Source organism: Aliirhizobium wenxiniae, assembly GCF_014201355.1.
Classification (GTDB): domain Bacteria; phylum Pseudomonadota; class Alphaproteobacteria; order Rhizobiales; family Rhizobiaceae; genus Neorhizobium; species Neorhizobium wenxiniae.
Genome location: NZ_JACHEG010000013.1, coordinates 1 through 57671, shown reverse-complemented (window position 1 = coordinate 57671; position 57671 = coordinate 1). Strand labels below are relative to the sequence as shown.

Here is a 57671-nt window from a genome sequence, read left to right as displayed (position 1 = left end):
GATGCTTCCATAGCTTTCGCCCAGACCGACCGTTCCGTCGTCGCAGATGACCTCGATCACCGTCCGCAAGGCGTAGGGCTGGTGCACGCCTTTGCAGTTGAGGAGCGGTTTGTCCGGGATTGCTACGGGCGTGAGATGGATTTCAGCGATACGCATCAAAAACTCCTTGTTGCCACCAGTTGCGCGCGGTCGTCAGCGCGTCTTCAAGAGATGGCAGTTCGGGATGCCAATGGCGCTCCCATTCGAGACTGAGGGGGATGTGTCGTTCATTTCGTTGAAGCAGCGAGATCAGATCGGCCATGGGAAAATCACCATGGCCGGGCAACACATAATGTCGGCGGCCATCACGATCGACCTTGCTGTCCTTGACGTGCAGATGCACTATGTTTTGTGCGATACCCTCCCAGACGGAATCAAGATCAGTTCCACGAGCCCATGTGTGATGGGTGTCCCACAATATCTTCGCAGTCGGCACAAGTTCGACGAAAGCGACAAGCTGCTCGACATGGGCCAGTGCATCGTGGGTCTCGATCATCAAGTCGACATTGAGCCCGGATGACCGTCGTCTGGCCTGCCAGTCGCCAAGAAGATCGGCGGCGCGCTTTATCTGATCGGCGCACAACTGCTTGCCGCCGTCGAAGATACGCAGATGAGCGACATCTGCCGCCTCTGCCCAGGGTATGAACTGCTCGATGGCTGAAAGGTCGGGGCTTTCGAACAGTTTGATAGATGTATTGAGGGCCACAATCTCGATATTGCGCCCGGCCAGAAAGGCTGCAAGCCCAGCCGGATCTTCGAATTGGGTGGTCAGCGCCGAAATCAGGTCGACAGTGCCGGATAGCGCCCGCAGTTCGACCGCCGTGATATCGTGTCGCTCCGCCAGATCGATGATGTCATGCAGGCTCATTTCCGAGCAGCCGAGTGTCGAGAAACAGTATTCGAATACGCTCATGCCACGCGCTCCAAGTCCTGTTTTATGACAGGGTGAAGCGGAGCAAGACCAGCGACAAACCGTTCAATTTCGGTAATGGCCAAATCGGAAAGCGCTCGCAGTTCGTTGCCCAGCGCACCAGCGATATGCGGCGTAAGCACAACGTTCGGTAGATCGTAGAACGGACTATCCGTCGGCAGGGGCTCCGGGTCCGGTGTATCGATGAGAATACGCAGCCGGCCGGATTGTGCTTCCGCCAGCAAGGCGTCGTGGTCGACAAGCCAACCGCGCGCCGTGTTGATGAGGATTGCCTGATCCGCCATCAGCGCCAGTTCGGCGGCGCCGATCATATGCTGGGTCTCTTGCAGGATAGGCGCGTGCAGCGAAACCACATCGGACCATGCAAGAAGTTCGTGCAGCTCCATTTTATTTGCGCCGAGGGCTGTCGCTTCGTCGGATGAAAGGAAGGGATCGTAAACGGCGATCTCGCATGTGCCGCGCGTGAGCATGCCGATAACCAGACGCCCGATGCGGGAGGCACCGACAATGCCGATCCGGCGGGCATGATTGCCAAGATGGGGCTGATTCATGCCGCGGCGGCTGCCAAAGCCGCCGGTGCCGCGCTCTACCCGATGCTCGTCGCGCAGCCGGAAGACATTCTTGCCGCACATGATGATTGCCGCATAGGTGAACTGGGCCACCGGTACCGCCATGGCAGATGCCGCCGTGGTGACGAGAATATCGGAAGCATCCCAGAATTCCGCGGGGGTAACGGTTCGAACCGAGGATGCCGCATAGGCGACCATCTTGAGTTTTTTCGCGCGTGCAAGGCGTTCCGTTGTCAGGGATGGGGTGCCCCAGGCCGCCAGCAGGATATCGGCCTCGGCCAGAGATTTTGCGCCCTCAACGGTATCGAAATCAGTGTAGGGGAAACCTGGGATGATATCTGTTGCCGCGTTTAATCGCGCCCATTCGCGCGGGCCGAAGAAACCTTGGGGCAGTTCGCTGCGCATCGCGATCAGCAATTTGAGCTTGCAGGTGTTCATGCGCGCACCGGATTTGAGACGGGGCGGATGTCGATGCGCGACACGTCTATCCCGAGCGGCTTCGAACCGGGCCGAAGAATGACGTCGAGATAAAGCTCAGGTTGCGTGCCACCGGGGCGGAGTTTTAGGGGAGGGGGTCGCAATGCACCCTTCCATTGAGTGTGAGGGAAGGCGAAAACGGCGCCATCTTCTGCGCGGAACGGCGCCAACGCGATTGCTTCCTGCCCCTCGGCGGCAACATCCTTCAATCGCAACGAAATGCCGAGAACGTCGTCATGTGCGGGGACGTCTATATCGCAGATCGCCTCCAGCCAGACGCCGGTGCCGGGATGAACAAGCTTACCGCCCAGACTGTGGCTTTGCTGTTCCTTTTCAGTCGTCGTTTCAGCGCCAAGATCCGATGCCAGATTGCCCAGCGGGTTGTTCACGGGGTCGAAGCGATCGTCTCTTGGTAATATGCGGGTGGGCACGCGGGGCACGATCGTTTCGAGATAGTCCGCAAGTGCCTTTCCGACAGCAAAGCCGCCCAGCACGGAAAAATGCGTTCCGTCGTTGGAGTAACCGGCATAGGGCTCGCCGAATTCGCTCTCCGGATCAACCCATGCGGAATTCCAGTCGAAGACATGGCAGTTGGCGTGGCTGGCGGCGAATTCGATGCTTTGACGGTTGATCCAATGCGCCTTTGCCCGCTCCGCGCCACCGGCGGGCCATTTTTCGATGCCGCGGGCAAGGATCGGCAGCAGGATGACTGTTTTGCCAGCGGCGAGCAAAGTCGAGGCGATCCGCGCTCGCGTGTTCGCAATCGTCTGGCGTGTCTCCACCATCATGTCGTTCGTGCCGGCATCAACGACGATCAGGTCGAAATCCGATTGCAACAATCGCGGCAGCCGCCTTTCTATCTCTATCGCCTTCTGACCGGACACTCCGAAATTGAGGCCTGAGAAAAAGCGGCTGACGCCCGGCCGGTTGCTGGGCTCCCAGCCAGGCGGGACGGATGGATCGTGATGCACAGGGCAGGAGAGCCTGCCATGTGACAGGACCTCGGCCCAGCTCATCCAGCCACGAGCCGAAGTCGCCAGCGAAGTTTCGTTGCCGAAATGGTTCTGCTGGACGAGCGAAGTGCCGAGAACGGCAATCCGGCTCGCCCTGGGGTGAGATACGGACATGAGCCTACCGGAATATCAGGAATACAGGACGCCGCCGTTGATGTCGTAGCAAGCTCCGGTGATGTAAGCGGCGTCGTCCGATGCGAGGAAAGCAACCAGGCTGGCAACATCCTCGCTCACGCCTTCGCGCTTCAGAGATGTGGCGCCGGCTACCCGCTCCCGCACTTCTGGTTTGGTGAAGGTGTCGTGAAAAGTTGTCGAGATCATGCCGGGGCAAACGGCGTTGACGCGAATGTCGGGGCCGACTTCCTTGGAAAGGCCGCGGGTGAAGGTCATCACTGCTCCCTTCGATGTCGCATAGGCGATGGCGCCCGGACCGCCGCCATCACGGCCTGCCTGTGATGAGAAGGTAACGATCGCCCCGCCTTTCGCCATTTTTGGCAGCGCAGCCTTGGTTGTCAGGAAAAGCGAGGTCAAGTTGACGTTAAGAACTTGATGCCAGAAGGCCTCATCCATCTCCGCGATCGTCTTGCGTGCAATCATGCCGCCAGCCACGTGGACGAGGCCATGGATAGCGCCGAACTTGTCGGTTGCCGCGGAAATCGCGGCTTCGACTTCGGCTTCATTTGTCAGGTCCGCCTTGATCGCAACAGCGGAGCGGCCGAGTTTTTCGATGTCCGCCACAGCTGCAGCAGCGCCTTCTGCCGCACCATTATAGGTGAGCACGACATTGGCGCCTTCCTGCGCAAAACGGACCGCGCATGCCCGGCCGATATCACGGCCTGCACCGGCGACGACAATGGTCTTGTTGGTAAAACGTTGCATTTGAAAACCTCGCATTGGTTAGAATTGTTTCGGAAGAGAAAGCTTGAAGCGCTCGTCGTCGACATCGCTGAAATAGATGTCCGTCGAAAAACCCTGGTCATCAATGAAGCTGAAGATTCGCTTCGGTTCTGTCAGGCTGTAGGGCACGAGAAGGGTGACGAGGCGATGCCTGGTGGCGGCAGGAACCGTGGCGCAGACGTGATGGTGGATTTCCAGACCCTCGTATTCTTTGGGCTCGATCTCCGGAAAGCCCTCCACGGCCGCGATCTGCGGATTGCCGGCAGAGGAAAAGACGAACTGGCCGTAGAAGCCTGCCTTTTTGCCGTTATAGCGAAAGCTTGAGCGGCCGGTCTGCGGTGCGCCTGTCATGTGGCAGAGCCATTGCAATTCCTGCGGCTCGGTGCATTCCACCTCATCGACAATGACGAAATAGCTGTCGTTGACGAAATGGATCTCGCGCTGCGCCTTGCGCACCAGTGGGTTTGCCATCTGATAGGCGGCTGTTGCATCGCCTAGCATGCGTATATGTCCGGGCTTTTCCTCGACGGAGACGATTCTGCCGGCGGCGCGTCGCGCCAGCGCCTTGTCCTTTTCGGCATACTGACCCTTGCCGCCGATCAAGACCGCATTTTTCGACCGGGTCTGCCGACGCCAGTTGATGTGCATCTGCGAATTGAAGGCGACGTAGTGACCGGACTGGATCGCCAGATCCTCGCCATGGGCATAAAGAACGAAAGCATTCTGATCGCCATGGCTGTGGCTGAGCGAGCCATATGGGCTCGATTTGAAGACGAACTGCAGATGCCGGTCCGGGGCCTCCATCTGTTTCTGGATCGTCACCCAGCCGATATCATCGAAGACGGCAAGCGAAGGCAGATCCGCGGGCGAGGCGGCCTCCACCTGCCGGTAATCGTGACGATAGACGAGATCGTCGAAATTCAGATCCCACCAGCCGTAATTGTAGAAGGCCATCTCGGTTCCGGCCGCATCCTGCCTGATGCGGTCAAAATACCATTGGTAATGTCCGTTGCCGGTGATGCCGGCGAACTGGCGGACATTGTAGCCCACCTTCAGTCCGGGCAGGTCACCCATGGTGGAATCGTCACCGAAATTGGCGCGGCGGGTGCCGGGCGCCTTGGTATAAAGCGGGAACCGCCCGGTGTTCTGGAAGAAAGGCCGCTGGTAGAGGTCATAGCCGATATAGGAACGGATCAGGTTGGCGGCCTCGATGAGATAGGCCATGCCGGTCATCCAGTAGTGCGGACCTTCCGCCCAGCCGCCATCCGTTCCCGCCCAAGGGGAATAGAGGGTGGCTAGAAATTCGACCGTGTAATCGAGCCATTCGCCGGCATCGTCGCTTTCGCCCAGAAGCGAAATGCAGGCCGGTGTCAGCACGGCCGACAGTGAGCGCACCGCGTGGCTGTCATAAGGAAACACATGGATGCGCGCATGGGCAATCACATGGTCTGCGACTTCACGGGTACGGCGCAGGAGAACTGTTCGAACGGTCTCCCGTTCTTCTTCGCTTAGGTGATCATAGAGCCAGTCGTATCCCCATGCCAGGGCGACAACGACGCGGAAACCGGCCTCATCATTATAGGCGCGCGAGGTTGCTCCATTCGGATCCCAAGCGGCAACGGAGAGCAGCCAGTCGCGCGAGGCATCGAGCAAATCCTCCCGCCCCAGAACGCGACCGGCAATTGCCAGATGGCGAATGGCATAGATGACCTCCTGGCAATCGATATACATCTGTCGCCAGAGCGTCGCGACGCGGACGTTATTAGGATAGAGTTGCGGTTCCGGCATGATCGGGCGGTCGAGCCAAGGCTTTACGGATTTCTCGAAGAATTCGGACCATCCGCAATGGTTCGGGTCCTCGGCCACGGCTTGCGAAAACGATTTCAGTTGCTCGGGATTGAGCCAGAGTCGCGGGTGGCTCGTATGGGCCGCGGCATGGCGGGCCGTTCTGCCGGGCACGGGTGTTTTAGGAAGCGCGGCGGTGATCTCGAAACTGCGTACCGCACTCCAGTTCGACAAAGGCTGCGCGGCGGCCTGATCCCAGAGCGCATAACACCAATGATAGTTGCCTTCCGGTAGAACTTCATCCGGGGTGAAGAAATTCCAGGCGAGGTCTTCGAACGTGCGCGTCTTGGGCGCAGCAAATTCGGGGTCTGCCGAGATGCGCAGCACATAGCGGGCACCGTCGTCGATATCGGGAAGCCAGGAAAAACGCGGCGGGTTTTCGGTGGGCGGGGTTTGCTCGCTCGGCACGTAGCCAATGGTCAATGAACCGGGGCGGGGTTCATCGAGATGAGCTTGTCTGGCGATGGCCGAGGCAGAGGGACGCATTGCGCTCTAACTCCTGTATGAAAATCAAAGGGAAAAGGATGGCGGCGACAGGGCCGCCATCGCGATCGAAAGCTTACTGGGCCGCCTTGTACTGGCGGTCATAGGCTGACTGCATGATCTTGATGACCTCGTCGTAACCGAGAGCCGTCAGCCGCTTCTTGTAGGCATCCCAGCCGGTATTGACGTCCTGGGCGCCAAGCACCCATGTCTGCTGCATCTCGGTCATGTAGGTGAGAAGGCTCGGCCAGTAGCGGTCGAAGGTCGCTTTCTCATCAGCGTTCAACGAGACACCCATGAACTCGTCCTTGAGGCAGTTGCACTTGTCGTAGAGGTCGATGCCTTCAAGCGCGATCTTGTTTGTCCACTGGCGCTCGTACTCGTAGTCCATCCAGTATCCGCGCGGGACCTGCGCGCCCACCGCCCAGAGCTGGGCGTTGACCGGATCCTTGTTGTCCAGCACTTCCTTTTTGAACTGCGGCTTGCCGTCGACCATTTCGTAGGTCTTTCCCTCGACACCGAAATTCGACAGCGTGCGCCCCTGCTGGGAGAACCAGAAATCGAAATACTTGATCGTCTCGACAGGATGTTCGTTGGTGGCCGAAATCGCCCATCCGACGGGCTGTACGCGCAGCCGGCGGGAATCCTCGAACCGTTGGCCGGAGGCCGTCTTCGGCGGCAGCATAGGCTTCAGCGCGAAACCTTCGATCTTGGGCGACAACGCGTCGTTATAGGTGGAGGTGCTGGCAAACCAGTCATGGGTCATGCCGCCGAGATCGTTGCCCAGAAGATATTCGCGCGAACGGGCGCCGCGGGTGAAAATCTCCTTGTCGATCAGCCCCTCCTTGTACCACTTGGCGACATTCGAAATGCCGATCTTGTAGTTCTCTTCCGCCCAGGGGTGACGGAGCTGGCCGTCATAGACGGCGAAATCGCCATATCGCTCGGACCCGGAAACGCGTGCGTCCCACAGATTGATGAGCCGGACGGCATCGATTTCCTCGCGCGCAAAATACGGGACCTCGTCCTTTTTGCCGTTTCCGTTCGGGTCCTTGTCGCGGAAGGCCTTGAGAACCTCATAGACCTCTTCCGGTGTTTCCGGTTGTTTCAGGCCAAGTTTGTCCAGCCAATCCTGGCGGATGAACCAGCCGCGAGAGTATTTTCCATCCGGCACATAGGGAATGAAGTAGAGCTTGCCGTCCGGTCCGGAAATCGCGTTGCGGATGTCCTTGTGGCTATCGAAGAACGCCTTGAGGTTCGGAGCGTTTTCCTCGATCAGGTCGTCGAGTGGAATGAACGCGCCTTCCAGCCCGTAGCGGATGAAGTCCTCCTTCAAGCCACCGTTCGCATCGCCGCCTACGATATCCGGGAGATCACCCGAGGCGATCAACAGGTTGAAGGCATCGCGGCTGCTCGTAGTCGCCAGCGACGCGACGTTACGGACGTGGATGTTGGTAATCTCTGCGGCCTTCTGCTCCACAGGCCACTTTTCCGAGTAGACGTATTTATCGCGGAAGTGGAAATGGATGGTCAGTTCCAGAGGGTCTTCGGATATCTTGCCGGCATCCTGTGCGGAGACGGGCAAGGCCATTGTCATGGCTGTCATCAACGCCAGAAGGGGCGCGCCTTTTCGCAGTGTTTTCACAGGTTCTCCTCCCTTGTGCAGCTACTCTTTGACCCCGCCCAGCAGAATTCCCTTGGTGAAATACTTCTGTGCGTAGGGGTAAATGATGAGGACGGGGATGATCGACGCGATCATGATCGCGGAGGTCACCGTCTCGAACGAATAGTGGGCCGTGAGCAGGCTCGATGCGAATTCGTCGTTCGAATTGAGATCGACGATAACGCGCTTGAGATAGACCTGCAGCGGGATTTTCTCTTCGCCACGCAGGAGCACCATGGCCCAGAAATAGCCGTTCCAGCGCGAGACGATGCAGAACAGCGCGACCGTGACGATGGCCGGTTTGGAAAGCGGAATGAATACCTTCCACAGCAGTTGCAATTCGCTTGCGCCGTCCATCTTGGCGGCTTCCTCGAAAGATTTAGGCACCGCCTCGAAGAAGTTGCGCAACAGGATGACATTGAAGGCGCTGGCCGCGAACCCGATGATGATACCGAAACGGCTGTCGAGCAGACCGAGATCCCGCATGTTCAGGAAGAACGGGATCATGCCGGCATGGAACCAGAGCGTGAAGGCGATCGCGATATTAAAGAAGGTGCGGCCGCGCAGGCGTTTGCGCGACAGCGCATAGGCACCGGGGATCATTATCAGCAGGCTCATGAACGTGCCGCCGAACGTGTAGATGAAGGTATTGCCGTAGGCGATCCAGAACATTCTGTCCGACAGAACGTGTTCATAGGCAGCCAGAGTGACATCAACCGGCCAGAGCGTTACGCGCCCGGCAGTCACAGCCGCGCCTGAAGAAATCGAGACGGCGGCGACGTAGATGAACGGATAAAGCGTCGACAGAACGAACAAGCCGAGAAGAATGGCATTGGCCCAGCCAAAGATCTTGTCGCCACGGGAATAGAGATTGAAACTTGCCATCTTCAGCTCCTCACCAAAGCGATGTCGACGAGACTTTTCGGCTGATACGGTTCGCCGAATAGACCAGGACGAAAGCGATCACCGCATTGAACAGGCCGGCAGCCGTTGCCAGGTCGTACTGGGTGCCCTGCAGGCCGGTGCGGTAGATGAATGTCGAGACGACGTCGGCCGACTCATAGGTGGATGGGCGATAGAGAAGGATGATGTATTCGAACCCGACCTCGACCAGATTGCCGATGCGGATGATCAGCATGATCACAATCGTCGGCAGGATGCAGGGAAGGGTAATGCGCCACATCATCTGCCAGCGCGAGGCACCGTCGACACGGGCGGATTCGTAAAGGGTTGGGCTCACACCGGCGATCGCAGCGAGATAGACGATCGATTCGAAACCCGATTCCTTCCAGACCGACGAGCCGATGAAGACGGGGCGGAACCATTCGGGCTGGGTCAAGAAGTAGATAGGCTCTAGACCTATTCCCTTCAGGATAAGGTTGACGATACCGATCGAGGGAGAAAGAAAGTTGATGACAATGCCGGCGACGATCACCACCGAAATGAAATGCGGCAGATAAACGATCGTCTGGGCCCAGCGCCGGCCAACTTCGTTCTGAACTTCGTTGAACATCAACGCCAGAATTATCGGTACGGGAAACGCAAAGATAAGGCCGAGGCCGCTGATGGTGATCGTGTTCCAGAAGGCACGGACGAACATGTCATTCTGGAAAAGCTCCACGAAGTTCGCGAAGCCGACCCATGGGCTTTTCTCGATGCCGCGGAAAATCGAAAAGTCCTGGAAAGCGATGACCAAGCCGTACATCGGCTTATAGAGAAAGAGCGCGAACCAGATGGCCATCGGTGCCAGCAGCAGATAGAGCTGCCAGTCGCGGCGCATATCTCCCCACAGATCCTGGAAGCGTTGCTGATAGGTCTGTTTCATGAGCGCGACCCGCCTGCGGCCTTGAGTGACCGACCGGTTGTCGCGTCGAAGATCTGAATGCGTGTCGTGTCGATGCCGAGTTGAGTGATGCCATTAAGGGCATGATCGGCATAGAGTGTTTCTGCCTTGGCAATGAAGGATTGGCCATCGGCCTTGCCATGAAGCAGAGCTTCTGCGCCGAGGGGCTCCACCAGATCAATACCGCAATTCAAGACCTCACGGCCATCGCCGGTTTTGACCGACATGATTTCGGGGCGCAGACCGAGCTTGATCGTCTGCCCTTCAGTTGCGCCCTTCGCAAAGGCGTCGGGAATGGTCAATCGCTGTCCGGCATTGCCTGGTAATACCGCGCTGACACGGCCATCCCGCTTTTCGACCACCGCGTCGAGAAGGTTCATCGGCGGTGAGCCTATGAAGCTGGCGACGAACGTGTTTGCCGGTTCGAGAAAGACTTCCATCGGCGAACCGACCTGCTCAATATTGCCCCCATTCATGATGACGATGCGGTCGGCAAGCGTCATTGCCTCGACCTGGTCGTGGGTGACGTAGACGCTGGTTGCCTGCATGCGCTTGTGAAGCAGCTTGATCTCGGCGCGCATATGGGTGCGCAGCTTGGCATCGAGGTTGGAGAGCGGCTCATCGAAGAGGAAAATCTTGGGGCGGCGAACGATGGCGCGTCCCATTGCGACGCGCTGGCGCTGGCCACCGGAAAGGTCTGCAGGTTTGCGCGCCAGATATTCCGTCAGGCTTAGAATCTGGGCGGCCTCCGCGACAGCCTTGTCGATCACGTCCCGTTTCTCGCCCCTGACCCGCAGGCCGAAGGCAATGTTTTCCGCCACGTTGAGGTGCGGGTAGAGGGCATAATTCTGGAAGACCATCGCAACGTCGCGGTCTTTCGGGGCGATCTTGTTGACCACCCGGCCATCGATGGAGACGGTGCCGTCGGAGATATCTTCCAGTCCGGCGAGCATGCGCAGCGTGGTGGATTTACCGCATCCCGATGGCCCGACGAGAACCACGAATTCCTGCGGCTGAATGGAAAGATTGATGCCATGGACAACTTCGAGAGCACCGTAGCGCTTGACGACGTCGTTGATTTGAACTGCAGACATGTAAGGCCCCTCCTCAAAAGCCTTGAATGTTCCGTCAGGCGGGGGCCTTGGCTCCTCGTGACACGCGCTTCCTCGTGACGCGCGTGTTGACCTGTTCGATGAAGGTCCAGATTTTCGGGTTCTTGGAGAGTTCTGCGATCTTGGATTCAAGCGAACCGAGATGGCTCTGAATGGCCTCGCGAGCCGCTTCCACGTTACCGGATTCAATCGCGTTGACGATCGCTTCGTGTTCCTCGATCACCTTTTCGGTACGGCGAACCGCAAAAACGCGCTTCAGGTGGCGCATCCGGTCCATTTCGCCTTTCGCCTGATTGACGACGCTCCATGCGCCAGGCAGGCGGGCCGCGGCAAAAATCGTGCGGTGAAACTCTTCGTCCAGCAGGAAGAAATCGGTGAATTCCTCATCCTGCGCAGCAGTGCGCTGCTGGGACAGGCAGGTTTTCAAACGGGCGATATCTTCCAGCGAATGTCGCTTGGTCGCCTCGATAACTGCGCCTTCTTCCAGCTTGAAGCGGATGAAGCAAGCTTCCATGTAGCGCTGCACGTCGATCGGCGAAATATAGGTACCACCTTGCGGGACGACTGTGACGAAACCTTCTTCGGCAAGGCGAATGATGGCCTCGCGCACGGGCGTCTTGCTGACATGCAGCAGCGCAGCGATTTCCTTTTCCGACAGCGCGCGCCCGGGAAGCAGCTTCACCTCGACAATCAGTTTGCGAAGGAGAGCATGGATTCGGTTCGCCATGTTCCCACCCACCGGCAAATCCTGCGGCATCACGAGATCAGACAAGGGCAGCGATGGAAATTCAAGAGCGTTAGACATATCAATTGCCAAACTGAGATATCAGATTTGAACTTGACATATCTGTAGTATTTTTGCGAGTCAAGCTTATGGGTACGGAATATGTGCGTTTGCTCCTGGAATTCACCGGAACCGCTCATCGCCAGAGCCCGCTTCGAGGAGAGACAATGAATCCCGTTACCCGCGAAAAACTGATGGGTGTATCCGTCGCGACGCTTTGCTCGGCGCTTTACAAGCGCGGTCTGAAAAAACAGACGATCCAGGATGTGCGACCAGTCCGCCCGAAAGGGCGCAACATGGTCGGCCCGGCATTCACGCTGCGCTACATGCCGGCGCGCGAGGACCGCAATCCGATGACGGTATTTCGTGATCCCTAACACCCGCAACGCCACGCAATCGAGACCTGCCCGGAAGGTTCGGTTCTGGTGATGGTCAGCCGCAAGGATAAGCGGGCGGCGTCTGCCGGCGATATACTGATCACCCGGCTGATGGTGCGCGGCGGGGCCGGAGTGGTACCGATGGCGGTTTTCGTGACGCGATGACCATCGGAGAGCTGATATTCCGGCCCATCACAACCGCCCCTCCAGCCCGACGAACCTGCCATTGCACGAAGCGATCGACATCAATGTGCCAATCGGCTGCGGCGATGTTGCGGTGTTTCCCGGGGACATCATGGTCGGTGACGACGACAGTGTCATCGTCATTCCGGCGGAAATCGCCGACGAGATCGCCGACGAGGCGGTCGAGATGACTGCATACGAGGATTTCGTCGTCGAGCGGGTGAAGGCCGGCCACACGATCAACGGGCTTTATCCGGCGACCGATGAGAACAATCTTTCTATGCTCGCTGAATGGCGAAAGCTTAAGGGAAGGTAAGGCGCGTCTACGCCCATTTTTATCGAGTTGAATCCATTCGGGTGGCCGTAGCTGCATATGCGATTTGTGACGTTATGCCTATAACACTAAAACCCGGTTCAATTCTCTACTGAATTGTCTGCACCTATCCTAGAAATCACATCATTCAAACGACAGGTCGAAGGTTCAGGTCGGTTCAAGGCTGTGGAACTCACCAGCGCAACGCCCGTGGCTGTTGTTTAGATCCTGCCTGTCATGCAGAGGCTCGGAGCATGAGTTCCGATTTTAGCAGGATCTGGTCTCGGCCGTTCTGAATCTCGCTGTCCTCGACCTTCTCGCCCAGCATCTTGAACAGCAGCCCGATGGCGAGCCTTCCGATGTCGTTGTAGTTCTGCTTCACGGTCGTTAGCGGAGGGCACGCATACTGGGACAGTGGATGGTCATCGTGGCCCGCAATTCTAATATCGCAGTCCGGGCCGTGGCCGACCTTTAAACCCTTTTGCCAAGCGGCCGCGATTACCCCGAAGGCGAGGCGATCGTTGGCACAGACGATCGTCTTGCTTGGGAGCCGCGAAACATTCTCGAAGAGCCGTGCGGCCTCCTCAAAGGCAAACCGTTCGAAGTCCCATGTTGCGGCATCAGAAAGGGTTAGGACCTCAGCAGTCAGGTTTCGAGCTGTCATAGCCTCGAGATAGGCATTGCGGCGCTCGATCGCATTCGTATTCACTTCAGGCATGCCGAAAAAACAGGGGGGCTCGCCGGAACGGCAGAGATAATCGACGATGAGGCCGAAGCTCTGGCGGTTGTCAGTTCCGACATATGCCGCTCCTGTATCCGGTGGCGTATCCACATAGACGATCGGGATGTTCTTCCCGAGCTGGTCCAGCGACGAACTGCCGCCGCTTCGACCGACTGGCGCAACGATCGCACCCGCGACGTTCATCGATCGAAACGTCTTCACCGCCTCATCTTCGACGTCGGCGCGCCCATCGGAGGACAATAGCAGCGCGAGGAAGCCGGCTTCGCTGGCAATGATTTCAATGCGTCGCGTGAGCGCCATGAAGAATGGGTCGAGCGTGCTCGGTACGACGATCCCGATGATGTTGCTCCGGCGGCGGTTTAGGTTGACCGCGAACATGTTCGGCTTGAAACCGGATTTTTTCAAAGCCTCCTCGATCGTGTCGCGTGTCTTTTTGCGGACCGACGATGGATCGTTGAAGTACTTCGAGACCGTGGGACGAGAGAGCCCCACGAACTCGGAAAAGTCTTCCATCGTCTTGATCGGTCTTGGCACTTCACGCTCCGTGTTAGCTACGCCGTTTCTTTTAACATCGGGCGGCCGCTATGGAAGCCCGATGTCTCTTCGCACGGTCAGCGGCAGGTAGGCTTCACACTGATACGAATTGCACCTTCATCGTCGCTGGGTCGGATGGCTTGGCCAGGAAGAACGGCAACATGTCCTCAAGGGGAAGCTTGTGGCTCACGAGCCGAGCGATGCTGCCATCATCGGCGCTGAGGATATCGAGCGCTTCGGGAATGTTTCGGTTCAGGGAATGCGAGCCGACGATCTTCAGTTGTCGCCGGAAGACTTCGAACGGGTGTATGGAAACTGTAGCCGAAGGTGGGCAGACACCGAACAGAAGCGCAGTGCCGCCATCGGCCACGAGATCTATCATGTTCTCCACCACGGCCGGAACACCAGTCGCGTCGGCGACGAAATCGAACACGTGCCTTTGCGATGACAATGCACCTGAACCGGAAACAGCGGTTTCCAGACCAAGTGAGGACGCGAACGCGAGCCTGCTCTCGTTGACATCGGCCATGGTGACGCTTCCTGCGCCGCGAGCCTTGAGCGACAGGCCGAGGAGAAGACCGATCGGCCCAGCGCCGAAGATCACGGCCCGCTCCGGCGGCCGTTCACCGGGTCCAATCCCGGCGGCGCCCAGACCGTTCAGGGCGCAGGCGAGGGGTTCCGCAAGGGCGGCGGCTTCAAATGGCATGTCGCCGATGTCGTGCAACTGATCGCAGCGGACGACACTGTATTCTCCGAAACCTCCGTCATGGGTCACGCCATAGGCCTTCAGGTCCGAGCAGAGATTGCTGAGACCTCTGCGGCAGGAGATGCAGACACCGCATGGAAGATTGGGATCGACCACCACGCGGTTGCCGACAGCGAACCCGGATGTTCCTGAACCCAATGCGACGATCTCACCAGCATACTCATGTCCGGGGATTACCGGGAAGCCGCCTGGGCCATACCGGGCATGGAGTACGTCGATATCCGTGTGGCACAGGCCGGAAGCCCGCACCCGGATCAGCGCATGTCCCTCGGGGACGGTTTCGCGGACAGGGAGCTCGGCCAGAACCGCCTCTCCCTTTCCGATGAATTGAATGGCCTTCATGGTTCTTAACTCCCGTGTCAGCTCATCCAGTTTCCGCCGTCGACATTGTAGGTCTGGGCGAGGATGTAGTCACTGTCGGAGGAGGCGAGAAAGAGAGCCAGCCCTTTGATGTCGTCTGGGGTCGCAAAGCGACCGATCGGCACGGATTTCGCGACCTGCGCCTTCTTCTCGCCCGGCTTCAGGCCTTCCCATTCCGCAAACTTGGCGTCGACCACATCCCAATGTTCGCCATCGACCACGCCCGGCGCGATCGCGTTGACGTTGATGCCGTGCTTGACGAGGGCGAGTGCCGCGGACTGGGTGGCAGAGATGATTGCGGCTTTCGAGGCGCAATAAAGGGTCACCAGGGCTTCGCCGCGGCGGCCAGCCTGGCTTGCCATGTTGATGATCTTGCCACCGCGCTTGCGGTCGATCATGACGTTGGAGACCGCGCGCATGACGAAGAGCGGCCCCTTGAGGTTCACGTCCATGACGCGCTGATAGCTGTCTTCGGTAATCCCGTTGATCGGCCCCATGTCGAAGATCGCGGCGTTGTTGACAAGGATGTCGATGCCGCCGAACTCTTCGTCGACAGCCTTCACCACGCGGTCTATGTCGGCGACATTGGTCACGTCGAGCTTGACCGCCTTGGCGGCAGAGCCGATTCCGGACGCGGCTTCGGTTGCTCTATCGATATTGATGTCCGCGATGACGACCTTTGCGCCTTCGGCCGCGAATGCTTCGGCGAAGCCAAGGCCGATGCCTCTCGCGCCACCGGTGATGAAGGCAACCTTGTCTTTCAGTCTCATAGTGATGTCTCCAGCGGCCACACTCCCATCGGGAGATGCCGTCCATGGTTCATGTTGCAAAAGGATGCCCCGATGCCCGACGGCCTGAGCCGCCGGACACCCTCGGGAGGGCCCGCCCCGAAAGGCAGGCCTTGAGTGCTACTTGATATAGCCGGCGCGCGTCATGTCGCGGGTCACCTGGGTCTGGGCCGCTTCCAGCGTGGCATCGACGGACTGTTGTCCGGCAAGCGCCGCGCTGATCTGCTGGCCGACGAACGTGCCGATTGCCTGGAATTCAGGAATGGCGACGAACTGGACGCCGGTATAGGGCACCGGATCCTTGGTCGGCTTCGACGGGTCAGCAGACATGATCGCCTCGAGAACCGTCGCCGCGAATGGTGCTGCCTTCTGGTATTCCGGCAGGGCATAGGTCGACTTGCGGGTGCCCGGAGGAACGGCAACCCATCCCTCGGATTCACCGACCAGCTTCACATAGTCCTTCGACGTTGCCCATTTCAGGAACGACCGCGCAGTCTCACCCTTCTTGGTCGTCGCCGGGATTGCAAGGTTCCACGACCACGACCAGCTCGAACCGGCGGGGGTGACAGCGACAGGAGAGCGGGTGAATGCCACCTTGTCCGCGACCTGGCTCTGCTTTGGATCATAGACGCGGCCTGCTGCCGATGTCGCATCGATCCACATCGCGCACTTGCCGGTGGCAAATAGCGTCTGGTTTTCGTTGAAGCCGTTGGCGGTTGCACCCTGCGGACCGTATTTGCCCAGCAGTTCCACGTAGTCGGTGGTCGCTTTCTTCCACGGCTCGGAATTGAGCTGTGGCTTCCAGTCCATGTCGAACCAGCGGCCGCCATAGGTGTTCACCATGGTGCCGAAGAAGGCCATGTTCTCGCCCCAACCCGGCTTGCCACGAAGGCAGATGCCATTCTGGCCCTTCGACTTGTCGGTGAGCTTGGCGGCGTATTCCTTGATCTGCTCGTATGTCGGTTGGTCGGGCATCTTGATGCCGGCAGCTTCGAACAGGTCCTTGCGGTAGAGAGTGAACGAGCTCTCCGTATAGAACGGGACCGCATAAAGCTTGCCGTCGACCGTCAGGCCCTTCTTGATGGGGTCGAGCAAGTCATTGTAGTCGTAATCGTCGCCGAGGTCGTCGACGGCTGAAAGCCATCCGGACTTGCCCCAGATCGGTGCCTCGTATCCGCCGATGGTCATGATGTCGAACTGGCCGCTACCCGTCGCAATGTCCGTCGTCACGCGTTCACGAAGGACGTTTTCTTCCAGGACGACCCAGTTGATCTTGTTTCCCGTTTCCTGCTCCCACTTGGTGGACAGCTTCTGCATGATGATCATGTCGCCGTTGTTGACGGTCGCAACCGTGATCTCTTCGGCATGAGCCATGCCGGCGATGAGACCGCAGCCGACGACAGACGACAAAAGAATGCTGGTCTTCACACTCATGACAATCTCCTCCATTGCGAGTGTTGGTGCGTAAAGCTTACGCATGTAAACTTTTATTGCCTCGCTGAGGCTTTCTGTCAAGCCGTAGACCGCCGAGAAATTGCCAATGGATAAAGCGGAGAATGCAGGAAAATGCCGAAATCGCTTACGCAGCAATCTCCAAGGCGCTGATTCCGTTTGCTGTTTTTCAATTTTCTATCCCAACTTCGCTGCATTGCAAAACTTTACGTGCGTTAAATTTAGTTGACTTGCGGTTTCCTCCCTTTTATTGCTGCGCGAAGTCTGAGGCTTGGTCCGCAGGCCGCGAGCATTTGGGAGGAACCATGAAAATCGCATCCCCTTTGGCCCCTGAAGCGCTTGGGCCGACGATCACGGCGGGCGAGATCCTGGTGGAGATCATGTCGACCTCCATCGGGGCCGGCTTCATGGAGCCGCAGTCGCTGATCGGACCGTTTCCAAGCGGCGCTCCCGCAATCTTCATCGATCAGGTTGCCAGACTTGGAAGCCCCGCCGGAATCATCTCAGCCGTTGGCGAGGATGACTTTGGCCGCCTGAACATCGAGCGGCTGAAGCGGGACGGCGCCGATGTCACTGCGATCGAGATCCTGCCCGACATGCCGACGGGAAGTGCATTTGTGCGATATCGCGAGGATGGTGCACGTGACTTCGTCTTCAATATCGCCAAGTCCGCGTCCGGCATGATCCGCATGACCGAAAATGCAAGGACGTTGATCGGGCGGGCAGGGCACGTGCATGTCATGGGATCGGCCTTCGCTATTCCGGGCATCGCCGAGATCCTGATGGAGGCGGTCGCCGTGGTGAAGTCGCGGGGCGGCTCGGTGTCCTTCGATCCGAATATTCGCAAGGAACTGCTCGCCGGGCAGGAGGACGCTCGCAGGCGGCTGGACCAGATCCTTGCAGTCACCGATCTGCTTCTGCCGTCGGGTGAGGAGCTCGCTATTGCCGCAGGTGTCGATGACGAGGCGGAGGCTGTCGGCAAACTTCTCTCATCCGGTGTCGCGGAGATCGTTCTCAAGCGCGGCGCGAAGGGTTCATCCTGTTTCGTCGCGGGGCAGCATTTGGATTGCCCGGCCTTCATTGTCGAAGAAGTCGATCCGACCGGGGCAGGCGACTGTTTCGGCGCGACCTACGTCACTTGCCGTCGGCAGGGGAAATCTCCCGAGGATGCACTTCGATACGCAAACGCTGCAGGAGCGAGAACGGTTACGCGCCGGGGCCCGATGGAGGGTGTCTCCAGCTTCGCGGAACTAGACGAATTCATCCACGCCAACCGATCGGACAACTGACATGAGCAAGTATCTCCTGGAACTGGCCGCAGCGCGCGTAAAAGGATCTCCCTTCGGAATCACATCCGTATGCTCGGCCCATCCGGTCGTTCTGCGAGCGGCAGTTCGCCGTGCCCGCGTCACCGAAAGTCATGTTCTGATCGAGGCCACCTGCAACCAGGTGAACCATCTGGGGGGCTACACCGGAATGACGCCCGCCGATTTTGTTGATCTCGTCGGGAAAATCGCGGACGAGGAAGGGCTGCGCCGCGATCTGGTGATCTTCGGCGGCGATCATCTTGGTCCGAACCCTTGGCGCAAGCAGCGCGCCGAGGAGGCTCTGTCCAAGGCGCGCGACATGGTTCGAGCCTATGTGGCAGCAGGGTTCAGCAAGATCCACATCGACACCTCGATGGGATGTGCCGGCGAGCCGATCGCGCTCGGTGACCGGACGATTGCCGGGCGTGCTGCCGATCTGTGCGCAATCGCTGAAGAGACCGCGAAGGCAGTGGGCCTGCCCATGCCGGTCTATATTCTGGGGACCGAAGTCCCGGTGCCGGGCGGCGCGGATCACGTACTCGACACCGTGGAGCCGACGTCGCCGGATGCTGCCCGTGCGACGATCGGGATCCACCGGGAGATATTCGAGGCTGCGGGGCTTGGCGATGCGTTCGAGCGGGTTCTGGCATTCGTCGTCCAGCCCGGCGTCGAATTCGGTAGCGAGAACGTCATCGTCTACGATCCGCCCAAGGCCGTGTCGCTGGCCGCGGTCCTTCAGGACGATGACCGGCTGGTCTTCGAGGCTCACTCCACGGATTATCAGCCAGAGGAAGCGCTCGCTTCGCTGGTGAAGGATGGATTTGCGATTCTGAAGGTCGGTCCCGGACTGACGTTTGCCTATCGCGAAGCGCTTTACGCTCTCGACATGATCGCATCGGAACTAGCGCCGTCCTACGGCGCGCGTCCGCTGGCCGCGACGATGGAAAAGCTCATGCTCGAACACCCGGATGACTGGCAGGGTCACTACCATGGCGACGAGGCCGCGCTCCGTCTCCAGCGACACTACAGCTACAGCGACCGGATCCGCTATTACTGGAACAGGCCGGAAGCCGCCGCGGCCGTCGATGCCTTGGCCAAGGCACTGGAGGGCAGGCGGATCCCAGAGCCCCTCCTGCGTCAGTATCTGCCGCAATATGCACTGACTGATGCGTCCGGAATGCAGGACATCCTCATCGCTGCCGTCGATGAAGTCCTGGGCGTTTATGACCGCGCGGCTCGCCCCGACGCCGTCTGAATCCTTTTGCAACCGTGAAAATGTTTCGATGTCTGCTCATTGGCAGACATCCCAGTCTTCTCCGGGGAGGTTTTTTAAGATGGCAACGCAGAACACCAGGACGTTGGCACGCCTTATGATGGCGCCCTCCGTCGTCGTTCTTCTGATCTGGATGGCCGTACCGCTCGCAATGACGCTGTACTACTCCTTCCAGAACTACAACCTGCTGACGCCGATGAATGTATCGTTCGCAGGCTTCTTCAATTACCAGTATTTCTACACCGATCCGGCCTTCTTCCAGTCGATCTGGAATACGTTGCTGCTGGTTCTCGGCGTGCTGGCCATCACCGTCATCGGTGGTACCGCGATCGCGCTCCTGATCGACCAGCCGATCTTCGGCCAGGGCATCGTCCGCATCCTGGTGATCTCGCCCTTCTTCGTCATGCCGCCGGTAGCTGCCTTGATCTGGAAAAACATGATCATGCATCCGGGTTATGGTGTGTTTGCCGATATCGCCAAATTCTTCGGGCTGCAGCCGATCGACTGGTTCGCCCAATATCCGCTCTTCTCGGTTATCATCATCGTCGCCTGGCAATGGCTGCCTTTTGCGACCCTGATCCTGCTCACCGCTCTGCAGTCCCTCGACAGCGAGCAGCGTGAGGCAGCAGAGATGGACGGCGCCAACTTCTTCAACCGCTTCATCTACCTGACGATCCCGCATCTTTCGCGTGCCGTCACGGTCGTCATCCTGATCCAGACGATCTTCCTGCTCGGCATCTATGCGGAAATCCTCGTCACCACCAATGGCGGACCGGGCTACGCATCGACCAACCTCACCTTCCTGATCTACCGCACCGCGCGTCTCGGTTACGACGTCGGCGGCGGTGCGGCAGGCGGTATCATCGCAGTCGTTCTCGCCAATATCGTCGCCATCTTCCTGATGCGCGCCGTCGGCAAGAACCTGGACAAGTAGGAGAGAAGATCATGGCTCGTTCAGTTTCCACCGGAGCTAAGATCGGCTGGAGCGTTGCCGCCTGGGTTGTGGCGCTCCTCATCTTCTTTCCGATCCTCTACGCGATCATCACCAGCCTGAAGACGGAGCAGGAAGCCATTGCCGGCTTCTCGCTCATCCCGTCCGGCACGTTCGAGAATTACGTCACCGTTCAGACGCAGCGCGATTACTTCAAGCCGTTCATGAACTCGGTGATCCTCTCGGTCGGTTCCACCATCCTGGCGCTGATCATCGCCATCCCGTCCGCCTGGGCCATGGCATTCGCCCCGACCAAGCGGACGAAGGACATCCTCATGTGGATGCTCTCGACCAAGATGATGCCCTCGGTTGCGGTTCTTCTGCCGATCTTCATCATCTTCCGCACCTTCGGCCTGCTCGACAGCCGCGTCGGCCTGACCATCATGCTGACGCTGATCAACCTGCCGATCGTCATCTGGATGCTCTACACCTATTTCCGCGAAATTCCTGGCGAGATCCTGGAAGCGGCCCGCATGGATGGTGCAAGCCTCTGGAAAGAGATCGTCTATGTGCTGACCCCTATGGCGGTTCCGGGCATTGCCTCGACCCTGCTTCTCAACATCATCCTTGCCTGGAACGAAGCGTTCTGGACCATTCAGCTGACGACCACCAATGCGGCGCCGCTGACGGCCTTCATCGCCTCCTTCTCGTCACCTCAGGGGTTGTTCTGGGCAAAGCTTTCGGCAGCTTCGACCATGGCGATTGCGCCGATCCTCATCCTCGGCTGGTTCAGCCAGAAGCAACTCGTTCGCGGCCTCACGTTTGGCGCGGTTAAGTAAGGAATTCCGATCATGGGCAGCATTACACTCAGACAAGTCCAGAAGCATTTCGGCGAAGCCAAGGTCATCCCGTCGGTCGATCTGGAAATCAAGGAAGGCGAATTCGTCGTCTTCGTCGGTCCTTCGGGCAGCGGCAAGTCCACGCTCCTGCGCCTGATCGCCGGCCTTGAAGACCTGACCGGCGGCACCATCACCATCGACGGCAAGGATGTCACGGAAGCGGCCCCCGCCGCCCGCGGCCTCGCCATGGTCTTCCAGTCCTATGCGCTCTACCCGCATATGAGCGTCAGGAAAAACATCGCCTTCCCGCTGAAGATGGCGAAGATGGAACAGTCGGCGATCGACAAGAAGGTCGAAGCCGCCGCCAAGGTTCTGAACCTCACCGACTATCTGGAGCGCCGCCCCTCGCAACTTTCCGGCGGTCAGCGCCAGCGTGTCGCGATCGGTCGCGCCATCGTCCGCGAACCCTCCGCCTTCCTCTTCGACGAACCGCTCTCCAACCTCGATGCAGCTCTGCGCGGCACGATGCGTCTCGAGATCAGTGATCTTCACAACCAGCTGAAGACGACGATGATCTATGTCACCCACGACCAGATCGAAGCCATGACCATGGCCGACAAGATCGTCGTGCTCAATCGCGGCAATATCGAACAGGTCGGTTCGCCGATGGAACTCTATCTGACGCCGCGCAACCTGTTCGTGGCGGGCTTCATCGGCTCGCCGCGGATGAACCTAATCACCGGCGACTATGCCAGGTCCAAGGGTGCGACCACCGCCGGCATCCGTCCCGAGCACCTGACGCTGTCGAAGGAGAGCGGCACCTGGAAGGGCAAGGTCACCGTTGCCGAACATCTCGGCGCCGACACCTTCCTGCATCTCGATGTCGAAGGCATCGGCCAGATGACCGCACGCGCCAGCGGCGAGTTCGGCGCCCATCACGGCGACACCGTCTACCTGACGCCGGATGAAACCAAACTGCACCGTTTCGACGACAAGGGCCTTGCTATCAGGGCCTGATGGATCCTACCGGTTTGGGAAGTCGGGCCGACGAGATTGAGGCGTCTGCATCCGGAGACAGCCCTCAATCGCCTGGTGAAACAATCAATCGGATCGTTGTGTCGATTTTTGAGAGAAGGGCTTAAATTCCGCCGCGCGAGTACGTCCAGCCTCGCTTGTTGTTCGTTACTAAATTTCAAATAGACCAGGGCCGCAGGTTCATATCTCTTCAATAGCATGTAATGACTTAGAGGAGATCACGGCTTCGACACGCCGCGTGTCTGAATCAATATCCTGAGATCTCAAACCTCTCGTGGACGGACAAAGGTATCATTGTTCAAGCCACATATGAGAACACCACCTTTAACCATCCTGTGGCTAATATTTAGTGAAATAGACGCTCATACCTTGATATAAAATCTCAGCTTCGAGCGGTTATCCGGCTTTGAAGTAGCTCGCCCTGCTGTTCGAGCACGGGATATGCGGTCGCTGCCACGAGATGGGAATTGATCTGCTTGAGATCACGCAGCAGATCGAGATGCAGTGAGCTGCTTTCAGCCGATGCTAGGTCACCTTGTCGCAGCCGCTCGAAATGCGCCTTAGTCCCTTCGCGCTCGGATCTGCGAAAAATCACCTTCTCTTCCGCCAGCATGCGCGCCATGCGTTCATCCTGCGACATGAACAGAGCGGCTGCCGTACGCAGGTTTGCCGACAGCCGGTCGAACAGGTCGTCGAGTTCACGTTTTGCCGGTTTGGAGAATTTCAGGCCGCGCCGCAGACGTTTTGCCAGATGCGGCAGCACGTTCTGGTCCAGTACGTCGCCAGCATGCTCCAGCCCCGTCGAGAATATGAGAATTTCTTCCAGCCGCTGTTTGTCCGCATCGCTCAGTTCGTCAGGGTCGATGGATGTCAGGTAATATTTGACCGCCGTGTTGAGGCGGTCGAGCACCGTATCCTGATTGCGCAAGGCTGAGAGGGCCTGGCGGTCACTGCTGTTCAACCCCTTCTTGGTGCCGGCAAGCATGCCTTCCAAAATGTCGACAAGGCGCAGAACTTCGCGGGCGGCAGCCTGCAGTGCGACAATCGGTGTCTCCTTGGCGGACGGGTCGAGATAACGCGGATTGCCGGGATCGCTCTCATCGATGCGGTGCGGCATGTAGCGGACCAGCGCGTTGGCAAATGGTGTGAGCACAGGCATGAAAACGAGGGCCACGATCAGGTTGAAGCCGGTATGGAAATTGGCGACCATCCGGCCGCCGTTTCCGTCCAGTGCCGTCATCGCGCCGGTGATTTGCTCAAGGAAAACTAAGGCGATCAAAATGCCGACAATGCGTGTTAGGAGATTGCCGATCGGCACGCGTCGAGCGGCGAGATCCGCGCCGGATTGCCCTTCTACGACCGGGTTGATCGCTGTGCCGAGATTTGCGCCAAGGGTGAGTGCAAAGGCCTGATAGGGATCAAGGAGGCCTTGGCTGGCAAGCGACATGATCAGCAACACGACAGCAACGCTGGAATGGGCGGCCCATGTCAGCGCTGCGGCAAGAAGCAGGCTGAGCGTGGGAGCTTTTGAAATCGCATTGAGAACGGTTTCGAAGCCGGGCGTATCTGCATATTCGCCGAGAACATCCAGAAGTTGATCCAGTGCCAGCAGCATGAAGCCGATGCCGATGAACACCCGGCCGAGATCATGCACCTGCGGGTTCTGCACCCGCCGAAACATCAGGACGCCGATGAGGATCAAGGCCGGTGATGCCGCCGCAACATTGAAGGACAGAACCTGCACGATCAGCGTGCTGCCGACATTGGCGCCCAGCATCACCGCCAGCGCCGGCACGAGATCGACCAGCCCGCCAGCGGCAAAACCCGTCGCCATCAGTCCCGTCGCCGTGCTGCTCTGCAGGACGGCCGTCACGCCCATGCCGGCAGCAAATGCCTTCAGCCGGTTGCTCAGCGTATGCCCGAGAAAGGATCGCAGGCTGGGACCGAAGGCGCGCTGGATGCCGGTCTGCACCATTCGCGTTCCCCATAAAAGGAGCGCGATATGACCAGCAAGGGCGATAAGGGCTATTATGACGGACATGGCTATTCCAGTCGGATTTTATCGAATATTGGTTAGCCGACTAATGATATTCTTTCGTTTCCGGTACACAAGCGTCGATCTCGATTTTTTGCGCATCCGCATTTTCATGGCGAAAGCCGTCTGCCATCGGCATCGAACAGATGAAAGCGATCCGGCAGAGCCGTAAGTTCCAGTGTCTCGCCGATGGCGATCACGGAACGACCGGGAACACGGAAAACGATCGTGCCGCCATCCTCCGTCATGCCATGAACGTAGCTCTCTGCCCCCACCAGTTCGACCGCCATGACCTGTACCTTGACCCGGAAGCCGCCGGCGGACGAGGTATCGGCGATGACCAGATCTTCCGGGCGAATGCCGACGGTCGCAGTGTCCGATGGCCAGTTGGTGTTGGGGCCTCCAGTCGGCTTTATCAGGTTCATGGATGGTGACCCGATGAAGGTCGCGACGAATGTGGTGGCCGGTTTCTCATAAAGCTCGATCGGCGTGCCGACCTGTTCGATGCGCCCGGCATTGAGCACCACCAAGCGGTCGGCAAGCGTCATCGCCTCCATCTGGTCATGGGTGACATAGATCGATGTTGTTTCCAGCGATCGTTGCAGGCGGCGGATTTCAACCCGCATCTGCACACGCAGTTTCGCGTCGAGATTGGAGAGTGGTTCGTCGAACAGGAAAGCGGCCGGTTTGCGCACGATGGCGCGGCCCATGGCGACACGCTGGCGCTGGCCGCCGGAGAGCTGGCGCGGCTTTCGTTCGAGAAACTGTTCGATCTCCAGCGCCCGCGCGGCCTCTGTAATACGGCGGTCGATCTCGTCTTTTGGCGTGTTGCGGTTTTTCAGGCCGTAGGCGAGGTTCTGGCGCACGGTCATATGCGGGTAAAGCGCATAGTTCTGGAATACCATGGCGATGTCGCGTTCAGACGGTTCCAGATTGTTGACCCGCCTGCCGGCAATCGTCACGTCGCCGCCGGTGATGCTTTCCAGTCCGGCCACCATTCGCAGAAGTGTCGATTTTCCGCAGCCGGAGGGGCCGACCAGCACGATCATCTCGCCATCCTGGATGTCGAGCGATACGCCCTTGATCGCCTCGATATTGGTGCCATAGGTCTTGCGGACGTCTTTGAGTTCAATCGTAGCCATTACTTTTCGGTCTCCACCAAACCTTTGACGAACCAGCGCTGCATCAGCACCACGACGATGACGGGAGGGATGATTGCCAGGATCGCCGTCACCATCACGTAGTTCCATGGCGTCGAGGCATCTGTGAAATCCACCATGCGGCGCAGGCCGATGATGATCGTGTTCATGTCGGCCCTGTCGGTGACGAGCAGAGGCCAGAGATACTGCGTCCAGCCGTAGATGAAGAGGATCACGAACAGCGCCGCGATATTGGTCATCGATAGGGGCAGGAGGATATCCTTCATGAAACGAAACGGACCGGCATTGTCGATGCGCGCCGCTTCCAGCATTTCGCTCGGAATGGTCAGGAAAAACTGCCGGAACAGGAAGGTGGCCGTCGCCGACGCCATCAGCGGCAAGGTGAGGCCGGCATAGGTGTTGAGCAGGCCAAGATCGACGATGACCTTGTAGGTCGGCAGAATTCGCACTTCCACCGGCAGCATCAGGGTGATGAAGATCATCCAGAAAAAGCCCATGCGGAAGGGAAAGCGGAAAAACACGATCGCGAAGGCCGACAGGAACGAGATGATGATCTTGCCGATGGCAATGGCGACCGCGACAACAAAGCTGTTGAACAGCAGCCGTTCGAGGCTGACGCCGACCACGCGTTCGACGCCGCCGGAAATGGATTCCGAATAGTTCTCGATCATATGCCCGCCCGGCAGAAGCGGCAGCGGCGGCCGGATGATCGCGTTGGACGGCGCGGTCGAGGCGATGAACGTGTAATAGATCGGGAACGCGACGATGATGATGCCGAGGATCAGCATCAGATGTGCCATCAGGCTGGCTGCGGGGCGGTTTTCGATCATCTTTGCACCTCACGCATAATGCACGCGCCGCTCGACGAAGCGGAACTGGAAGGCGGTCAGCGCGATGACGATGACCATCAGGATGACCGACTGGGCGGCCGACGAGCCGAGATTGAGGTTCACGAAACCATCGTTATAGACCTTGTAGACCAGCGTTTCCGTGGCCTTGGCCGGTCCGCCGCCGGTGACCGAATGGATGATCCCGAACGTGTCGAAAAACGCGTAGACGGTGTTGACCACCAGAAGGAAGAAGGTGGTGGGGGCGAGCAAAGGGAAAACGATGGTCCAGAAGCGGCGGGACCCGCGCGCGCCATCGATGGAGGCAGCCTCCAGCAGCGATTTCGGAATGGCCTGCAGGCCGGCGACGAAGAAGAGAAAATTGTAGCTGATCTGTTTCCATGCGGCGGCCACCACGACCAGCGCCATGGCCTGATCCCCGTTCAGAAGCGGATCCCAGGCAATGCCGTTGCGGCGCAGGATATAGGCGAACGTGCCCATGGCCGGGTTGAACATGAACAGCCACAACATGCCGGCCACTGCAGGCGCCACCGCATAAGGAATGATCATCATCGTGCGGTAAAACCCTTTGCCGCGCACGACGAGATCGGCTGCGGTTGCGAGCAGCAACGCAATGCCCATCGAGAGCAGGGCGGTCGCCACGCTGAAAACGACGGTGACGCGCAGCGCATGCAGATAGTTGGCGTCCGAGAGGATCGTGGTGAAATTGGCAAGCCCGACAAACGTGCTTTGCAGCCCAAAGGGGTCTTCCCGCATGGCCGACTGGTAAAGCGCCTGGCTTGCCGGCCAGAAAAAGAACACGACGGTCAGCACGATCTGCGGCGCAACCAGAAAATAGGGAAGGATCTTGTTCGGAAAGACGGTGCTTTGCACGGGCAGGCTCCTTGCGAAAACGGGAAAGCCGTCCGCATGGTTGCCCATGCGGACGGCGCGAGTGCTTACTTGCCGATCGCCTGCTGGATCGCCGCATTGCCGCGTTCGACGGATTTGTCGAGTGCGGCCTTGGCGTCCTGCTTGCCGGCCAGCATGGACTCGAACTCCTCGTTCATGATGTCGCGCACCTGCGGCAGGTTGACGAGGCGTACGCCCTTGGAGTTTTCGGTCGGCGGCTTGCCCATCATCTGCAGGAGTGGCGTCTCTCGGCCCGGGTTCTTGTCGTAGAAACCGGACTTCTTGGTTTCCTCATAGGCGGCCATCGTCACCGGCATGTAGCCGGAAACCTGATGCAGGCGGGACTGGATTTTTGTCTGCGACAGGAAATTGAAGAAGGTGGCGACGCCCTTGTATTCCGCGTCGCTTTTGCCACCGAAGACCCAGAGGCTGGCACCGCCCGGGATGGTGTTCTGCGGACGTCCTTCGCCTTCGACATAGGGCAACTGGCCGATGCCGTATTTCATGCCGGACTTGATGATATCGCCCAGCCCGCCGGAGGATTCCGTCAGGATGCCGCATTCGCCGGAGGTGAAGAGCTGCTTGGCTTCCGAGGTGCGGCCGCCGTAACGGAACGTGCCGTCCTTGGCGAGATCGGCGATCGACTGAAAATGCTTGACGAAGGGTTCGGCGTTGAAGGCGAGCTTGACGTCGGTGCTGCCAAGACCGTTTTCATTGCTGCCATAGGAAAGGTTGTTCCAGGCGGCAAAGTTCTCGGTCTGAATCCAGGTCAGCCATGTCGAGGTAAAACCGCAATTGGCGGCACCGCTCGACTTGATCGTCTTTGCGGCGTCAAAGACTTCGTCCCAGGTTTTGGGCGGCGTGTCGGCGTTGAGGCCAGCTTTTTCGAACACATCCTTGTTGTAATAGAGGATCGGCGAGGACGAGTTGTAGGGGAAGGACAACATCGTGCCATCGGGCTTGGAATAATAGGCGACGATGCCCGGCAGGTATTGCGCCTTGTCGAACTTGAAACCGCCCTTTTCCAGCACATCCGCCACCGGCACGATGGCGCCTTCAGCGCCCATCATCACGCCGCTGCCGGCGTCAAAAACCTGGATGATGGCGGGCGGCTGTTTGGCGCGGAAGGCGGCGATGCCGGCATTCAGCGTTTCCGGATAGGTGCCCTTGAAGACAGGCACGACCTTGTAGTCGGACTGGCTCTCGTTGAATTCCTTGGCGAGCTGATCGACCACCTCGTTATTGGCTCCGGTCATGGCGTGCCACCACGAGATTTCGGTGGCGGCGAGCGCACTCGATGCCATCAGCAGCGAGGCTGCGGTTGAAAGAACTGATGTCAGAACGGTCTTCATGGTCGTTTTCCTCCCTTTCCATGAACAGGTCTGTCGCCGATCCGGCGGTGTTTCCGAGACCCTCCCCGGTCCCGGCATTGCAGCCGCGCTCACGCTGCGGCGACATCTCCCTTGTCGATGCCGGTGATACGCTGAAGATCTGTGATTGCGCCCGGCCCCGCGGCCAGCACCGGTGCGCCCTTGGTCAGGCGGTCGCCTTCGCTTGGAAACGGCAGGAACCAGCCGCCCGCTTCGCGCACGAGGCAATAACCGCCAAGGCAATCCCAGGCGTGCATGTAGGGCTCGAAATACCCGACCAGCCGGCCGGCCGCGACATAGGCCAGCATCAGCGCACCCGACCCCAGCCGCACGAAATTGCCGCCACCTGCCAGAAGATCCTCGACGATCCTTCCGACAGATTCCGGCGTCACATGATGGTTGGCGCCGATACCGGTGACGGCATTGCGGATGGTCTTTGTCGCATCGAGCTTGAGAACCTTGCCATTCAACGTCGCGCCCTCGCCGAGTGCGCTTGAATAAAGTTCGTCATGACAGGGGACATGGATGACGCCGACTACCGGTTCGCCCTGGTAGAGAACCGCAATCGACACGCACCAGTTCGGCATGCCATGCACGAATGGGCTGGTGCCGTCGATCGGATCGACCACCCAGGTGTAACCGCTATTGCCGCCGGTCAGGCCGTATTCTTCGCCGAGAAACCCGTCGGCGGGAAATGCCTGAGCCGTCCGCTCGCGGATCAATTCCTCGACCTCGCGGTCGGCGATCGAAACCACGTCCTGCGGGTCACCCTTGATCTCGATCACCAGCGTATCGCGCCGGCGATAATAACCGAGCGCCAGCTTGCCAGCCTCGACGGCGATATTTTCCGCCAGCTTCTGGCGTTTGACGATCTCGTCCTGTTCCGATGTCATCAGGTGTTATCCTCACTGCGCGATGATGGCGATGCCGCGGTTTTTCAAGCCGATGGCGACACGCGTGCCGGGGGCAAGCGGGCGGTCGACCGACGGGTCCACGATAAAAAGGGTGCCGCCGCTGGTTTCCGCCTCGTATTCGATGTGATCGCCGAGATAGGCCGCATGGCTGATGCGGCCGGGAAAGGCGGCCGTTTCCGCCGGCTCCAGCGTGATGGCGCTCGGCCGAACGGCAAGCTGGTTGCGGCCCGGCCGGGCACCGCGCGCCGGCACGATATGCTGCAGGCCCTCGATGCTAACGGTTGCCTCATTGCCGCTTACATCGATGACCTCGCAGGGCACGACATTGGCCTCACCGATGAAATCGGCGATGAAGGGCGAGGCGGGGGCTTCGTAAAGCTCGCGCGGCGAACCCTGCTGGGCGATCTCGCCATCCTTCATGACGATGATCTGGTCGGACACCGCCAGCGCCTCGTCCTGATCGTGGGTGACGTAAACGGCGGTGAACTGCAGGCGCTGCTGCAATTCACGGATTTCCGTGCGCACCCGGCGGCGAAGGCGGGCGTCGAGATTGGAAAGCGGCTCATCGAGAAGGAGAACCTGCGGTTCGAGAACAAGCGCGCGCGCCACCGCCACACGCTGCTGCTGGCCGCCGGACAGTTCGGCCGGCAGCCGCCCGCCCATGCCGGCAAGACCGACGAGTTCAAGACCGTGCTCCGCCTTCTGCCGGGCTTGCCTGCGCGGCAGGCCGGAGGATTCCAGCCCATAGGCAACATTGTCGAGCGAGTTCATATGCGGAAACAGCGCATAGGACTGAAATACCATCGATACATCGCGCTCGTTGGCGGGCAGCATGGTCACATCCTTGCCGCCGATCAGGATACGGCCGGAGGTCGGGTGTTCCAGCCCGGCCAGCATGCGCAGCGTCGTCGTTTTGCCGCAGCCGGACGGACCGAGCAGCGTCACCAACGTGCCGGGTTCCACCGTCAGCGACAGGTCATGGATGGCGGTAAATGAGCCGAAGGATTTACGGACATTCTGGAACGTGACCGAACCGGCGTTTGTGGTCATGCGGTCTTCTCCTCGGACAGGACGGGAAGGATTGGTTTGGCGAGGCCGGAGACGCGGTTTTCGCGTCGCAGCCGTCGCTCACCGACCAGCAGCTGGAAACCGGTAATGACGGTGATCATCACCACGATCAGCATGGAGGAATAGGCGATGGCGACACCGTATTCGCCGTTTTCGACCAGGCCGACGATATAGGAGGTCGCCATGTTGTACTGGGCGCTGACGAGGAACACGACGGCGCTGATCGAGGTGATGGCGCGCACGAAGGAATAGACGAGTGCTGCGGTAGTGGCGGGGCGCAGGAGCGGCAATATGATCTTGCGGGCGGTGCGGAAACTGGTGGCGCGCAGCGTCATCGAGGCTTCGTCGAGGCTCTTGTCGAGCTGGCTCATCGCCGCGATGCCGCCACGCACGCCGACCGGCATGTTGCGGAACACGAAGCAGGCGATCAGGATCAGCGCCGTTCCGGTCATTTCCAGAGGCGGCAGATTGAAGGCCATGATGTAGCTGATGCCGATGACCGTGCCGGGAATGGCAAAGCTCATCATCAGCGCGAATTCGAACAGTTCCCGGCCGGCGAATTTCTGCCGCACGATGACATAGGCCGTGGCAAGGCCGACGGCTGCCGTCAACGGAGCGGCGATCAGCGCGATCTCCATCGTCGTCCAGAAGGAATTCCAGGCAACGCCGGTCCAGACCAGCGAACCATCGCGGAAGGTGATCGAAAAGGCCTTGGCGTAATGGGCAAGTGTCAGGCTGTTATCGAGGCCCCAGGTTTTGACGAAACCGCCGAACAGGATCATGCCGTAGACGACGAGGGTAAAGATCATCCACGGGATGACGATCATATGCAGGCCGATCGACAGCGGTCGGGGCAGGGCGATATGCGCGCCGCTATCACCCTTGCCGGTGACTGTTGCAAAGTTCTTGCCCGACAGCCAGATGCGCTGGGCGAGGAAGGCGGATAGGGTGAAGCCGAGCAGGATCATGGCAAGCACGGCGGCACGGGCAGGATCATTCTGCGAGCCGACGACGGCAAAGAAGATTTCCGTCGACAGCACACCGTGAGAACCGCCGAGCACAAGCGGATTGCCGAAATCAGCCATGCTTTCGATAAAGCCGATCAGGAATGCGTTGGCGAGCCCCGGTTTCATCAGGGGCAGCGAGATACGCCAGAATGTGCGCCAGCGATCGGCACGCAGTGTCTGGGAGGCTTCCTCCATCGAGGGGCTGACGCCTTCGACGACGCCGATCAGCACGAGAAACGAAATCGGCGTGAACGACAGGACCTGCGCGATCCAAATGCCGGTCAGGCCGTAAAGCCAGCGGTTCGGCTCTATGCCGAAAACCGAGGATAGGCCTTCGGTGACAATGCCGGCGCGGCCGAAAAGCAGGGTGAGGGCAAGGCCGATGACAAAGGGCGGTGTGATGATCGGCAGGATGGTCAACAGCCGCAGCCCCTTCTTGAAGGGAAAGCGGGTGCGGGTGGCAACCAGCGCGAAAGCAAGGCCGAGTGTGGTCGAGCCGGCCGCCGTCATGATCGCCAGAAACAGCGTGCGCCAGGCAACACCGCAGCGGGCACCGCCGATGACACAATCGAAGCTCCATATCGACGGATCGACAATGTTGCGGGAGAAGCCGTCGAAATTGACCGAGCCATTGAAATCTTGAAAGGCGCCGATGAACATGCTGCCGATCGGATAAAAAACGAAGACGGCAACGAGGAAGACCAGCATGGAGATGGTCGCAACGACAAAGGCATCGCCGCGCATGACGCCGCGTTCGGCAAGGCCTAAGGAAAACATCAACACGAAGCAGATGGCGGAGAGCACCGCACCGGCCCCCATCGAGGGTTGGCCGTCCGCAAGCGGGCCAAACATCTTTTCGCTGATCGTCCAGGTAAAGCCCGTCATGCCGATCGCCAGTCCCTGCAGGGCAAGGAAGGTGACGCCGAAGCCACCTGCAATGGCGAGCATTTTGCCGCGAAGCATGGGATCGACGGTGAGCCGCGCGGCAAACGCCAGTCCAAAGGCGAACAGAACCGCGATCAGCCAGATTCGGCCGTGCAGAAAGATTTGCAGGAAACCGGGTGCGACCTCCGGTTCGCCGGGAAAATCGGAGAGCCAGGAGAAGGCATAAAAGCCCTTCTCAATGCGATACCACGGAACGAGCACCATGGCGGCAAGGCCGAGGGCCAGCACGACATCCAGTCTGCGATTGCGATTGTTCATGGCTCGATGCGACCTCACCCTCCAAGACCAAGCAGATCATGCTGCGCTTCGACCTGCCGAAGCGCAGCAGCAAGGTTCCGGATCAGTTGGCGTTGACGCCGATTTCCTTATCCCAACGTTCGAGCAATTTCTTGCGCTCTGTCGGGTCGCCATAGGTCTTGAAGTCGTAGTCGATCAGCTTGATATCCTCGAACTTCGGCGATTCCTTCGGAACCTCGGCCTTCGTGTTCGACGGTAGCTGGAAGGATTTGGCCTCCTTCATGTGCGACTGCACCTCGGCTGTCAGCGCCCAGTCATACCATTTCTTGGCGCTTTCCAGGTTGCGGGCGCCCTTGACGATCGACATCGAACCGATCTCGTAGCCGGTGCCTTCGCAAGGAGCGATCGACTTGACCGGAAAACCTTCAACCGTCTGGGCCACCGCATCATGCATGAAGACGATGCCGAGACCGGTTTCTCCGCGGGCTGCGGCCTTCACCGGTGCAGAGCCGGATTTTGTGTATTGCGAGACATTTGCGTTGAGCTGTTTCAGATAGTCGAATGCCTTGTCCTCGCCCATGATCTGCACGAGCGATGCCAGCGCCGTATAGGCCGTGCCGGATGAGTTGGGGTTGGCCATCTGGATCTCGCCCTTCAGGGCGGGATCGAGCAAATCCGCCCAGCATTTGGGCTCCTTGTAGTTCTTCTGCTTGAAGAGGTCGGTGTTGTAACCCCAGCCGAGCGCGCCGGCATAAACGCCGACGGTGCGATAACCGGAGCTTTCCGCCTGTTTCTTTGCCCAGTCCTGCAGCTCATCGAGATGCGGCGACTTGTATTCCTGCGTCAGCCCTTCCGAGGCAGCCTGCAGATGCGGATCACCGGTGCCGGCCCACCAGATGTCGGTTTTCGGGTTGCGAGCCTCGGCACGGATCTTTGCGTAGGTTTCGCCGGATGACAGGCGAACCATGCTGACCTTGATGCCGGTGTCCTTCTCGAACATCTGCTGCATCATTTCGCAGATCACCACATCGGCAGAGCATATGAGATTGAGATCTTCGGCGGCATTCGATGCCGACGCATTCATCATCAGGCCGGCCAGAGCGGCCGACGCCATCAAAGCAAGACGCATGATAATCCTCCCAGATTTGGATGACGCCTCCACATCATCCACGCCATTGCAAGCGTGTGCAATGTTTTCATGCGAATGTACTAATTGTCAACTGGAAATCACAAACAGAAACTCGAAGGTCATGTCGAATGCGTCATATGAATGTTGCACTCGTTTGCAAAAAAGTGCAGAAAAAGGAGGGAGAAAGCGTTCGTGAACCAGAAGATCTTCGTCAGCGCCAAGGAGGTTGCAGATCGGGCCGGCGTGTCGCGCTCGGCCGTATCTCGTACGTTCACACCCGGTGCCAGTGTTTCGGAGGAAACGCGCCGCCGCGTGATGGAGGCGGCGGAGGCTCTCGGATACCACGTCAATCATCTCGCCCGCGGACTGATGCGCAACGAAAGCGGCCTTGTCTGTCTCATCGTCTCGGAGATGGACACGCCTTACAGGGCTAGCCTCATCCGGGCGATCTCAAGGCAGCTTCAGAATGTTTCGAAGATCGCCATGCTGATCAATACGGATCGTTCGGACAAGAGCGTCGACGATGCTCTGCGGCTGGCGATCAGCTATCGCGCGGATGCCTCTATCATTCTGTCGGGCATGCCGGATAAGTCTATCAGCGATCTGTGCGTGAAAAGCGGTCAGCGGCTTGTGTTGATCAATCGCGACGAGGAGCGCGAAGGAGCGCTGATGATAAATCTGCATGACCGCGAAGCCGCGCGACGTGCATTTATCGCGTTTCAGCGTGCGGGGTGTCGCCGCCTTGCCTTCGCAAATTCCGACGTCGGAACCCCCAGTCTGATGGCACGCGAGGAGGGATTCGTCTCAGCGGCGCAGGCGGCCGGTTTCGAGGTTGCGGTCGAGCGTTTCGGGTCGACGCGCTATCAGAGCGGCGTGGTTCTGGCGCAGCGCCTTCTGACTCGCGAGGTGCGGCCGGATGCGATTTTCTGTGCCAATGATCTTTTGGCCTGCGGAGTGATGGACACGGCACGCCATCAGTTCAGGCTGGAAATCCCGAATGATCTTTGTGTCGTCGGGTTCGACGATATTGAGCAAGCCTCGTGGTCGTCCTATGAGCTCACAACATTTGCACAGCCGGTAGACCGGATAGCTGAAGAGGCCGTCTCATGGCTTGCGAAACCGCTTTACGATGCCGGATTATCCTGCAAATTGTCGGCTGAACTCAACTGGCGTGGATCGGTGCGGGGCGGTTGAGGCCTCCATTCTAGTCGCCTGGTTTCATGCGCTATCACGCACCATCAGCTTTCCTGCAAAAAGCCGGTCGAAATCGCGATCCTCCTCGCTACCCAAAACCTTGACCAGATATTCCGCCATGTCCGTCAGCGGCTGCCGGTAGGTGGTCAGACGGTAATTGGCGCCTTCCGCCTGCGGCACGTCGTCGAAGCCGGTAATGGCGATATCTTCGGGAATGCGCAAGCCCAGCTTGTGGCGGATCACGTCGGTGGCGCCGATGGCAAGCGCATCGTTTTCGCAGACAAGAATATCCGGCAGCGTCGCTTTGGTTCTCGCCATTAGCGCATCCTCGACGATGCCCGCCGCAAGCGCCGGATCGTAAGCCGCGACCGAAACCGTTTCCGGCTCGCTGCCAAAATGCTGGCGCCAGTAATCGACAAAGGTTTCCTTGCGTAGCAGATGAGCGGACGAGGTTCGTGGACCGGCCAGAAACATCGGGCGGCGATAACCGCGCTCGTGCACATAATTAGCGATTTCACGCATCGCATGGACGTCGTCGACGGCGATCGAGATCGTGTTCGGATTACGCGATGTGCGGGCAAAGATGATCAGTTTGCGAAACCGGCGGGCATGCAATGCAGTATCGAGAACCTCGTCATCGAACTGAATGCCGATGAGAATGACGGCATCGACACGTCTCTGGCTGGCGTTGAGCAGCGCGTGGCCGGCATCGGCGCGGTCCAACGTGTTGACGAGAAGGATATCCCAGCCCTCGCGGCGCAGGATGCGCGTCAGCCGCTCCATCATCACCAGTTTGTGGGGGTTGGCAAAATCGTCGATTAGCAATGCCACCAGATTGGAGCGATCCGAGGCGAGGCTTGCGGCGCGCAAATCCGGCACATAACCCAGCCGCTCGGCGGCAATGCGCACCTTTTCCAGGCTCTTGGAGGAAATCGACGCATCCTTGCGGAAGGCGCGGTTCACCGTCCAGCGGGAGACACCTGCTTCAGCTGCCACGTCGTCGGCGGTAATATTTCCCGCGAAGGCGGGCTTCTTTTCATCCGGCATCGCACTCTCCCGAATCCGGCACGGATCGGTTCGCCTCATACATACCGTTTTTTTCGATCCCTCTGAAATTAATTTTGCTCCCGCGTGCAAAATGCTCTTGCTCGCGGGAGCAAAACTTGCAATGTTCAATTTCAAGGCGGTCGGGAGCTGCCTTTTGGGAGGATAAGAGTGCTGAAAATCGGATTGCTCGGCGCGGGCCGTATCGGTCGCGTGCATGCCATCAATATTGCCGGTCACGCCCGCAGCCAGCTGGTTGCCGTGTCGGATGTCAACGAGGGCGCGGCCCGTTCACTGGGTGAAGCTTATGGCGCCAAGGTCGCCAGCTCCGAGGCGATCCTGTATGATGCCTCGATCGACGCCGTGCTGATTGCCACCTCGACGGATACCCATTCCGACCTGATGGAAAAAGCTGCGGCCGCCGGCAAGGCCATCCTTTGTGAGAAACCGGTCGATCTTTCGCTCGCGCGAGCACAGGCTTGCCTCGATGCGGTGAGCAAAACCGGCGTGCCTGTTATGATCGGCTTCAACCGTCGTTTCGACCCCAATTTTTCTGCCATCAAGGCATCCATCGCTGCCGGTGAAATCGGCAAGCCGGAGCTTCTGTCGATTACGTCATTCGATCCGGCGCCGCCGCCGGTCACCTATGTCAAAGTGTCGGGCGGCCTGTTCCGCGACATGATGATCCATGATTTCGACATGGCGAATTTTCTGATGGGGGATGTGCCGAAGACGGTGCATGCCGCCGGCACCTCGATTGTCGATCCCGAGATCGGCAAGGCGGGCGATGTCGATACCGCCGTCGTGACGCTGACCTACGCGGATGGCCGTATCGCGGTGATCAAGAACAGCCGCCGTGCTGTTTATGGTTATGACCAGCGTGTTGAAATTCTCGGCAGCGAAGGTCTTCTGTCGGCGGGCAACGTGCTGGAAAACACCGTTTCGAAGGCCACGAAACAGGGGGTCACCAGCGCCAAGCCGGAGTTCTTTTTCCTTGAACGGTATATGCGCGCTTATGCGGCGGAATGGGATGCGTTTGTCGCCGCCGTTCTCGATGGCGCTGCTATTCCGGTCACGCTCAAGGATGGCGTTGCGGCACTGGCGCTGGCTGAAGCCGCAACTGCATCAGTGAAATCCGGTCAGCCGGTTGCGCTGACCTGACCGGACAAACGCGTCGGCGGATGTCGGCGCCGGATGAGATTGCTGCGGAGCAGGGGAGTGTGCCGCAGACTTTCGGTACCGGTCCCGCCTGACCGGATGACGGGGCGCCTGGGAGTGGCGTTCCGGTATTCAACTGGGAGGAAGTCATGAAGAAATTGCTTGCAGCCGCAGCAACGATTGCGCTCGTTGCCGCCGCCACGCCGGTGCTAGCCACCGATATCATCGTCGTCGCACATGGCCAGGCTAACGACCCGTTCTGGTCGGTGGTCAAGAACGGTGCCGAAAAAGCCGCCAAGGATACCGGCGTTAACGTAGAATTCCGCTCGCCGGAAACCTTTGACATGGTGGCCATGGGCCAGTTGATCGATGCCGCCGTCAATCAGGACCCGGATGGTCTTGTGGTCTCGATCCCGGATGGCGATGCGCTCGGCCCGGCGATCAAGCGCGCCGTCGATGCCGGCATTCCGGTCATCTCGATGAATTCCGGCTCGGATGTCGCCCACAAGCTCGGCGCCAAATTGCACGTCGGTCAGTCGGAGTTCGATGCCGGCAAGGTTGCGGGAGCCAAGCTTGCGGAAATGGGCGGCAAGAAGGCCATCTGCGTCAACCAGGAAGTCGGCAACGTGTCACTCGACCAGCGTTGCGCCGGTTTCGCCGAAGGTTTCGGCAAGGACGTGAAGGTGCTGCCGACCAGCAATGATCCGACCGAGGTTGAATCCAAGGTGCGCGCGGCGCTGGAATCCGACAAGGACGTCAATGTCATCCTGTCGCTCAACGCCTCGCTGGTCGGCGAACCGGCCGTCAAGGCGGCACAGGCACTGGGCCGCACCGAGGTGTTGATCTCGACCTTCGACATGTCCTCCGGTTTCCTCAAGGATATCGCCGACGGCAAGGCCGCGTTCTCGATCGATCAGCAGCAGTATCTGCAGGGTTATCTGCCGGTGTCCTTCCTGGCGCTGCACGCCCAATATGGTCTGATGCCCGGCGGTGACGTCGCTTCCGGTCCGAACCTCGTGACCAAGGAAACCGCAGCGCAGGTCATCGACCTGTCCTCCAAGGGCATCCGTTAAGCACACCTCCGCCGGGCCGCCGCAGCCTTTGCCGCGGCCCGGTCATCGCCTCCAGGAGACAGACCATGTCGATAGACACGCTGGCGCGCGCGGATGAGCGCATCAAATCCGAGCCTCTTCTCGCCAAACTCATGAAACGGCCGGAGCTCGGCGCAATCGGGGGCGTGGTCCTCGTCACAATCTTCTTCATGATCACCGCCGACAGCACGATGTTCACACTGTCGGGCGTGATGAACTTCATGACGCCGGCTGCCCAGCTCGGCATTCTCGGCATCGCGGCGGCCCTGCTGATGATCGGCGGCGAGTTCGATCTGTCGATCGGCTCCATGGTCGCCTTTGCCGGCATGGTGTTTGGCGTTTTTGTCGTCAATATCGGCATGCCGCTTGTCATCGCCATTCCGCTGACGCTGGCGCTTGCCGCAGCACTCGGCGCCACCAATGGCATGATCGTGCTCCGTACCGGCCTGCCGTCCTTCATCGTTACGCTGGCCGGCCTGTTCGTGCTGCGGGGTGCAGCGCTCGTCGGCCTGAAACTGTTCACAGGTGGCTCGACCCAGCTGCGCGGCATTCGCGAAGCGGTCGAAGGCGATTTTCTGGCGCCGATCTTTTCCGGCGATGCCTTTGGTTTCATCATGCGTTGGCTGGCGGAAGCCGGCATCGTCGACAGTTTCAAATCGGGCGTGCCAAAGGTGCCGGGCATTCCGGTGGAAATCCTCTGGTTCATCGCCTTTGCCGCGATCGCCACCTACATCCTGCTGCGCACCCCCATCGGCAACTGGATCTTTGCGACCGGCGGTGATGCGTTGGCCGCCAAAAATTCCGGCGTGCCTGTGCGCCGGGTCAAGATCTCGCTGTTTATGCTGACAGCGATCGCCGCCGCGCTCGTTGCGATCATCACCGTCATCGATGCCGGTTCGACCGATGCGCGTCGCGGTTTCATGAAGGAATTCGAGGCGATCATCGCAGCCGTCATCGGCGGGTGCCTGCTGACCGGTGGTTACGGCTCGGCGATCGGCGCATTTTTCGGCGCCATCATCTTCGGCATGGTCACGATCGGCCTGACCTACACCAGGTTCGACCAGGACTGGTTCCAGGTTTTCCTCGGCGCCATGCTGCTGCTCGCCGTCATCTTCAACAATGTCATCCGCCGACGTGTGACCGGGGAGCGCTGAACATGACCGCACCGATCATCCATATGGAAAACATCAAGAAGCATTATGGCAATGTCATTGCGCTCAACGGTGTGACCTTCGACGTACGTGCCGGCGAATGCCATTGCCTGCTTGGCGATAACGGCGCCGGCAAATCGACCTTCATCAAGACCATGTCGGGCGTGCACAAGCCGACCGAAGGCTCGATCACCTTCGAAGGAAAACCGCTCTCCTTCGGCAGCCCGCGGGACGCGATGGAAGCGGGTATTGCCACCGTATTTCAGGATCTGGCGATGATCCCGCTGATGTCGGTGACGCGCAACTTCTTCATGGGGCGTGAACCGACAAAAGGCCGAGGTATCTTCAAGCGCTTCGATCTCGATACTGCCAACGAGATCACCATGGCGGAAATGCGCAAGATGGGCATCAACCTGCGCGGTCCCGATCAGGCCGTCGGCACGCTTTCGGGTGGTGAACGGCAGACCGTCGCGATTGCCCGCGCCGTCTATTTCGGCGCCAAGGTGCTGATCCTCGATGAGCCGACCTCGGCGCTCGGTGTACGTCAGACCGCCAACGTTCTCGCCACCATCAATCGGGTGCGGGCGCAAGGTATCGGCGTCGTCTTCATCTCTCACAACGTTCGCCACGCCATGGCAGTCGGTGATCGGTTCACTGTTTTGAACCGTGGGCAGACGCTGGGCACCGCAACCCGTGGCGAGATCAATGCCGCCCAGCTTCAGGACATGATGGCGGGCGGACAGGAAATGGCCGAGCTGGAAGGCTCGCTCGGCGGAACGATCTGAGGCATTTTTGATGGTACAGACTAAAACTCTGCCGGATCGTCCGCTTGGCATTGCGTTGATCGGCACCGGCTTCATGGGCAAATGCCACGCCATGGCCTGGCGCAATGTCGCTGCCGTTTTTGGTGGCGCCCATCACCGGCTGGAAATCCTCTCGGATGCCACGCCGGAAAGCGCCAAAAAGTTTGCCGATCAGTTCGGTTTTGCCCGCGCCACGGCACGCTGGGAGGAGGCGGTTACCGATCCGAAGGTGGATGTGGTGTCGATCACCGCACCGAACGGCATGCACCGGCCAATGGCCGAGGCGGCGCTGAAGGCTGGAAAACATGTCTGGCTGGAAAAGCCGATGGCGCTGACGCTTGCGGACGCCGAGGCGATGGCGGCGACGGCCGCCGCCTATCCCGGCCAGGTCACCATGCTGGGTTACAATTATCTCAGAAGCCCGGCTTTCCAGTCGGCGCGCAACATGATCCGCGATGGCGTGATCGGCCAGCCGCTGGCTTTCCGTGGTGTTTATGATGAGGATTATTCCGCCGATCCGCTCCTCCCGTGGTCGTGGCGGATGACTCACGAAGGTGGCGGGCTGGGTGCGCTTGGCGATCTCGGCTGCCACCTCGTGAGCCATATGTTGGCGCTGATGGGACCGGTGACGGAGGTCGTGGCGCAGACCCAGGTGGCCATTCCCACGCGGCCATCGCCGGAGGGTCCGAAACGGGTCGAAAACGAAGACAGCGCGCTTGCCATGCTGCGTTTCGCTTCGGGCGCTCAAGGTTCGTTCGCCACATCGCGCGTCGCCCGTGGCCGCAAATGCCGGCTGCAATGGGAAGTGCATGGCAGCGAAGGCACCATCGTTTTCGACCAGGAGAACATGAACGAGCTGTGGCTGCACCGTGCCGGCGAGGCCGGTTTCACCCGCCACCTGACCGGGCCGGACCAGCCGGACTTTGCCGCCTTCTGCCCGGCGCCGGGGCACAACTTTGGTTTCAACGAACAGAAGGTGGTTGAGGCGCGCGATCTGCTCGCCGCCATTGCCGGCGGGCCGAATGTGGGACCGGATTTCGCGCAGGGGCTGGAGATCGAAAAGATCATCCACGCCATGGCCGCCTCCAACGGCTCGACTATCCGCATCGAAAGGGTGACCAGATGACGAAAAAACTCGATGTCATCACCATCGGCCGTGCCGGCGTCGATCTTTATGGCGCGCAGATCGGCGGGCGTCTGGAAGATATGGGCTCGTTCGAGAAATATATCGGCGGTTCGCCCACCAATATCGCCTGCGGCAGCGCCCGGCTTGGCCTGAAGACGGCGCTGATCAGCCGTGTCGGCAACGAGCATATGGGCCGCTTCATCCTTGAACAATTAAAGCGCGAGGGCGTCTCGACCGAGGGCGTAAAAACCGATCCCGAACGGTTGACGGCACTCGTTATCCTCGGGATTCGTGACGACAGCCAGTTCCCGCTGATTTTTTATCGGGAAAACTGCGCCGACATGGCGCTGTGCGAAGACGATATCGACGAGGATTTTATCGCTTCTGCCCGCGCCGTCGTCGTCACCGGCACGCATCTCAGCAACACACGCACGGAGGCCGCCGTCCTCAAGGCGCTGACACTGGCGCGCAAACACGGCCTGCGCACCGCGCTCGATATCGATTATCGCCCTAATCTCTGGGGCGTGGCCGGCCATGGTGATGGCGAAAGCCGCTTTGTCGAAAGCGCCAGGGTGACGTCAAAACTGCAGACGACGCTCAATCTGTTCGATCTGATCGTCGGCACCGAGGAAGAGTTTCATATTGCCGGTGGCTCCACCGATACGCTGGAGGCCCTGAGCGCCGTGCGCAAGGTGAGTGATGCGACGCTGGTGTGCAAGCGCGGTCCGCTCGGCGCTGTGGCTTTCGAAGGCGACATTCCCGGCAGTCTTGATGATGGCCAGAGCGGACAGGGTTTTCCCATTGAAGTTTTCAACGTGCTCGGTGCCGGCGACGGTTTTTTCTCCGGCCTGCTGCGCGGCTGGATGACCGGTGAGGACTGGCCGACATCGCTGAAATTCGCCAATGCCTGCGGTGCCTTTGCCGTCAGTCGCCATGGCTGCACGCCGACCTATCCGAGTTTCGAAGAGCTGCAGTTTTTCCTGAAACGCGGTGTTGTGCGTCCCGATTTGCGCAATGATCCGGAACTGGAACAGTTACATTGGTCGACGACCCGGCAAAGGCGAGTGGATGGCGACTGGTCGACCATGCGGGTGTTTGCCTTCGATCACCGTGTGCAGCTGGAACAGATGCCGGGCTACACGCTGCAGAAGGGTGCTGCCTTCAAGGAACTGTGCCTCAAGGCGGCGCTGCATGTTCAGGCTGGCAAACCCGGTTACGGCATTCTCTGCGACAACCGCATCGGCCGTTCGGCGCTGCATCGCGCTTCCGGTTCGGGCCTGTGGATCGGTCGCCCCGCTGAGTGGCCGGGGTCGCGGCCGCTGACGCTGGAGCCGGAACTGGGTACGGATTGCGGCACGCTGTCGGAATGGGCGCGTGAGGATGTCGTCAAGGTTTTGTGTTTCTGCCATCCGGATGATGACGCATCGACGCGTGCCGAGCAGGAACAGACGGTCAAGAGACTGTTCGAGGCTGCACGGCGCAATCGCCTCGAATTCCTGCTGGAAATCATTCCGTCGAAGGTTGGCGTCACGGATGACGACACGGTCGCGACGCTGATCCATCAGTTTTATGCGGCCGGCATCTATCCCGACTGGTGGAAACTGGAGCCGATGAAAACCTCGGCCGGCTGGCAGAACGCGATTGCCGCCATCGAGGCGCATGACCGGTTTACGCGCGGCATCGTCGTGCTCGGTCTGGATGCACCGGAAGCGGAGCTTTCCGCCAGTTTTGAGGTCGCAGCACAGTTCGCTCTGATCAAGGGTTTTGCGGTCGGCCGCACGATTTTTGGGGAAGCGGCGCGGCGATGGTTTGCTGGCGAAATGACGGATGCCGATGCGGTCGAGGAGATGGCGAAGCGTTACCAGCGCCTCTGCCACATCTGGGACGCGGCGCGTGAAAAATCAGGAGAGCAGGCGGCATGAGCACGATCAAACTCACGGCGGCGCAGGCCATGGTGAAATGGCTGGCCGCGCAGATGACCGAGGACGGCGAGCGTTTTGTCGATGGCGTCTGGGCGATCTTTGGCCACGGTAATGTGGCCGGTCTCGGCGAGGCCCTGCAGAAGGCCGGCAACAGCCTGCCGACATGGCGCGGCCAGAACGAACAGACCATGGCACATGCGGCCATCGCTTATGCCAAGGCGAAAAAGCGCCGACGTGTGCAGGCGGTTACCTCGTCCATCGGGCCGGGCGCCACAAACATGGTGACGGCGGCGGCGCTCGCGCATGTCAATCGCCTTCCGGTTTTGCTTATCCCCGGTGATGTGTTCGCCAATCGCCGTCCCGATCCCGTTCTGCAACAGGTGGAGGATTTCGATGACGGTACGGTCTCGGCCAACGATTGCTTCCGTCCGGTCAGCCGTTATTTCGATCGCATCACCCGCCCCGAACAGCTTCTGACAGCCCTGCCGCGGGCGCTGCGCGTGATGACAGATCCCGCCAATTGCGGGCCGGTGACGCTCTCCTTCTGCCAGGATGTGCAGGCGGAAGCGTATGACTGGCCGGAAGCCTTTTTCGAGCCAAAAGTCTGGCGCATCCGCCGACCGGCGCCGGACGCCCGTGATCTCTATGACATTGTGGCGCTGATCCGAACGGCCAAAAATCCGGTCATCGTGGCCGGAGGCGGTGTGATCTACAGCGATGCCGAACAGGAACTCGCCGATCTCGCCACGCGCCACGCCATTCCGGTGATCGAAACGCAGGCCGGAAAATCGGCGCTGGCCCAGAGACATCCGATGAATTTTGGTGCGGCCGGCGTCGATGGTTCGGCGGCTGCCAATGCGCTTGCCCGCAAGGCGGATCTGGTGATCGGCATCGGCACGCGCTTTCAGGATTTCACCACCGGCTCGTGGTCGCTGTTCGAGGCGAAGGGGCGAAAACTCGTTTCGATCAATGTGCAGGCTTATGACGCCGACAAGCACGGTGCGATCGGTCTTGTGGCTGATGCCAAAGTGGCGATTGTCGCACTCGGCGAAAAGCTCGGCACCTATCGTGTGCCCCATCCCGATGCGGCCTTGCGCAGCGAATGGCTCACGGCGGTCGACCGGCATTGCGCGGCACCTTTTGAAGACGGGCTGCCGAGCGATGCGCAGGTTATCGGCGCCGTGCAGCGGGCAACGGGTGAAAATGCCATTGCCATGTGCGCCGCCGGCACCATGCCGGGCGCGTTGAAACTTCTGTGGCAGCCGAGTCAGGGCGGTTATCACATGGAATACGGTTATTCCTGCATGGGTTATGAAATCGCCGGTGCCATGGGCCTGAAACTGGCGCGGCCAGAGCGGGAGGTAATCTGCTTCGTCGGCGATGGTTCCTACATGATGGCGAATTCCGAACTGGCGACCGCCGTCATGCGCAAGGTGCCGTTCACCATCGTGCTGACCGACAACCGTGGTTACGGCTGCATCAACCGCCTGCAGCGCGGCACCGGCGGCGAGGCGTTCAACAATCTCTACAAGGACTGCAATGTCGAGCAGCAGCCGGCGATCGATTTTGTCGCGCATGCAGGTTCGATGGGCGCATTTGCCGTGAAGGCGAAGGATATCGCCGATCTCGAAACGCAGATCGCCAATGCCCGCAACCGCGATATCCCGACCGTGATCGTCATCGATACCGATCCGACCGATGGTCCTGGTTTCGGTGATGCCGGCCAGTGGTGGGATGTCGCCGTGCCGGAAGTGGGCACGAGTGACAAGCTGAAACAGGCTTATGCGGCCTATCTCGAAAACGCCGCTCGACAGAACACCGTGAATTGAGGGTTTTAGAATGATCCGCTTCGGCACCAATCCCATCGCCTGGGCCAATGACGACGACCAGAGCCTTGGCGCCAACATTCCGACCGAACAGATTTTGCGCGAGGCCAGCGAGATCGGCTTTGACGGGATCGAAAACGGCCATCGCTGGCCGAATGAGCCACAGGCGTTGAAGGACCTGCTCGGGTCTCACGGTCTGGCCTTCGTCTCCGGCTGGTATTCGCTGAACCTGCTGACGCAATCGGTCGAAGACGAAAAGAAGGCCATCCAGCCGCATCTCGACAAGCTAAAACACAATGGCTGCACGGTCTGCATCGTCTGCGAAACCTCCAACAGCGTTCAGGGGCTGCAAAAACCGCTTTCCGAAAGCCCGGTCCTGTCAGACGCCGAGATGAAGGTTTTTGGCGCGAAGGTGGAGGAGCTTGCGGCCTTTACCGCAGGTCAGGGCATTCACCTCGTTTATCACCACCATATGGGCACGGTGGTCGAGACGCCGGAAGAAATCGATGCCTTCATGGCGGCAACGGGGCCGGCAACACGGCTGCTGTTCGACGCCGGCCATTGCTTTTTTGGCGGCAACGGTCGCGATCCGGCGCCGGTTCTTTCCCGTTATGTCGATCGTGTCAGCCATTTTCACGCCAAGAACGTGCGCCCCGCCATCATGCGACGTGTGCGGGATGAAGGCCTGTCCTTTATGGATGGCGTGCGTGCCGGTGTGTTCACCGTGCCGGGTGACGAGGAGGGCGGCGTGGATTTCGAACTGCTGCTGCAGATCCTGAAAAATGCCGGTTACGACGGCTGGATCGTCATCGAGGCCGAGCAGGATCCGGATGTGCGCAATCCCTTCCAGTATCAGTCGCTTGGTCTGAAGACCTTGAAGGCTGCGGCCGCCAAGACTGGCCTCGTCTGAGAAAGCAGCAGGAGTTTTCGATGCCCAACCTTCTCCATCGCCCGTTCGGTTCTCACGGCAAGGTTCACGAGATCACGCCGGCCTCGGCCGGCTGGCGTTATGTCGGCTTTTCGCTCTACCGGTTGCGAGCCGGAGAAACGGCCGCGGAAGCGACGGGCGATCGCGAGGTCATTCTGGTGATGGTCGAGGGCAAGGCAGCACTTCATGGTGCCGACCAGGATTGGAGCGTGCTTGGTGAACGCATGAGTGTGTTCGAAAAATCGCCACCGCATTGCCTCTATCTGCCCAACGGCAGCGACTGGAAAGCCGTGGCCGAGACGGATTGTGTGATCGCCGTCTGCTCCGCGCCGGGCAAAAGCGGCCACGAGGCCCGGAAGATCGGTCCGGAGGGTATAACGCTCACCCAGCGCGGCGAGGGCACCAATACCCGCTACATCAACAATATCGCCATGGAAAACGAGGATTATTGCGACAGCCTGCTCGTGACGGAAGTGTTCACCCCGGCAGGCCACTGGTCGAGTTATCCGAGCCACCGCCACGACGAGGACGATTTTCCGCGCATCACCTATCTGGAAGAGACCTATTACCACCGGATCAACCCGGCCGATGGTTTCGGCATACAGCGGGTCTACACCGACGACCTGCAGCTGAACGAGACCATGGCGGTGCATGACGGCGATGTCGTCTGCGTGCCGCGTGGCCATCATCCTTGCGGCGCACCGCATGGTTTTGAGATGTATTATCTCAACGTCATGGCCGGCCCCTTGCGCAAATGGCGTTTTGTCGCCGCGCCTCCTGTCGCGCACCTGATGCGCTGACCTCTCAATCACGGACAATCATCATGGATCAACCGTTTACACTTGCCGCCTGCGCGGAAATGCTTTGGCGCGATAAGCCGATCGAATGGCGCTGCGCGCAACTCAGGGAACTGGGCTTTCAGGTGGGGCTATGGAACTGGCCGGAGCACGATCTCGCCGCGCTTGAAAAATCAGGTGCCACCTTTTCCATCATGAATGGCTATCTGACGGGGCGTCTCGCCGATGACGAAGGTGCCGACGAATTGTTGCGCTCGGCACGGGAGACCGCACAGATCGGCAAGCGGCTTGGCATCGCAAGGCTCAATCTGCACGGTACGGGTCTCGGCGAGGGCGGCCTGCCTGTTCGCCCGAGCGAAGTCACGACCGGGCGCATGTGGCTGAAGGCCCGCGACACGCTGGCGCGCATCGCCGACATGGCGGAAGAGGAGGGCGTCGTTTACACGCTGGAAAACCTCAACCTGCCGGTCGATCACCCCGGCACGCCTTTCGGCCGGGCGGAAGACACGCTGGCGCTGGTCGAGAGCGTCAACCATCCGCGTCTGCGGCTCAATCTTGATCTCTATCACGTGCAGATCGGTGAGGGGAACCTGATCGAAACCTGCCGTGCCTGCCTGTCTTTCATCGGCGAAGTACAGGTGGCGGATGTGCCTGGGCGCTGCGAGCCGGGCACAGGCGAGATCAATTATCCGGCAATTGCTACGGCGCTTTCCGATATGGGGTATCGCGGCCCGATCGGATTAGAGAGTTTTGCCAAGGGCGATCCGCTAAAGGCCTTGGAAGCATTTCGAACTGCCTTCACAATCTAAAGCACGTATTCACGATGCAATTGCGCCTCTGCACGGGCACTGCATTAAGGCCCGGTTTCCCAACATGCGTGTCAGATGTGCAACGACAGGCTTTGGCCACCGGTGTGGGCTGATTTTGAGGCTGACGTACTTACAGGTGGATCCGCGTTTTGAACACTCGAGGCAACGGTTCGATCGTGATGGCGATACCAAGGGCACCGAATAGTAGGTGGAAAAATATCCCGTTGACATATCCCGCGCTTCTGGTTTTTGGGATCCATTCGTAAATGCCAGTGAGGTTCGACATGGAGCAAGGTGCGGTATTCCCAAGCAACCGAAGTCAAGCTATTCGGCGAGGGGTTTGCGGGAGTAGTCCATTGAGACCTTGCGTGATGGCTTCATTCGGTTAGGAGTCGCTGATTTTCAACGTCTCCACAATGGTCTTTGGGGGCGCGCCAGTTTTTGAAGTCTCGACGATATTCTACTCCAGCCTTAATCCAACTGTGAGGAGGCTATTAAGACGTCCATTTTCTCAATCAATTACCTTCTCCGAGGATGCTGCGCGTTCATATCCGTTCAAGAGCGATTTACCTGCGTTTCAGTGTCAAATTGCTAAGAATCCCACCTTTGACGGATACTTTCACTATAGGCGTTGGTTGGGAACAGCTCAGGTAGACAGTTCCTTGCAATCATTCCAAGCCTTGCCACCTGCTCGCTTGCAATAAACTTGTATGGCCAACGCATTCGGGCGCAGACTGGCCCCCAATCCCCGGCAGCACAAAGCGCCTTGTCCAACGCAGCGTTACAAAAACCTTGTTGCTCACGGAACGGAACGACATGACTGTCCATGAATGCGATGAGGCGGGTTTCTATGGCCAGAGCCGCTTCGAGATCGGTCTTCATCAGGTCTGTCCATGCCTGAGCGCCTTGTGGGTTCAGGCAGGCTACATTTGAAAACGCACCCGCCGCCACACCATGTTTTACGCCCGTCGCCAGGTGGTGCCCCGGCACGAACAGGGCGAATTCGAAAAGATGACGCCGCGCTTCGGCATACCAGGCGTCGCTGCCGTCAGCGAGCTTGATCCCAACTACAGACGGACACGGGCCGCAAATCTGCGACAGGTCGACGGGGCGGAGAACACGCTTGGCATGCGGCGGATTGTAGAGGATGAGCGGAATGCCGTCCGCGACATCCGACGCGCGCTTGAGGAAGTCTATCGCCTCGGCGTCGGTCAGCGGCCACCAGTCCGGCAGAATGACCTGTATGGCTGTCGGGCGATGCGGCACGGCCCGTTTCAAGCGTTCGAGCATGATCAGCGGATCCGGCTGACAGGCGCCGATTACGAATGGCATACCGGCCCGTCGACAGCGGCTCGCCAGCAGGGCCTGTATCCGGTCGTACTCCGCTTCCGTCTGGTTGTGAAACTCGCCAGCGGTACCATTCGAATAGATACCGTCCACCCGCCCGTCGATGAGTATCCCGATCTCTTCCTCAAGGGCGTCGAAGTCGATGCTGTCGTCTTCGCGGATCGGCAGAAGGAGGCTTGCCCAGTTTCCGGCGATGGGATGACGGCGGCTCATGAAACACTCCCGTTCAAGTCGTCGCGAATGCAGGCTTTGAAACGTCCCGGTGCCGTTTCCCTCAGTGCCGGAACGACTTCGGCACATCTTGAAATGGCCTTCGGACATCGCGTCCGGAAAACGCAGCCGCTCGGCGGATTGGCGGGGCTCGGTATGTCGCCCCTCAGGATTTGCCGGTTGCGATGAGCATCGGGATCGGGTGAGGGGATCGCCGACAATAGCGCCCGCGTATAGGGGTGCTGGGGATCGGCATAAAGCTCGGCGCTTGGCGCGATCTCCATGACGCGGCCGAGATAAAGCACGATCACCCGGTCGCAGATATATTCCACCACCGCCAGATCATGGCTGATGAACAGCATGGTCAATCCGAGCCGCTGCTGCAGATCGCGCAGAAGATTGATCACCTGCGCCTGGATCGAGACGTCGAGTGCCGAAACCGGCTCGTCTGCAACGATGAACTCCGGCTGAAGCGTCAGCGCCCTTGCAATACCGATCCTCTGCCGCTGTCCGCCGGAAAACTCGTGAGCATATCTGTTGACGGCATCCGCTGGCAGATCCACCTGTTCGAGCGCCTTGCGGGCGCGATCCAGCCGCTCTTTCGAGTTGCCGATGCCCTGGATTTTCAAACCCTCGGTGAGGATTTCGCCGATCGTCATGCGGGGGGAAAGGCTGGCGAACGGGTCCTGAAAAATATACTGCATGCGCGGACGTGCGCGCCGCATCTGCGAAGCCGATAGCTCCGTCAGTTCGGTGCCGTCAAAATGGACACTGCCTGCCGATGGCTCGATCAGTCGCAGGATGGAACGGCCGATCGTGGTCTTGCCGCTGCCGGATTCGCCGACGAGGCCGACGACCTCGCCCTTGCCGATGTCAAAGGAAATATTCTGCAGAATCGTCAGCGTCGAGCCGCGGCTCGTGTATTGTTTTGCCAGATCTCGGACTTCAAGGAGCGGTGCGTTCATCTAGACCTCCTGCCAGTGGATGCAGCGGCTTCTATGGTGGGGGCTGACTTCGAAGAGCGGCGGTACCGCCTTGCGACAGCCCTCCGTCGCAAATTTGCAGCGTGGTTCGAAGGCACAGCCGGCCGGCATGTTCATCAGGCTCGGTACGACACCTGGAATGGCGGCGAGCTTTTCGCCTGCATGCTTCATACGCGTCGCATCGCCGAGCTTCGGCATCGAGGCGAGCAGTCCCAGCGTGTAGGGATGTTTCGGGTTGCGGAAGACCTCCGTTACCGGTCCTGTCTCGACGATCCGCCCGGCATACATCACCGCCACCCGGTGGGCGATTTCCGCGACGACACCGAGATTGTGGGTGACGAACAGCATGGCCATGCCGCGCTCCCGCTGGAGCTTCTGCAAGAGGTCGAGGATCTGCGCCTGGATTGTGACATCGAGCGCGGTGGTCGGTTCGTCTGCGATCAGCAGCGTCGGGTCACATGCAAGCGCCATGGCGATGGTCGCGCGCTGGCGCATGCCGCCGGAAAGCTCGTGCGGATATTGCTTGACGCGTCGCGCGGCATCCGGGATGCCGACCTGGTCGAGAAGTGATATGGCCGCATCCATCGCGCTTTTCCGGTCCGCCCCACGATGGATGCGGATCGGCTCCGAAATCTGGTCACCGATCGTGTAAACAGGATTGAGGCTGGACATCGGCTCCTGGAAAACCATCCCGATATCGTCACCGCGAATAGAGCGCATCTCCTGTTCGCTGAGCGAGACGAGGTCTCGGACCCCGCCGTCCTTGCGTTTCAGGTGGACGCTGCCGGCCGCGATGGCGCCGATCTTGCGGGTGAGCAGGCGCATCACCGAGAGGCTGGTGACAGACTTGCCGGAGCCTGACTCTCCGACAAGTGCCAATGTTTCGCCGGCTGCGACGGACAGATCGATGCCGTTGACCGCCGTCACTTCGCCGGCGCGAACGCGGAAGACGGTCCGCAATCCCTTAACGTCGAGTATGGTTTCAGCGGCCTGTTTCATGACGTTCCTCAGGAAAGAAGCCCGGTTGAGCGCAGGATCTCGTCGATCCTTGCCGTCTCTGCATCATTGAGGGCGGCACGCGGGCGAGGCATCAGCGCGGTGTCGATGATGCCGAGGCTCTTCATTGCCGCCTTGAACGCTCCGATTCCGGACGCGCCGCCGCTGACGCGACCGGCGCCGACCCAAACGATTTCGAACAGCCGGCACAGACGCTCCTGTTCCTTGCGGGCGGCAGCCCAGTCACCGCGCTGGGCGGCATCCCAGAGCCGGACGTAACCGTGCGGATCGACATTGGCGATGCCGGGGACGACGCCATGCGCGCCCATCAGCAGCGCGTTGTCGACAACGATCTCGGATCCTGTCATCAGGAAGACGTCGGGTTTGTCTGCAAGGTCGAGCAGGACATAGCGGAAGTTGCCGTCATCGCCGCTGGAATCCTTGATACCGATGATCGTGCCTTCGCGTGCGAGCGTTACGCTCGTCTGTCGCTGCAGCTTGACGTGGACGCAGACCGGGATGTCGTAGGCTATCAGCGGCACATCGACGGCATCGCGAATGAAGCGGAAGTGGTCGAGAATTTCCGGCTGGCTGGTAACGGTATAATAAGGGGCCGTCACGACAACCGCATCGGCGCCGGCGGCTTTGGCGATCCTTGCATGATTGATTACCAGATCGGTCGTTGCGTCGATTACGCCGACGATCAGCGGTACACGGCCATTGATGACCTTTGCCGAATGTTCGATGATCTGCTGCCGCGTCTTTGCGTCATGGAACACCACTTCGCTGGTCGAGCCGAGCACGAAAAGACCGTGACATCCGGCATCGATCAGATTTTCGAGCACCCGCGTGTAGGACGGATAGTCGACGGTGAAATCCGCATTGAGCGGAGTTACGACTGGAGGAACGACACCCTTGAATTTGCTCATGTTCACTTTCTTTCGATCGTCAGTTTAGTTCGGCGCGAGGGTCGAAGGCATCGCGGAGACCATCGCCAATGAAGTTGATGGCAAGGACGGCAGTGACCAGCGCACCGCCGGGAAACAGCCATTGCCAGGGATATTGTTCGAGAACCGCGGTGGAGCGTGCGGCGTTCAGCATGTTGCCCCAGCTCGCAGCCGGAGGGGCGATGCCGAGCCCGAGGAAGGACAGTCCCGCCTCGAGAAGGATGGCATTGGCGATCTGCAGAGTCGCGAAGACGACGAGAATGTCGATCGAGTTCGGCAGACCGTGGCGTAAGAGAAGATGCAGGAGACCCGCCCCCATGCCTCTTGCCGCCATCACGAAGTCACGCTCGCGCAATTCGAGGAGCCGCGAGCGCACCATTCGCGCCAATAGGGGCCAGGACAACAGCGAGATGACGAACACTGTCGGCCAGATGCCGGTGCCGGCGATTGAGGCGAGCACCAGTAGAAAAATCACCGGTGGCAGCGTCATCACCAGATCGACGAACCGCATCGTGACGGCATCCGCCCAGCGACCGGCCAGCGCCGACATCGCTCCGACGAGGAAGCCGATGATGGCGGAAATGACTGTCGAGGTCAGAGCCACAAAGAACGAGATCCGTCCGCCGTCCATGACGCGAGCAAAGATGTCACGGCCGACACCGTCCGTGCCGAACCAGTGTTTTGCGCTCGGTCCCGCATTCATGGCGAGCAGGTCTATATCGTTGGGCTTGACCCCCCACCACAGAGGATAGGTGAGTATCGCCAGGAACATCGGCACGATGATCGCCACGCCACAGATCGCTGCGCGGTTGAACCGGAAACGTTCGAAAGCGCGGGCGAGGGGGCCGGGACTGCTTATCGGGGTGCGTGCCAGCATCGCTCAGCCCACCTTGATCCGGGGATCGACCGCCGCATAGGCGAGATCGGTCAGAAGGTTGACCACAATCACGGAGGCTCCGATGACCAGCGTCGAGCCCATGATGACCGGGTAGTCGCGGTTTTCAACAGCTGTCACCATCAGCAGACCCATGCCGGGCCAGTTGAACACGCTTTCGATGAAGATCGCGCCGCCGATGGCAAGGCCGATGGTCGAGCCGATCAGGGTAATGACCGGCAACAGCGCGTTGCGCAGCGCATGTTTGGTGATCACCCAGAATTCCGCAACGCCCTTGGCGCGAGCGGTGCGCACGTAATCCTGATTGAGGACTTCCAGCATCGAGCCTCGCATGTAGCGCATGATCAGCGCCGTCTGGGCAAGCGCGAGCAGCGAGGCGGGCAGGATCAGGTGATGGATGAGGTCGAGAAGCGAGAACTCGCGGCCGGGCGTCAGCATGCCACCCGAGGGCATCCAGTTGAAATAGACGGAAAAGAGATAGAGCCCGACCAGGCCGCTCAGGAATGGTGGGCTGGAAATGCCGGTGACGGCAAGCACGGAGAAGGATAGGTCTGCCAGAGAATTTCGGCGCACGGCGCTGACGATGCCGGTTGCGATACCGGCAATGATGGCGATGACGATCGCCGTTCCCATCAGCAGAACCGTCGGTCCGACCCGCGAGAACACCAACCCAAGGACTGCCTGATCAGGCCGCTGGATCGAATAACCGAGATTGCCCGTCAGCGCCTGCTGCAGCCAAGCGAAGTATTGCACCGGCAATGGCTGGTCGAGACCGAGCGTTGCGCGCAGTGCCACCAGGTCCGATGGCGACATCGGCACATTGGGATCGATATACGCGTCGATCGGATCGCCGGGCGTAAGGCGCAGCATCACGAAGATCAGCATGCTCAAGGCAAGCAGCATGCCTGCCCCGATCAGCAAGCGCCGGAGACTGTATTTCAGCATGGATGTGTTCCTGTGAGGGTGGCGGGTCAAGGCTGGCCACCCCTTGTTTCTCAGGAGCGGTGTCGCCCTATTCGGCGATCGACCATTTTTCCGGATGCGCCTGGTAAGGGCCGCCGCCCGGCGCGGGCGTCCAGACAAAGTCCTTCAGCTTGGCAGATGCCACGCCGTATCGGTTTGCGACCCAGAGCGTACCCCAGGGCAATTCCGCATTCATCACCTTGCAGACGTCCTGATATCTTGCGTCGCGCTTGGCGACGTCGGTTTCGCCAAGCGCCGTATCCAACGCCTTGGTCAGTTCCGGTATTCGGGCACGCACCACGTTAGGGCCGGCCGGCGGGATCTGTTTTTCGTTGAGGCCGACATTGATACTGCTCGGATCGGGACCATTCTGAAGACCGGCATAAACCATCTGGAACTGGGCGACATCCGGCGTCGGATTGAGCACGATGCTGTTATAGGTGGGGGTATCGACGGCACGCGGCGTGACGTTGATGCCGACCTGGGCGAGCATCGCCTGAACTGCAGCCATGACATTGGCGGCGAGCGGTGTCGTATAATATGTCAAGAGCGTTATCGGCTTGTTGCCGTTGATCTTTTCCCATCCTGCCTCTTCCAGCAATTTTTTGGCCTTTTCGGGATCGTAGGCATAGGCCTGGATACCCTGCGGCACGACCTGATCGGCCACATAACCGCAGTTCGCCGGCTTGGCAGCGCCGCCGTAAAGGCTCTGGATGATCGCATCGCGGTTAATCGCATACATCACCGCCTGCCGGACACGCACATCCTTCCAGATCGGCGAATCGTGGTTGAAGCCGAGATAGTTGACCACGAAGGAATTACCTTCGATGATGCGGAAATCCTTGTTGTCGCGGAATGCGTTGAGATCGTTGGAATCCACGTAGGTGAACTGGATTTCTCCCGCACGGAGCGCGGCGATTGCAGCTGCCGGGTTGGCAAAATAGCGGTTGATGACCTTTTCCAACGCCGGCTTGCCACCGCGATACTCGGTATTGGCGGCCAGTTCGACATATTGATCGGTCACGTATCTGCTGAACTTGAACGAGCCGGTGCCGATGGGCGTGGTGGACCACCATGAGTTTTTCGCCAGCTGATCGGCCGGGATTTGCGAGAGCGCATGTTCCGGCAGCATCATCACCTTGGTCAGCGCGTCGATCAGGCTGGCCGACGGTGCCGAGAGCTTGATGACCAGGGTTTTGACGTCGGTAGCTTCCACGGAAGATATCGCTGTCAGGCGGGCGGCAAGAACCGAGCCGGTCTTGGCGTTCTTCGCCAGTTCCATGGTGAATTTTGCGTCTTTGGCGGTAAACGGCTTGCCGTCGTGCCATTTCGCATCCGTTAGCTTGAATGTGTAGGTTTTCTGGTCCGGGCTGACCTCGTAGGACGAAGCCAGAAGGCCCACAACCTTCTGCAGCTTTTCGTCATAGGTGACGAGCGGTTCGAAATAGACGCTTAGCCAGGTGAAGCCGCTGGTGGCGGCCAGTGGATTGAAATTGCCCTGAAAACCGCCGGGGCCAACGTCGAAGCCACCGGATAAAGTCTCTGCCTGTATTGGTGCGGCAAAACCCGAGAATGCTGTCGTCGCCATCATGGCGGTAAGCGCGATGGCCGTTGTTACTCTGGACATGCGTTTCATTTGTGCTCCTCCCACAATTGAAATTAGCTTGCTGACTTGCTTGCGGTGATGACCCGCGAAATTCCCTCGTAGTGGCGGTCGAGCCGCTGTTGCACCTCAGAGAGGTCTCGTTTTTCGACTGCATCGACGATTGCAGCGTGATCCTTCCAGGTCGCGATCGGATCGACGGTGTCGAGATTGACGAAATCGGACGCCTTGTAGAAAGCCAGCCAGAAAATATCGATGAGCCGGGCAAAGGTCTCATTGTTCTGGCAACGGAACAGCAGCGCATGAAACAACTGATCCTCGTCTGCGAAGGATTCTCCACGCTTTGCATGCGCGCCCATGCGATCGACGGCAGCGCGCAATTCCGCGATGTCTTCGTCACCGATAATCGCCAGTGTTTTGCCGATCATGCCCGCTTCAAGCACGCGGCGGATTTCGATCAGCTCTTCAACCTGCCGCAAAGCGCCGCCAAGGCCATAGGCGAGATTGTCCAGAAGCGGCTCGAAGGAAAATGCCTTGACGAAAATGCCGACCCCGCGTCGGGCTTCGAGAACTCCCAATGACTCGAGTGCCTTGATTCCTTCACGCAGTGAATTTCGACTAACACCAAGCTGGTTCGCCAAATCCGATTCCGCTGGAAGCATGGTGCCGGGCTTGAGGCCATTTTCGCTGATAAAATCACGCAGGCTTTCCTGCACGGAAACGTGTAGGAGTGGCGCCCGCATCAGCGGCTTGATTGCTTTGAGTGACATCCCTCTCATCCGGTTTAAATTCTAACAATATCGCAAGGATATCCACTTGTAGGATATCTGTCAACGGACGAGCAGATCGGGCGCTATACAGCTCGTTGTCGGGAGCCGACGCTGACGGTTTCGACACGGCTCCATTGCCCTTCGGTCACGGTACCGGGTTGACTGGTTAGCCTTATCGGAGCGCAAGCAACGGCCGAAAGCAACAATCTTAGCAGGAGAGAAGTCCGGCGGCGCACGCCCCATAGTCAGGAACTGTCGCCATGGATTTTCAGACGACATTCATGGACAATGCTACGTCCGCTCCTTCGCTAGCGGTGTCAGCAAAAGCTGTCTGGAGTAGTGTCGCAGCCCCTCCGAAGGTAACGTCCCAAATCACGACGCCGCAAAAGACGACCGTCGGTGAGGCTGCCCATCTTCCGAAGGCCTCGGATGTAACATCGAATGCAAACAGGCTGGTGAGGACCGCGCGTCTCAGGTAGCGGTCCGAGTTTCCCCGCGATCCAGATACCCATCAAAGTAGTCATTCCGCGTGGTCGGCCAAGCATCGCGGCTTCACGCTGGGGCCTCGTCTATTGACTAGGCGGATCCTCGGCCACTGACACGATGGCGCGGCAGACAGACCCTTGTCACGCATAGGCGCCGTTGGCGTACTCACTCGCAGTCGGTAAAATTGTTCGTGAGAGGGATATCAGGATTGGGACCGCCGCCTTTCCCACGGGAGCGGCGGTTCGAATCGGTTCAAGACCTTAGGTCAGGCTCTGCTTATCCGTGGCCATGGCCTAGCTAAACTGTGCCTTCATATTCCAGAGACGCGCCGATCAGTTCGCGGGAATAGGGATGGGTTGCCTGGCATCCGGGGATCGCCTCGCGCGGCAATATCTCGGTAATCTCACCGCGCAGCATCACGGCGAACCGGTCGCACATGTGATCGACCACCGCCAGATCATG

The 57671-nt window shown here is 59.5% G+C and carries 49 protein-coding genes and 2 pseudogenes (1 of these 51 running past the window's edge); 17 read left to right on the top strand and 34 right to left on the bottom strand.

Features of this window, described 5'->3' with window-relative positions; all coding sequences use genetic code 11:
- The 11 genes from HNQ72_RS28470 to HNQ72_RS28420 form a co-directional block, all read right to left on the bottom strand.
- Positions 1-156, bottom strand: partial view of a glucarate dehydratase family protein gene (locus HNQ72_RS28470; protein WP_183997744.1) — the 5' portion only. It extends 1092 nt beyond the left edge of the window; 156 of the gene's 1248 nt are visible here — the first part of the coding sequence; its start codon is at positions 154-156; its stop codon lies off the left edge, out of view.
- Positions 143-952, bottom strand: coding sequence for a sugar phosphate isomerase/epimerase family protein (locus tag HNQ72_RS28465; protein ID WP_183997742.1), 810 nt, complete (start codon positions 950-952; stop codon positions 143-145). Before HNQ72_RS28465 ends, HNQ72_RS28470 begins: the two co-directional genes overlap by 14 nt.
- Positions 949-1977 carry a hydroxyacid dehydrogenase gene (locus tag HNQ72_RS28460; protein WP_244654621.1) on the bottom strand — a complete coding sequence of 343 codons (1029 nt, stop codon included), beginning with the start codon at positions 1975-1977 and terminating at the stop codon, positions 949-951. The genes HNQ72_RS28465 and HNQ72_RS28460 overlap by 4 nt, the downstream gene beginning before the upstream one ends.
- Entirely contained in the window at positions 1974-3143 is a 1170-nt protein-coding gene (locus tag HNQ72_RS28455) for an SGNH/GDSL hydrolase family protein (RefSeq protein ID WP_183997740.1), read from the bottom strand. The genes HNQ72_RS28460 and HNQ72_RS28455 overlap by 4 nt, the downstream gene beginning before the upstream one ends.
- Positions 3144-3158: 15 nt before the next feature.
- Positions 3159-3908: an SDR family NAD(P)-dependent oxidoreductase gene (locus HNQ72_RS28450; RefSeq protein ID WP_183997738.1), complete on the bottom strand. Its 750-nt coding sequence runs from the start codon at positions 3906-3908 to the stop codon at positions 3159-3161.
- A gap of 18 nt (positions 3909-3926) precedes the next feature.
- Complete coding sequence (locus HNQ72_RS28445; RefSeq protein ID WP_183997732.1) at positions 3927-6257, bottom strand: alginate lyase; 2331 nt, start codon at positions 6255-6257, stop codon at positions 3927-3929.
- Between the two features lie 73 nt (positions 6258-6330).
- The gene (locus tag HNQ72_RS28440; RefSeq protein ID WP_183997811.1) at positions 6331-7860 is read right to left on the bottom strand and encodes a type 2 periplasmic-binding domain-containing protein; all 1530 of its coding nucleotides are present in this window, start codon (positions 7858-7860) and stop codon (positions 6331-6333) included.
- A 60-nt stretch (positions 7861-7920) separates the two neighbouring features.
- The gene (locus tag HNQ72_RS28435) at positions 7921-8802 is read right to left on the bottom strand and encodes a carbohydrate ABC transporter permease (protein ID WP_183997730.1); all 882 of its coding nucleotides are present in this window, start codon (positions 8800-8802) and stop codon (positions 7921-7923) included.
- Positions 8803-8812: 10 nt separating this feature from the next.
- The gene (locus tag HNQ72_RS28430) at positions 8813-9742 is read right to left on the bottom strand and encodes an ABC transporter permease (protein ID WP_183997728.1); all 930 of its coding nucleotides are present in this window, start codon (positions 9740-9742) and stop codon (positions 8813-8815) included.
- Entirely contained in the window at positions 9739-10854 is a 1116-nt protein-coding gene (locus HNQ72_RS28425; RefSeq protein WP_183997726.1) for an ABC transporter ATP-binding protein, read from the bottom strand. Before HNQ72_RS28425 ends, HNQ72_RS28430 begins: the two co-directional genes overlap by 4 nt.
- A 34-nt stretch (positions 10855-10888) precedes the next feature.
- Positions 10889-11677: a GntR family transcriptional regulator gene (locus tag HNQ72_RS28420; RefSeq protein ID WP_244654620.1), complete on the bottom strand. Its 789-nt coding sequence runs from the start codon at positions 11675-11677 to the stop codon at positions 10889-10891.
- 146 nt (positions 11678-11823) lie between these two features.
- Between HNQ72_RS28420 and HNQ72_RS28415 the strand changes: the two are divergent.
- A pseudogene (locus HNQ72_RS28415) lies at positions 11824-12532 on the top strand (ribonuclease activity regulator RraA).
- A 232-nt stretch (positions 12533-12764) separates the two neighbouring features.
- Here the strand turns inward: HNQ72_RS28415 and HNQ72_RS28410 are convergent.
- The 4 genes from HNQ72_RS28410 to HNQ72_RS28395 form a co-directional block, all read right to left on the bottom strand.
- Positions 12765-13784 carry a LacI family DNA-binding transcriptional regulator gene (locus tag HNQ72_RS28410; protein ID WP_183997807.1) on the bottom strand — a complete coding sequence of 340 codons (1020 nt, stop codon included), beginning with the start codon at positions 13782-13784 and terminating at the stop codon, positions 12765-12767.
- 115 nt (positions 13785-13899) lie between these two features.
- Positions 13900-14913 carry an alcohol dehydrogenase catalytic domain-containing protein gene (locus HNQ72_RS28405; protein ID WP_183997724.1) on the bottom strand — a complete coding sequence of 338 codons (1014 nt, stop codon included), beginning with the start codon at positions 14911-14913 and terminating at the stop codon, positions 13900-13902.
- A gap of 17 nt (positions 14914-14930) precedes the next feature.
- On the bottom strand, positions 14931-15701 hold the full coding sequence (locus tag HNQ72_RS28400; RefSeq protein ID WP_183997722.1) for an L-iditol 2-dehydrogenase: 771 nt from the start codon (positions 15699-15701) through the stop codon (positions 14931-14933).
- 138 nt (positions 15702-15839) lie between these two features.
- The gene (locus HNQ72_RS28395) at positions 15840-17153 is read right to left on the bottom strand and encodes an ABC transporter substrate-binding protein (protein ID WP_183997720.1); all 1314 of its coding nucleotides are present in this window, start codon (positions 17151-17153) and stop codon (positions 15840-15842) included.
- A gap of 323 nt (positions 17154-17476) precedes the next feature.
- Here HNQ72_RS28395 and HNQ72_RS28390 point away from each other — a divergent pair, with 323 nt between their 5' ends.
- From HNQ72_RS28390 to HNQ72_RS28370, 5 genes are all read left to right on the top strand, one after another.
- Complete coding sequence (locus HNQ72_RS28390) at positions 17477-18460, top strand: tagatose kinase (RefSeq protein ID WP_183997718.1); 984 nt, start codon at positions 17477-17479, stop codon at positions 18458-18460.
- A gap of 1 nt (position 18461) precedes the next feature.
- Positions 18462-19733, top strand: a complete 1272-nt coding sequence (locus HNQ72_RS28385) for a D-tagatose-bisphosphate aldolase, class II, non-catalytic subunit (protein WP_183997716.1) — start codon at positions 18462-18464, stop codon at positions 19731-19733.
- Between the two features lie 79 nt (positions 19734-19812).
- Positions 19813-20685 (top strand): carbohydrate ABC transporter permease, encoded by an 873-nt coding sequence (locus tag HNQ72_RS28380; RefSeq protein ID WP_183997714.1) that lies wholly within the window; start codon positions 19813-19815, stop codon positions 20683-20685.
- Positions 20686-20696: 11 nt separating this feature from the next.
- A complete protein-coding gene (locus HNQ72_RS28375) occupies positions 20697-21521 on the top strand; it encodes a carbohydrate ABC transporter permease (RefSeq protein ID WP_183997712.1) in 825 nt (274 codons plus the stop codon).
- A gap of 12 nt (positions 21522-21533) precedes the next feature.
- Entirely contained in the window at positions 21534-22538 is a 1005-nt protein-coding gene (locus tag HNQ72_RS28370; protein ID WP_183997710.1) for an ABC transporter ATP-binding protein, read from the top strand.
- Positions 22539-22938: 400 nt separating this feature from the next.
- Here the strand turns inward: HNQ72_RS28370 and HNQ72_RS28365 are convergent, their stop codons facing one another.
- The 9 genes from HNQ72_RS28365 to HNQ72_RS28325 form a co-directional block, all read right to left on the bottom strand.
- Positions 22939-24597, bottom strand: a complete 1659-nt coding sequence (locus tag HNQ72_RS28365) for a Na/Pi cotransporter family protein (RefSeq protein ID WP_183997708.1) — start codon at positions 24595-24597, stop codon at positions 22939-22941.
- A 104-nt stretch (positions 24598-24701) separates the two neighbouring features.
- Positions 24702-25733 (bottom strand): sn-glycerol-3-phosphate import ATP-binding protein UgpC, encoded by a 1032-nt coding sequence (locus HNQ72_RS28360; RefSeq protein ID WP_183997706.1) that lies wholly within the window; start codon positions 25731-25733, stop codon positions 24702-24704.
- A complete protein-coding gene (gene ugpE / locus HNQ72_RS28355; protein WP_183997704.1) occupies positions 25733-26581 on the bottom strand; it encodes a sn-glycerol-3-phosphate ABC transporter permease UgpE in 849 nt (282 codons plus the stop codon). The genes HNQ72_RS28360 and ugpE overlap by 1 nt, the downstream gene beginning before the upstream one ends.
- A 9-nt stretch (positions 26582-26590) precedes the next feature.
- Positions 26591-27472: a sn-glycerol-3-phosphate ABC transporter permease UgpA gene (gene ugpA, locus HNQ72_RS28350; RefSeq protein ID WP_112510402.1), complete on the bottom strand. Its 882-nt coding sequence runs from the start codon at positions 27470-27472 to the stop codon at positions 26591-26593.
- A gap of 65 nt (positions 27473-27537) precedes the next feature.
- On the bottom strand, positions 27538-28842 hold the full coding sequence (ugpB, locus tag HNQ72_RS28345) for a sn-glycerol-3-phosphate ABC transporter substrate-binding protein UgpB (protein ID WP_183997702.1): 1305 nt from the start codon (positions 28840-28842) through the stop codon (positions 27538-27540).
- Between the two features lie 89 nt (positions 28843-28931).
- Positions 28932-29753 (bottom strand): inositol monophosphatase family protein, encoded by an 822-nt coding sequence (locus HNQ72_RS28340; protein ID WP_183997700.1) that lies wholly within the window; start codon positions 29751-29753, stop codon positions 28932-28934.
- Between the two features lie 12 nt (positions 29754-29765).
- Positions 29766-30824, bottom strand: coding sequence for an ABC transporter ATP-binding protein (locus HNQ72_RS28335; RefSeq protein WP_183997698.1), 1059 nt, complete (start codon positions 30822-30824; stop codon positions 29766-29768).
- A complete protein-coding gene (locus HNQ72_RS28330; RefSeq protein WP_183997696.1) occupies positions 30821-33052 on the bottom strand; it encodes an ABC transporter permease in 2232 nt (743 codons plus the stop codon). The genes HNQ72_RS28335 and HNQ72_RS28330 overlap by 4 nt, the downstream gene beginning before the upstream one ends.
- Before the next feature lie 82 nt (positions 33053-33134).
- Positions 33135-34160 (bottom strand): ABC transporter substrate-binding protein, encoded by a 1026-nt coding sequence (locus tag HNQ72_RS28325; protein ID WP_183997694.1) that lies wholly within the window; start codon positions 34158-34160, stop codon positions 33135-33137.
- 192 nt (positions 34161-34352) lie between these two features.
- Between HNQ72_RS28325 and HNQ72_RS28320 the strand changes: the two genes are divergently transcribed.
- Positions 34353-35354 (top strand): LacI family DNA-binding transcriptional regulator, encoded by a 1002-nt coding sequence (locus tag HNQ72_RS28320; RefSeq protein ID WP_183997692.1) that lies wholly within the window; start codon positions 34353-34355, stop codon positions 35352-35354.
- 24 nt (positions 35355-35378) lie between these two features.
- Here the strand turns inward: HNQ72_RS28320 and HNQ72_RS28315 are convergent, their stop codons facing one another.
- Positions 35379-36401 (bottom strand): LacI family DNA-binding transcriptional regulator, encoded by a 1023-nt coding sequence (locus HNQ72_RS28315; RefSeq protein WP_183997690.1) that lies wholly within the window; start codon positions 36399-36401, stop codon positions 35379-35381.
- A 168-nt stretch (positions 36402-36569) separates the two neighbouring features.
- Between HNQ72_RS28315 and iolG the strand changes: the two genes are divergently transcribed.
- The 10 genes from iolG (at position 36570) to HNQ72_RS28265 (ending at position 48009) form a co-directional block, all read left to right on the top strand.
- Positions 36570-37559 carry an inositol 2-dehydrogenase gene (gene iolG, locus HNQ72_RS28310; protein WP_183997688.1) on the top strand — a complete coding sequence of 330 codons (990 nt, stop codon included), beginning with the start codon at positions 36570-36572 and terminating at the stop codon, positions 37557-37559.
- A gap of 146 nt (positions 37560-37705) precedes the next feature.
- The gene (locus HNQ72_RS28305; RefSeq protein WP_183997686.1) at positions 37706-38629 is read left to right on the top strand and encodes a sugar ABC transporter substrate-binding protein; all 924 of its coding nucleotides are present in this window, start codon (positions 37706-37708) and stop codon (positions 38627-38629) included.
- A 65-nt stretch (positions 38630-38694) separates the two neighbouring features.
- Entirely contained in the window at positions 38695-39801 is a 1107-nt protein-coding gene (locus HNQ72_RS28300; RefSeq protein ID WP_183997684.1) for an ABC transporter permease, read from the top strand.
- 2 nt (positions 39802-39803) lie between these two features.
- Positions 39804-40583 (top strand): ATP-binding cassette domain-containing protein, encoded by a 780-nt coding sequence (locus HNQ72_RS28295; RefSeq protein WP_183997682.1) that lies wholly within the window; start codon positions 39804-39806, stop codon positions 40581-40583.
- A gap of 10 nt (positions 40584-40593) precedes the next feature.
- The gene (locus HNQ72_RS28290) at positions 40594-41727 is read left to right on the top strand and encodes a Gfo/Idh/MocA family protein (RefSeq protein WP_183997680.1); all 1134 of its coding nucleotides are present in this window, start codon (positions 40594-40596) and stop codon (positions 41725-41727) included.
- Positions 41724-43649, top strand: coding sequence for a bifunctional 5-dehydro-2-deoxygluconokinase/5-dehydro-2-deoxyphosphogluconate aldolase (locus tag HNQ72_RS28285; RefSeq protein WP_183997678.1), 1926 nt, complete (start codon positions 41724-41726; stop codon positions 43647-43649). Before HNQ72_RS28290 ends, HNQ72_RS28285 begins: the two co-directional genes overlap by 4 nt.
- On the top strand, positions 43646-45478 hold the full coding sequence (gene iolD / locus HNQ72_RS28280) for a 3D-(3,5/4)-trihydroxycyclohexane-1,2-dione acylhydrolase (decyclizing) (protein WP_183997676.1): 1833 nt from the start codon (positions 43646-43648) through the stop codon (positions 45476-45478). Before HNQ72_RS28285 ends, iolD begins: the two co-directional genes overlap by 4 nt.
- Before the next feature lie 10 nt (positions 45479-45488).
- Positions 45489-46385 (top strand): myo-inosose-2 dehydratase, encoded by an 897-nt coding sequence (gene iolE, locus HNQ72_RS28275; RefSeq protein WP_183997674.1) that lies wholly within the window; start codon positions 45489-45491, stop codon positions 46383-46385.
- A 20-nt stretch (positions 46386-46405) separates the two neighbouring features.
- The gene (gene iolB / locus HNQ72_RS28270; RefSeq protein ID WP_183997672.1) at positions 46406-47203 is read left to right on the top strand and encodes a 5-deoxy-glucuronate isomerase; all 798 of its coding nucleotides are present in this window, start codon (positions 46406-46408) and stop codon (positions 47201-47203) included.
- Between the two features lie 23 nt (positions 47204-47226).
- Positions 47227-48009 (top strand): TIM barrel protein, encoded by a 783-nt coding sequence (locus tag HNQ72_RS28265; protein ID WP_183997670.1) that lies wholly within the window; start codon positions 47227-47229, stop codon positions 48007-48009.
- A gap of 591 nt (positions 48010-48600) precedes the next feature.
- Here the strand turns inward: HNQ72_RS28265 and HNQ72_RS28260 are convergent.
- The 9 genes and pseudogenes from HNQ72_RS28260 to HNQ72_RS31200 all read right to left on the bottom strand — a co-directional run.
- The gene (locus HNQ72_RS28260; RefSeq protein WP_183997668.1) at positions 48601-49569 is read right to left on the bottom strand and encodes a dihydrodipicolinate synthase family protein; all 969 of its coding nucleotides are present in this window, start codon (positions 49567-49569) and stop codon (positions 48601-48603) included.
- On the bottom strand, positions 49566-50531 hold the full coding sequence (locus HNQ72_RS28255) for an ABC transporter ATP-binding protein (RefSeq protein ID WP_183997666.1): 966 nt from the start codon (positions 50529-50531) through the stop codon (positions 49566-49568). The genes HNQ72_RS28260 and HNQ72_RS28255 overlap by 4 nt, the downstream gene beginning before the upstream one ends.
- On the bottom strand, positions 50532-51548 hold the full coding sequence (locus tag HNQ72_RS28250) for an ABC transporter ATP-binding protein (protein WP_183997664.1): 1017 nt from the start codon (positions 51546-51548) through the stop codon (positions 50532-50534).
- An 8-nt stretch (positions 51549-51556) separates the two neighbouring features.
- Positions 51557-52474 carry a dihydrodipicolinate synthase family protein gene (locus HNQ72_RS28245; protein WP_183997662.1) on the bottom strand — a complete coding sequence of 306 codons (918 nt, stop codon included), beginning with the start codon at positions 52472-52474 and terminating at the stop codon, positions 51557-51559.
- Between the two features lie 19 nt (positions 52475-52493).
- Positions 52494-53369 (bottom strand): ABC transporter permease, encoded by an 876-nt coding sequence (locus HNQ72_RS28240; protein ID WP_183997660.1) that lies wholly within the window; start codon positions 53367-53369, stop codon positions 52494-52496.
- A gap of 3 nt (positions 53370-53372) precedes the next feature.
- Positions 53373-54332, bottom strand: coding sequence for an ABC transporter permease (locus HNQ72_RS28235; protein WP_183997658.1), 960 nt, complete (start codon positions 54330-54332; stop codon positions 53373-53375).
- A 67-nt stretch (positions 54333-54399) separates the two neighbouring features.
- The gene (locus HNQ72_RS28230; protein WP_373289515.1) at positions 54400-55941 is read right to left on the bottom strand and encodes an ABC transporter substrate-binding protein; all 1542 of its coding nucleotides are present in this window, start codon (positions 55939-55941) and stop codon (positions 54400-54402) included.
- A gap of 68 nt (positions 55942-56009) precedes the next feature.
- Positions 56010-56723 carry a FadR/GntR family transcriptional regulator gene (locus HNQ72_RS28225; RefSeq protein ID WP_183997654.1) on the bottom strand — a complete coding sequence of 238 codons (714 nt, stop codon included), beginning with the start codon at positions 56721-56723 and terminating at the stop codon, positions 56010-56012.
- 783 nt (positions 56724-57506) lie between these two features.
- Positions 57507-57671: pseudogene (locus HNQ72_RS31200) on the bottom strand (ABC transporter ATP-binding protein); the annotation flags it as partial.

Excerpts from the sequence above, each read along its gene's own strand:
- HNQ72_RS28295 (WP_183997682.1), top strand. The coding sequence starts at position 39,804 with ATGACCGCACCGATCATCCATATGGAAAACATCAAGAAGCATTATGGC.
- iolD (WP_183997676.1), top strand. The coding sequence starts at position 43,646 with ATGAGCACGATCAAACTCACGGCGGCGCAGGCCATGGTGAAATGGCTG.
- HNQ72_RS28445 (WP_183997732.1), bottom strand. The coding sequence starts at position 6,257 with ATGCGTCCCTCTGCCTCGGCCATCGCCAGACAAGCTCATCTCGATGAA.
- HNQ72_RS28420 (WP_244654620.1), bottom strand. The coding sequence starts at position 11,677 with ATGTCTAACGCTCTTGAATTTCCATCGCTGCCCTTGTCTGATCTCGTG.
- HNQ72_RS28450 (WP_183997738.1), bottom strand. The coding sequence starts at position 3,908 with ATGCAACGTTTTACCAACAAGACCATTGTCGTCGCCGGTGCAGGCCGT.
- HNQ72_RS28400 (WP_183997722.1), bottom strand. The coding sequence starts at position 15,701 with ATGAGACTGAAAGACAAGGTTGCCTTCATCACCGGTGGCGCGAGAGGC.
- HNQ72_RS28285 (WP_183997678.1), top strand. The coding sequence starts at position 41,724 with ATGACGAAAAAACTCGATGTCATCACCATCGGCCGTGCCGGCGTCGAT.
- HNQ72_RS28250 (WP_183997664.1), bottom strand. The coding sequence starts at position 51,548 with ATGAAACAGGCCGCTGAAACCATACTCGACGTTAAGGGATTGCGGACC.
- HNQ72_RS28240 (WP_183997660.1), bottom strand. The coding sequence starts at position 53,369 with ATGCTGGCACGCACCCCGATAAGCAGTCCCGGCCCCCTCGCCCGCGCT.
- HNQ72_RS28255 (WP_183997666.1), bottom strand. The coding sequence starts at position 50,531 with ATGAACGCACCGCTCCTTGAAGTCCGAGATCTGGCAAAACAATACACG.
- HNQ72_RS28340 (WP_183997700.1), bottom strand. The coding sequence starts at position 29,753 with ATGACATCGGAACAGGACGAGATCGTCAAACGCCAGAAGCTGGCGGAA.
- HNQ72_RS28325 (WP_183997694.1), bottom strand. The coding sequence starts at position 34,160 with ATGCGTCTTGCTTTGATGGCGTCGGCCGCTCTGGCCGGCCTGATGATG.
- HNQ72_RS28405 (WP_183997724.1), bottom strand. The coding sequence starts at position 14,913 with ATGAAGGCCATTCAATTCATCGGAAAGGGAGAGGCGGTTCTGGCCGAG.
- HNQ72_RS28230 (WP_373289515.1), bottom strand. The coding sequence starts at position 55,941 with ATGATGGCGACGACAGCATTCTCGGGTTTTGCCGCACCAATACAGGCA.
- HNQ72_RS28365 (WP_183997708.1), bottom strand. The coding sequence starts at position 24,597 with ATGTCCGTCATAATAGCCCTTATCGCCCTTGCTGGTCATATCGCGCTC.
- HNQ72_RS28440 (WP_183997811.1), bottom strand. The coding sequence starts at position 7,860 with ATGACAGCCATGACAATGGCCTTGCCCGTCTCCGCACAGGATGCCGGC.
- HNQ72_RS28260 (WP_183997668.1), bottom strand. The coding sequence starts at position 49,569 with ATGAGCCGCCGTCATCCCATCGCCGGAAACTGGGCAAGCCTCCTTCTG.
- HNQ72_RS28460 (WP_244654621.1), bottom strand. The coding sequence starts at position 1,977 with ATGAACACCTGCAAGCTCAAATTGCTGATCGCGATGCGCAGCGAACTG.
- HNQ72_RS28385 (WP_183997716.1), top strand. The coding sequence starts at position 18,462 with ATGAGCAAGTATCTCCTGGAACTGGCCGCAGCGCGCGTAAAAGGATCT.
- HNQ72_RS28245 (WP_183997662.1), bottom strand. The coding sequence starts at position 52,474 with ATGAGCAAATTCAAGGGTGTCGTTCCTCCAGTCGTAACTCCGCTCAAT.
- HNQ72_RS28455 (WP_183997740.1), bottom strand. The coding sequence starts at position 3,143 with ATGTCCGTATCTCACCCCAGGGCGAGCCGGATTGCCGTTCTCGGCACT.
- HNQ72_RS28395 (WP_183997720.1), bottom strand. The coding sequence starts at position 17,153 with ATGAGTGTGAAGACCAGCATTCTTTTGTCGTCTGTCGTCGGCTGCGGT.
- HNQ72_RS28235 (WP_183997658.1), bottom strand. The coding sequence starts at position 54,332 with ATGCTGAAATACAGTCTCCGGCGCTTGCTGATCGGGGCAGGCATGCTG.
- iolE (WP_183997674.1), top strand. The coding sequence starts at position 45,489 with ATGATCCGCTTCGGCACCAATCCCATCGCCTGGGCCAATGACGACGAC.
- iolB (WP_183997672.1), top strand. The coding sequence starts at position 46,406 with ATGCCCAACCTTCTCCATCGCCCGTTCGGTTCTCACGGCAAGGTTCAC.
- HNQ72_RS28390 (WP_183997718.1), top strand. The coding sequence starts at position 17,477 with ATGAAAATCGCATCCCCTTTGGCCCCTGAAGCGCTTGGGCCGACGATC.
- HNQ72_RS28305 (WP_183997686.1), top strand. The coding sequence starts at position 37,706 with ATGAAGAAATTGCTTGCAGCCGCAGCAACGATTGCGCTCGTTGCCGCC.
- ugpB (WP_183997702.1), bottom strand. The coding sequence starts at position 28,842 with ATGAAGACCGTTCTGACATCAGTTCTTTCAACCGCAGCCTCGCTGCTG.
- HNQ72_RS28335 (WP_183997698.1), bottom strand. The coding sequence starts at position 30,824 with ATGACCACAAACGCCGGTTCGGTCACGTTCCAGAATGTCCGTAAATCC.
- HNQ72_RS28430 (WP_183997728.1), bottom strand. The coding sequence starts at position 9,742 with ATGAAACAGACCTATCAGCAACGCTTCCAGGATCTGTGGGGAGATATG.
- HNQ72_RS28380 (WP_183997714.1), top strand. The coding sequence starts at position 19,813 with ATGGCAACGCAGAACACCAGGACGTTGGCACGCCTTATGATGGCGCCC.
- HNQ72_RS28410 (WP_183997807.1), bottom strand. The coding sequence starts at position 13,784 with ATGGAAGACTTTTCCGAGTTCGTGGGGCTCTCTCGTCCCACGGTCTCG.
- HNQ72_RS28370 (WP_183997710.1), top strand. The coding sequence starts at position 21,534 with ATGGGCAGCATTACACTCAGACAAGTCCAGAAGCATTTCGGCGAAGCC.
- HNQ72_RS28330 (WP_183997696.1), bottom strand. The coding sequence starts at position 33,052 with ATGAACAATCGCAATCGCAGACTGGATGTCGTGCTGGCCCTCGGCCTT.
- ugpE (WP_183997704.1), bottom strand. The coding sequence starts at position 26,581 with ATGATCGAAAACCGCCCCGCAGCCAGCCTGATGGCACATCTGATGCTG.
- HNQ72_RS28360 (WP_183997706.1), bottom strand. The coding sequence starts at position 25,733 with ATGGCTACGATTGAACTCAAAGACGTCCGCAAGACCTATGGCACCAAT.
- HNQ72_RS28225 (WP_183997654.1), bottom strand. The coding sequence starts at position 56,723 with ATGTCACTCAAAGCAATCAAGCCGCTGATGCGGGCGCCACTCCTACAC.
- HNQ72_RS28425 (WP_183997726.1), bottom strand. The coding sequence starts at position 10,854 with ATGTCTGCAGTTCAAATCAACGACGTCGTCAAGCGCTACGGTGCTCTC.
- HNQ72_RS28375 (WP_183997712.1), top strand. The coding sequence starts at position 20,697 with ATGGCTCGTTCAGTTTCCACCGGAGCTAAGATCGGCTGGAGCGTTGCC.
- HNQ72_RS28290 (WP_183997680.1), top strand. The coding sequence starts at position 40,594 with ATGGTACAGACTAAAACTCTGCCGGATCGTCCGCTTGGCATTGCGTTG.
- HNQ72_RS28300 (WP_183997684.1), top strand. The coding sequence starts at position 38,695 with ATGTCGATAGACACGCTGGCGCGCGCGGATGAGCGCATCAAATCCGAG.
- HNQ72_RS28465 (WP_183997742.1), bottom strand. The coding sequence starts at position 952 with ATGAGCGTATTCGAATACTGTTTCTCGACACTCGGCTGCTCGGAAATG.
- HNQ72_RS28265 (WP_183997670.1), top strand. The coding sequence starts at position 47,227 with ATGGATCAACCGTTTACACTTGCCGCCTGCGCGGAAATGCTTTGGCGC.
- HNQ72_RS28435 (WP_183997730.1), bottom strand. The coding sequence starts at position 8,802 with ATGGCAAGTTTCAATCTCTATTCCCGTGGCGACAAGATCTTTGGCTGG.
- HNQ72_RS28315 (WP_183997690.1), bottom strand. The coding sequence starts at position 36,401 with ATGCCGGATGAAAAGAAGCCCGCCTTCGCGGGAAATATTACCGCCGAC.